This is a genomic window from Novosphingobium profundi (assembly GCF_020524485.1).
Taxonomy (GTDB): Bacteria; Pseudomonadota; Alphaproteobacteria; order Sphingomonadales; family Sphingomonadaceae; genus Novosphingobium; species Novosphingobium profundi_A.
Genome location: NZ_JAIVLF010000001.1, coordinates 1,311,140 through 1,368,810, shown reverse-complemented (window position 1 = coordinate 1,368,810; position 57,671 = coordinate 1,311,140). Strand labels below are relative to the sequence as shown.

At 66.3% G+C, this 57,671-nt stretch carries 38 protein-coding genes (2 of these 38 running past the window's edge); 12 read left to right on the top strand and 26 right to left on the bottom strand.

All coding sequences use genetic code 11. The features are described from left to right. The 4 genes from LC060_RS05985 to LC060_RS05970 all read right to left on the bottom strand — a co-directional run. Positions 1-13 carry the beginning of an alpha/beta hydrolase family protein gene (locus LC060_RS05985; protein WP_226633454.1) on the bottom strand. The gene continues 1,151 nt to the left of window position 1, outside the view, so only the first 13 of its 1,164 coding nucleotides appear in the window; its start codon is at positions 11-13; its stop codon lies off the left edge, out of view. A 6-nt stretch (positions 14-19) separates the two neighbouring features. Then, positions 20-922 carry a VOC family protein gene (locus LC060_RS05980; protein WP_226633453.1) on the bottom strand — a complete coding sequence of 301 codons (903 nt, stop codon included), beginning with the start codon at positions 920-922 and terminating at the stop codon, positions 20-22. Between the two features lie 32 nt (positions 923-954). Then, positions 955-2,070 (bottom strand): FAD-dependent oxidoreductase, encoded by a 1,116-nt coding sequence (locus LC060_RS05975; RefSeq protein ID WP_226633452.1) that lies wholly within the window; start codon positions 2,068-2,070, stop codon positions 955-957. A gap of 97 nt (positions 2,071-2,167) precedes the next feature. After that, positions 2,168-4,567: a TonB-dependent receptor gene (locus LC060_RS05970; protein WP_226633451.1), complete on the bottom strand. Its 2,400-nt coding sequence runs from the start codon at positions 4,565-4,567 to the stop codon at positions 2,168-2,170. Positions 4,568-4,736: 169 nt separating this feature from the next. On the opposite strand from LC060_RS05970, the gene LC060_RS05965 reads away from it, so the two are divergent. Next, positions 4,737-5,660 (top strand): LysR family transcriptional regulator, encoded by a 924-nt coding sequence (locus LC060_RS05965; protein ID WP_226633450.1) that lies wholly within the window; start codon positions 4,737-4,739, stop codon positions 5,658-5,660. A 170-nt stretch (positions 5,661-5,830) separates the two neighbouring features. Here LC060_RS05965 and LC060_RS05960 read toward each other — a convergent pair whose 3' ends face one another. The 4 genes from LC060_RS05960 to manD all read right to left on the bottom strand — a co-directional run bounded on the left by LC060_RS05960 (position 5,831) and on the right by manD (position 12,171). Next, positions 5,831-7,108: an MFS transporter gene (locus tag LC060_RS05960; RefSeq protein WP_226633449.1), complete on the bottom strand. Its 1,278-nt coding sequence runs from the start codon at positions 7,106-7,108 to the stop codon at positions 5,831-5,833. 36 nt (positions 7,109-7,144) lie between these two features. Continuing rightward, a complete protein-coding gene (locus tag LC060_RS05955; protein WP_226633448.1) occupies positions 7,145-9,898 on the bottom strand; it encodes a glycoside hydrolase family 2 TIM barrel-domain containing protein in 2,754 nt (917 codons plus the stop codon). 81 nt (positions 9,899-9,979) lie between these two features. Further along, positions 9,980-10,975, bottom strand: coding sequence for a sugar kinase (locus LC060_RS05950; protein ID WP_226633447.1), 996 nt, complete (start codon positions 10,973-10,975; stop codon positions 9,980-9,982). Continuing rightward, positions 10,963-12,171: a D-mannonate dehydratase ManD gene (gene manD, locus LC060_RS05945; RefSeq protein WP_226633446.1), complete on the bottom strand. Its 1,209-nt coding sequence runs from the start codon at positions 12,169-12,171 to the stop codon at positions 10,963-10,965. The genes LC060_RS05950 and manD overlap by 13 nt, the downstream gene beginning before the upstream one ends. A gap of 107 nt (positions 12,172-12,278) precedes the next feature. Here manD and LC060_RS05940 point away from each other — a divergent pair, with 107 nt between their 5' ends. From LC060_RS05940 to LC060_RS05925, 4 genes are all read left to right on the top strand, one after another. Beyond that, entirely contained in the window at positions 12,279-13,070 is a 792-nt protein-coding gene (locus LC060_RS05940) for a FadR/GntR family transcriptional regulator (protein WP_226633445.1), read from the top strand. A 7-nt stretch (positions 13,071-13,077) separates the two neighbouring features. Further along, positions 13,078-14,478: a glucuronate isomerase gene (uxaC, locus tag LC060_RS05935; RefSeq protein ID WP_226633444.1), complete on the top strand. Its 1,401-nt coding sequence runs from the start codon at positions 13,078-13,080 to the stop codon at positions 14,476-14,478. After that, positions 14,475-15,842, top strand: coding sequence for a mannitol dehydrogenase family protein (locus tag LC060_RS05930; RefSeq protein ID WP_226633443.1), 1,368 nt, complete (start codon positions 14,475-14,477; stop codon positions 15,840-15,842). The genes uxaC and LC060_RS05930 overlap by 4 nt, the downstream gene beginning before the upstream one ends. Before the next feature lie 210 nt (positions 15,843-16,052). Further along, on the top strand, positions 16,053-17,864 hold the full coding sequence (locus LC060_RS05925) for a diguanylate cyclase (protein ID WP_226633442.1): 1,812 nt from the start codon (positions 16,053-16,055) through the stop codon (positions 17,862-17,864). An 83-nt stretch (positions 17,865-17,947) separates the two neighbouring features. Here the strand turns inward: LC060_RS05925 and LC060_RS05920 are convergent, their stop codons facing one another. Genes LC060_RS05920 through LC060_RS05910 form a run of 3 tightly spaced genes read right to left on the bottom strand, consistent with a single transcriptional unit; the run spans position 17,948 to position 23,774 of the window. Beyond that, a complete protein-coding gene (locus LC060_RS05920) occupies positions 17,948-19,390 on the bottom strand; it encodes an efflux transporter outer membrane subunit (protein WP_226633441.1) in 1,443 nt (480 codons plus the stop codon). Between the two features lies 1 nt (position 19,391). Further along, positions 19,392-22,583 (bottom strand): efflux RND transporter permease subunit, encoded by a 3,192-nt coding sequence (locus LC060_RS05915; RefSeq protein WP_226633440.1) that lies wholly within the window; start codon positions 22,581-22,583, stop codon positions 19,392-19,394. A 6-nt stretch (positions 22,584-22,589) separates the two neighbouring features. Continuing rightward, on the bottom strand, positions 22,590-23,774 hold the full coding sequence (locus tag LC060_RS05910) for an efflux RND transporter periplasmic adaptor subunit (RefSeq protein ID WP_226633439.1): 1,185 nt from the start codon (positions 23,772-23,774) through the stop codon (positions 22,590-22,592). Positions 23,775-23,806: 32 nt separating this feature from the next. Here LC060_RS05910 and LC060_RS05905 point away from each other — a divergent pair, with 32 nt between their 5' ends. Together LC060_RS05905 and LC060_RS05900 are read left to right on the top strand one after the other, a co-directional pair. Then, a complete protein-coding gene (locus LC060_RS05905; RefSeq protein ID WP_226633438.1) occupies positions 23,807-24,487 on the top strand; it encodes a TetR/AcrR family transcriptional regulator in 681 nt (226 codons plus the stop codon). A 102-nt stretch (positions 24,488-24,589) separates the two neighbouring features. Next, complete coding sequence (locus LC060_RS05900; protein WP_226633437.1) at positions 24,590-24,979, top strand: hypothetical protein; 390 nt, start codon at positions 24,590-24,592, stop codon at positions 24,977-24,979. A gap of 221 nt (positions 24,980-25,200) precedes the next feature. Here the strand turns inward: LC060_RS05900 and LC060_RS05895 are convergent, their stop codons facing one another. The 4 genes from LC060_RS05895 to LC060_RS05880 form a co-directional block, all read right to left on the bottom strand. Next, entirely contained in the window at positions 25,201-25,542 is a 342-nt protein-coding gene (locus LC060_RS05895) for a hypothetical protein (protein WP_226633436.1), read from the bottom strand. 107 nt (positions 25,543-25,649) lie between these two features. Further along, positions 25,650-27,122 (bottom strand): efflux transporter outer membrane subunit, encoded by a 1,473-nt coding sequence (locus LC060_RS05890; protein ID WP_226633435.1) that lies wholly within the window; start codon positions 27,120-27,122, stop codon positions 25,650-25,652. Continuing rightward, on the bottom strand, positions 27,122-28,294 hold the full coding sequence (locus LC060_RS05885; protein WP_226633434.1) for an HlyD family secretion protein: 1,173 nt from the start codon (positions 28,292-28,294) through the stop codon (positions 27,122-27,124). The genes LC060_RS05890 and LC060_RS05885 overlap by 1 nt, the downstream gene beginning before the upstream one ends. A gap of 53 nt (positions 28,295-28,347) precedes the next feature. Continuing rightward, entirely contained in the window at positions 28,348-29,958 is a 1,611-nt protein-coding gene (locus tag LC060_RS05880; protein WP_226633433.1) for an MFS transporter, read from the bottom strand. A gap of 371 nt (positions 29,959-30,329) precedes the next feature. On the opposite strand from LC060_RS05880, the gene LC060_RS05875 reads away from it, so the two are divergent. Further along, the gene (locus LC060_RS05875; RefSeq protein WP_226633643.1) at positions 30,330-32,270 is read left to right on the top strand and encodes a BCCT family transporter; all 1,941 of its coding nucleotides are present in this window, start codon (positions 30,330-30,332) and stop codon (positions 32,268-32,270) included. A 27-nt stretch (positions 32,271-32,297) separates the two neighbouring features. Here the strand turns inward: LC060_RS05875 and LC060_RS05870 are convergent, their stop codons facing one another. Further along, entirely contained in the window at positions 32,298-33,194 is an 897-nt protein-coding gene (locus LC060_RS05870; protein WP_226633432.1) for a LysR family transcriptional regulator, read from the bottom strand. A 123-nt stretch (positions 33,195-33,317) separates the two neighbouring features. Here LC060_RS05870 and LC060_RS05865 point away from each other — a divergent pair, with 123 nt between their 5' ends. Continuing rightward, positions 33,318-34,526, top strand: a complete 1,209-nt coding sequence (locus LC060_RS05865; RefSeq protein ID WP_226633431.1) for an MFS transporter — start codon at positions 33,318-33,320, stop codon at positions 34,524-34,526. Positions 34,527-34,575: 49 nt separating this feature from the next. Then, on the top strand, positions 34,576-35,535 hold the full coding sequence (locus LC060_RS05860; protein ID WP_226633430.1) for a toxin-antitoxin system YwqK family antitoxin: 960 nt from the start codon (positions 34,576-34,578) through the stop codon (positions 35,533-35,535). On the opposite strand, the gene LC060_RS05855 is transcribed toward LC060_RS05860, so the two are convergent. Then, positions 35,532-36,350, bottom strand: a complete 819-nt coding sequence (locus LC060_RS05855) for a GDSL-type esterase/lipase family protein (RefSeq protein WP_226633429.1) — start codon at positions 36,348-36,350, stop codon at positions 35,532-35,534. The two genes, LC060_RS05860 and LC060_RS05855, sit on opposite strands and share 4 nt — an antisense overlap. A gap of 210 nt (positions 36,351-36,560) precedes the next feature. On the opposite strand from LC060_RS05855, the gene LC060_RS05850 reads away from it, so the two are divergent. Further along, entirely contained in the window at positions 36,561-38,288 is a 1,728-nt protein-coding gene (locus tag LC060_RS05850; RefSeq protein WP_226633428.1) for an arylsulfatase, read from the top strand. A 73-nt stretch (positions 38,289-38,361) separates the two neighbouring features. On the opposite strand, the gene LC060_RS05845 is transcribed toward LC060_RS05850, so the two are convergent. Next, positions 38,362-40,095 carry a sulfatase gene (locus LC060_RS05845; RefSeq protein ID WP_226633427.1) on the bottom strand — a complete coding sequence of 578 codons (1,734 nt, stop codon included), beginning with the start codon at positions 40,093-40,095 and terminating at the stop codon, positions 38,362-38,364. Beyond that, positions 40,092-41,435 carry an MFS transporter gene (locus LC060_RS05840; RefSeq protein WP_226633426.1) on the bottom strand — a complete coding sequence of 448 codons (1,344 nt, stop codon included), beginning with the start codon at positions 41,433-41,435 and terminating at the stop codon, positions 40,092-40,094. The genes LC060_RS05845 and LC060_RS05840 overlap by 4 nt, the downstream gene beginning before the upstream one ends. Before the next feature lie 186 nt (positions 41,436-41,621). Between LC060_RS05840 and LC060_RS05835 the strand changes: the two genes are divergently transcribed. Then, the gene (locus tag LC060_RS05835) at positions 41,622-42,680 is read left to right on the top strand and encodes a LacI family DNA-binding transcriptional regulator (RefSeq protein WP_226633425.1); all 1,059 of its coding nucleotides are present in this window, start codon (positions 41,622-41,624) and stop codon (positions 42,678-42,680) included. A gap of 29 nt (positions 42,681-42,709) precedes the next feature. Here LC060_RS05835 and LC060_RS05830 read toward each other — a convergent pair whose 3' ends face one another. From LC060_RS05830 to LC060_RS05800, 7 genes are all read right to left on the bottom strand, one after another. Further along, positions 42,710-44,398, bottom strand: a complete 1,689-nt coding sequence (locus tag LC060_RS05830; RefSeq protein ID WP_226633424.1) for a glycoside hydrolase family 3 protein — start codon at positions 44,396-44,398, stop codon at positions 42,710-42,712. 104 nt (positions 44,399-44,502) lie between these two features. Next, positions 44,503-46,785: a TonB-dependent receptor gene (locus LC060_RS05825; RefSeq protein ID WP_226633423.1), complete on the bottom strand. Its 2,283-nt coding sequence runs from the start codon at positions 46,783-46,785 to the stop codon at positions 44,503-44,505. Between the two features lie 381 nt (positions 46,786-47,166). Further along, the gene (locus LC060_RS05820; protein ID WP_226633422.1) at positions 47,167-50,358 is read right to left on the bottom strand and encodes an autotransporter outer membrane beta-barrel domain-containing protein; all 3,192 of its coding nucleotides are present in this window, start codon (positions 50,356-50,358) and stop codon (positions 47,167-47,169) included. A gap of 65 nt (positions 50,359-50,423) precedes the next feature. After that, positions 50,424-52,757, bottom strand: a complete 2,334-nt coding sequence (locus tag LC060_RS05815; RefSeq protein ID WP_226633421.1) for a TonB-dependent receptor — start codon at positions 52,755-52,757, stop codon at positions 50,424-50,426. 43 nt (positions 52,758-52,800) lie between these two features. Next, positions 52,801-53,787 carry a FecR family protein gene (locus tag LC060_RS05810; RefSeq protein ID WP_226633420.1) on the bottom strand — a complete coding sequence of 329 codons (987 nt, stop codon included), beginning with the start codon at positions 53,785-53,787 and terminating at the stop codon, positions 52,801-52,803. A 45-nt stretch (positions 53,788-53,832) separates the two neighbouring features. Further along, the gene (locus LC060_RS05805; protein ID WP_226633419.1) at positions 53,833-54,363 is read right to left on the bottom strand and encodes an RNA polymerase sigma factor; all 531 of its coding nucleotides are present in this window, start codon (positions 54,361-54,363) and stop codon (positions 53,833-53,835) included. 86 nt (positions 54,364-54,449) lie between these two features. Beyond that, positions 54,450-57,671: the 3' portion of a glycoside hydrolase family 2 TIM barrel-domain containing protein gene (locus LC060_RS05800; protein WP_226633418.1), read on the bottom strand. Its footprint extends 27 nt past the window's final position; 3,222 of the gene's 3,249 nt are visible here — the last part of the coding sequence; its start codon lies off the right edge, out of view; it ends in the stop codon at positions 54,450-54,452.

Genomic DNA, 57,671 nt, shown 5'->3' with positions numbered 1-57,671 from the left:
CAAAGAGAGCCACGGTTGATCACACCTCTGCTGGCTGGAAGAGTTTGGCGTCGGGCGCGGGGTGCGGCATGGTCTGCGGACCGCCGACCCCCGTGCCCCACTGGTCCATGACGCCCGGTTCGGGCTTGTGGACCACGTATTCATGCGTCTCGAAATCCACCTCGTCGAGTTCGGAGGTGTATTCGGTGACGAAACCGCCCGGGGTCACGAAGTAGCTGAACGTGTTGTTGCCTGCCGTGTGCCGTCCCGGCCCCCACTTGATGTCGGTGCCGCGCTTCTTGAGACGGCCGGCGCCCCGGAACATGTCGTCGATGGTCAGCATATCGTAGGCGACATGGTTGAGGCACGGCGGTCCGGGCAGGATCGCAACCCGATGGTGTGCCTCGTTGCAGCGCAGGAAGCACATGAAGTCGCCCAGCCAGTCGCTGACCTTGAAGCCCAGCACGTCACAGAAGAACTTCACCATCGCCTGGTGGTCGGGCGAATGCATGACGATGTGGCTGATCTTGACCGGCATGCCTTCCCAGCGCTCCATCGCGCGCTTTTCAAGGCGCGCGACCTCGGCGGAGACCTCGAAGGGCAGGCCGTCGGGCGAGAAGAAGCGGAAACCATAGCCCCCGCCCGGCGCGTCGAGCTCGCGCGGCGCGAAGATCACCTTGCAACCGGCCGCCTCGACCCGGGCGAAGAGGTCATCCACGTCAGCCCGCGTATCGGCGGCCAGGGCGATCACCTCGATGTGGTTCTCTTCGGCCTTGTGGAGACGCACCACGTGGTGTTCGTCATGGCCGTGGGTCTTGAACCAGGCCATGTCCGCTGTCGCGTCCACTTCGACCAGGCCCCAGTCGTCCTTGTAGAAGGCGCGCTCGGCATCGAAGTTCTCGACGCCATAGCCGACATAGCGGATTTCGGTCACTCGGCTCATTGAAGGGTCCTCATTCGAAAGGGAAAAGTGGCTCAGATCGGTTCGGCGACGACGGCAAACATCTCGGCCGTGGCTTTCTGGTTGTCGACGGGCGGGCCCTTGCCGATCTGCCCGTTGCAGATCGCAAGCGAACTCTCGACGATGTAGCGGCAGCGCTCGAAACGCCGGGTACGGTACGCCTCGAACGCCTCCTCGGGCGTATCCGCGCGGCCCACTTCCTCGGCCAGCACGAGCGCATCCTCGATGGCCATCCCTGCGCCCTGCCCCAGGTGCGGCGTGGTCGCGTGGACGGCATCGCCCAGCAGCACGACCTTGCCCTTCGACCAGGGACCGTAGAGGAAATGGCCTTCGAGCGGGCGGTAGACGACACCCTCGTCGTCGGTGATCTGCTCGGCCAGCGCGCGGATCTGCGGCGCGGTGCCCTCCAGCTTGGCGCGCATCGCAGCGGCCAGTCCCTCACGGGGATAGCGGGGATTGTCGGGCTCGTGCGTGGTCACGAACATGTACATGAGATCCGCGCTCATGGGCACGAGACCGATCCCGGTGCGTCCATTGTAGACCTGAAGAGCGTCCATGTCCGCCGGGCGCGGCAGGTTGTAGCGCCAGACCGACTGCCCGGTGAAGACCGGCTTCTCGGCCTCGGGCAGGATCATCTGGCGGGTCTGCGAATAGACCCCGTCACAGCCCACGACAAAGTCGTAGCTGGCCTCGCTGCCGTCCGCGAACGTCACGGTCACGCCCTCGGGCGTATCGGCGATGGCCTGCGCCGTCACGCCCAAGCGGATCGTCGCGCCCAGTTCCTGTGCGGTGTCGCCCAGCACCTTCTGCAGCGCCTGGCGGCCGATGCCGACATTGGCGGGCTTGCCCTCGACCAGTGCAGGCGTGGGCACGCGGGCAACCTTGGTGCCATCGGGAATGAAGATCTCGACCGCATCGAACCCGCTCGCGGCATCCAGGAAGGCGTCGAGCACGCCCAGCTGGTCCATCGCGCGCACCACATTCGACTGCTGGATGATCCCCACGCCATAGACCGACCAGCTCGGGTCCTTCTCGATCACGGTGACGCTATGGCCCGCGCGGGTCAGCGAAATCGCGGCAGACAAGCCGCCGATCCCGCCGCCAACGACCAGGATATCGCACTGTTTCATGGTTTCACTCTCCGCTTGGCGCCTTCTGGGTCCGCCCCTTTCCAGGGGCGGACCGGGCACCGATTTTCCTATGGCGTTCTTCGCGCGTTTCTCTGGATCAATAGTCGAACTGAAGCTGGACCCCGATCTGGCGCACCGCGTTCAGGCCGTAGCGCTGGGTGAAGGCGAGGCGTCCGGCATTGGCCTCCCCGGCATCGGTGATGATGCTGGAGGGGATGTGCTCGTTGGTGCAGTTGTTGCAGAACAGGCTGGCGCGCAGCCGGTCGTTGACGTTGACACCTGCGCTGAACCCGAAGGTGTCCGCCGCGCCATAGTCCGCGCCCGGAGCCCCGTTGATGAGGTAGTTCACGCTCGAGCGGTGGTACCAGTTGCCCTGGATGAAGGGCACGACCGGCCCCGAAACCGGAAGCTCGTACATGGCCTGAACGGTGCTGGTGAACTTGGGCGAGAGCGGAAGGGTCTGACCGCCCGCGTTGAACGTGCCGTCCGGGCCGCAATCGCTCTGGCCGATATAGCATTCCGCGCCGGGAAAATCGTCGTAGGTCGCATCGAGGAAAGTCGCGCTTGCATCGATCGAGAGACCCGGCACCGGACGGGCGCCCAGCGTCACTTCCACGCCGCGCGACTTCACCTTGGCCGCGTTCTGGACAACGAAGGTGCGCAGCGCTGTGTCGAAGGACTGGACCTGGAAGTTGTCGAACTTGGTCTGGAAGGCCGAGACGTTGAGCGTCAGGCGGTGATCGAACCAGCTCGTCTTGATGCCGATCTCGAAGGCATCCGAGGTCTCGGGGTCAATCGGCACGACGCGAGCGATGCCATCATCGCCGGTGATGGCGGTCGTGTTGAAGCCCGGCCCCTTGTAGCCACGGCCGTAGAAGCCATAGAACATGATGTCCTCGGTCGGCTCGTACTGCCCGCCCAGCTTCCAGCTGAAATTGGTGTTCTTGTAGCTGTCCTCGAAGGTGCCGGGATCAACCCCAAGGTTGACGAAGGTGCGCACCTGGCCCTGCTCGACATCGAGATCGACCTGGTCGCGGGTGACGCGGCCACCGCCAAAGACGGTGAGGCCATCGGCCAGTTCATAGGTCAGCTGGCCGAACGCGGCATAGCTCGTGGTGTCGAGCGTCGCATCGTAGGAACGGCCCAGGAAGAAATCGTTGGAGACGCTGCAGTTGGGCGGACCGCCCGGCGTCACCGTCGCCCCCACGCAGAACGGGAAGCCGGAGAGCACGAAGTCGGGCATCGACTGGTTGCCCGCCAGGAGGTTGGTCGCGTTGAGCTTGGAGGACAGGAAGAACAGACCCGCCTGCCCGGTGAGGCGGCTTGTGTCGGGCAGGATCAGGCGCAGCTCGTTGGTGAACTGGTCGTAATTGGTGGTGCTGTAATTGGTATCGACGTCCGCGACCGGCAGCGCGTCCACGTCCAGGTTCTGGTCCGTGTTGGAATAGCGCCAGGCAAAGATGTTCGAGATCTGGAAGCCGGAATCGAACTCGTAGCTGACCGCCGCCTGCGCGCCGCCCGTCTTCAGGTCCTGGTAGAAGCCACCATTGGTGAGCTCAAGGAACATGTCCGGACCGATCTCGCTGCCGGCATCGGCCACGATGCCGTTGACGGGACTGTCGGCTTCGACCTGGCGGTAGGTCTGGTTGAAGCGGCTGAGGCCCGACTTGATCCGGTTGTAGTCACCGATGAGGTAGACACTCAGTCCCGACATGTCCTCATAGAGGTACTTGGCCTTGAACTGCATGTTGCGGTCCGCATCATGGTTGCGGCGCGGCACATTGACGTAGGGGATGTCGCCCGTCTCGACACCCACGATGCGGGTCAACGGCGATTCCTGGTAGCCATAGAGCGCATTGAGACGCAGCGCCGAGTTTTCGGACACCGGAATGTTCAGCACCTGCTTGGCGATGATTGCGGGCGCGTTGCGATCGGCCTGCGGTGTCGCGCGGTTGCTCGCCTGGATCTCGGTGCTGCCGCTGAATGCACCGATGACGGGGCGCGCAGTCACGATGTTGATGAGACCGGCCGACGCGTTCTTGCCAAAGAGCAGTCCCTGCGGGCCGTTGAGCACTTCGACGCGCTCCACGTCCATCAGCATCGGCGCGCCCAGGTCCGGGCGGCCCAGGTTCACCTCGTCCATCGCCAGCGCCACGCTGGTGTCGATCGTGTTCGAGAACGAGAGCGTCCCCACGCCGCGCACCGAGAAGTTGTTGTCGGCATCGACCTGGAGGCTGGGCGCTGCGGCCGAGAGACTGGCGAGGTTGTTGATCTGGCGCGTTTCCAGCGCATCGCTCGTCACGGCCGAAAGGCTGAGCGGAACATCCTGCAGGCTTTCACTGCGGCGTTGGGCCGAGACGATGATCTCGTTGAAGGCCGGTTCGGTAGCGGGGGCGGCATTCTCCTGCCCGCCGGTCTGGGCGTGCGCCTGTCCGGTAAGACCGCCGAGGATCGTCGCGCAAAGCAGGACGGCGGAAAGGTTCCTTCGCATCATCATCTCCCTGTGTGCCCTTCATGCGGGGCTCGTGAGGGATTGGTACGGCGATCGCATTCAAAAGAAAAACTGATTGTTTGAGTTGATTTCAATTTGGAAACCAAATTGGTATGAACGATTTTAATGGCGCCACCCTTTGGCATCACAGGCGCCGCGGAGAGGAGATAGTTTCATGCGTTTCAAAGGGATGGACCTCAATCTCTTCGTCGCGTTCGAGGCCCTGATGGAAACCCGCAGCACCGCGCGTGCCGGCGAGAAGATCGGCCTCAGCCAGCCCGCGACGAGCGCCGCGCTCGCCCGGCTGCGCGATTTTTTCGCAGATGAGCTGCTGGTGGTGCGGGGGCGCCGGATGTACCCGACTCCGCTGGCCGAGACACTCCTGCCGCGCGTGCGCGAATGCCTGCGCAGCGCCGAGGGCGCACTGGCGACCTCAAGCAGCTTCGACCCGGCCCGGGCGCGGCGCACCTTCCGCGTGGTGACGTCCGACTACGTGATGGCCGCCGTACTCGCGCCCCTGCTGCGCGACCTGGCGCACGAGGCTCCGGGCATCGCCCTCCAGTTGCTCCTGCCAAGCCAGGCGGCGGCCGAAAGCCTGCGCCGGGGCGAGGCCGACATCGTCATCGCGCCCAGCGAATACGCCATCCCCGGCGTCCCTTCGCAATTGCTCTACGAGGAGCATTACGTTCTCGTCGGGGCGCCCGACCACCCCATCTTTGCAGGCGCCTTCACACTCGAGGAGATGCTGCACTACGGCTTTGTTGCGGTCTCGGTCGGCAATGAGCGCAGCGCGACCGTCGGAGACCACCAGCTCGACACGATCGGACATACCCGCCGCATCGAAGTCACCGCCCCGTCCTTCACCGCGGTCCCCTGGCTGCTTGCGGGCACACGCCGACTGACCCTGATGCACAGCCGCTTCGCCCGCATCGTGTGCGCGCAGTTCGGCCTGGCCTGCGCCCCTCTCCCCGTCGACCTGCCGCCGCTGCGCCAGATCGTCCATTTCCACGAGACCCGCGCGCACGACGATGGTGTCGCCTGGCTGATCGCGCGGATCCGGGATCAGGCGGGCCCGAACATCGTCGATGCGGCGAGCTAGCGGGAGACGGAACGCCCCGGTGCCCTGAAGGGCTGGGATAGGAGAAAAGGAAGGTCCGAGGGCCATCGCCCTCGGGCTCCCCAAACTGGTCCCCCTCACCTTTTGCCTGCCAGCTCAGCCAAGACGGGTGAGGAGCCGATACTGCAGGCAACAGATGCTTCGACTTGGGCTCAGCCCCTGGTCGCCGCGACGCGGGGCGCCTTGCCTCCCGGCGTACGCAGGAGGCTCCACAGGACGATTGCGGCCAGCACGTCGAGCGCGCCGAGCATCACGAACAGCGGGTTGTAGCCGAATTCATCCGCGCTCTGGCCGATGATGAAGGTGAAGGCCATGCCCCCGATCCAGGCGATCGAGCCAGCCATGCCGCTCGCGGTTCCGACCGCACGGGTGTCGAAGACGTCGGCGCACAGGGTAATGAGCGCCCCGTTCAGCATCTGGTGCGCAAAGCCGCCTACGCAGAACAGCGCGATGGCAAGGCCGGGCGAAGTGGCCAGGCCGATGCACGCCGGGCCCAGCATGCACAGCGCACCCACCGTCATCGTCACCTTGCGCGAGGTCACCATGGCCGCCCCCCGGCGCATGAGGACATTGGGCAGGATCCCGGCGGCAAGCGAGCCGAAATCGGCCGCCAGGAACGGCATCCAGGCCCACAGCGCAACATCGCGCAAGTCCAGCTTCCACACCGTCACAAGGTAGAGCGGGATGAAGAAGCTGAAAGTCTGCCACGCAGGTTCGGCCAGAAAACGGGGAATGGCGATGCCCCAGAAGCCCCGGCTGCGCAGCACTTCCCTACGCCGGGCCGGGCGCACTTCGCTGGCGTTGGCCTTGCGGTCCTCCTCCAGCGCGGCGAGTTCCTCGGCCGGCAAGCGTGGGTGCCGTTCGGGTGTGCGGTAGCCGAACCACCAGATCAGGGCCCACAGCACGCTCATGCCGCCCGTCACCAGAAACGCCGACTGCCAGCCCCACCACAGGATGCAGAAGGCCACCAGCGGCGGCGCCAGCATCGAGCCCACGCTGGTACCCATCTGGAAGCAGCTTGTCGCCAGCGAGCGTTCGCGCGCCGGAAACCACTCGGACGTCACCTTGGCCCCGGCGGGAATGGCCGCGGCCTCGGTCGCGCCAAGCGCGGCGCGAAAGGCAGCAAGGCTGGGCCAGCCGCTGGCAAAGGCGTGGCCCATGTTGGACAGCGCCCAGCCCATCGCGAAGATGAAGAAGCCAAGGCGCGTGCCCAGGATATCGAGCACCGTCCCCGCGACCGTCTGCATAACGGTGTAGCTGGCCTGGAAAGCCAGGATAACCCAGCTGTAATCCTCGGTCGACATCCCGAACTCGGCCTTGAGCGTGGGCGCGGCGACCGAAAGCGTCGAGCGCGCGAGGTAATTCATGATCGTGCCCAGCGTCACGAGGCTGATCATCCACCAGCGCAACTTGATCCTGGAAAGGCCCATTCGCGTATTCATCCTCTTCCCTGTGCGGTGGCGGGCTTATCGTGCCCGTTCGACCTCGATGGTGGAGACCAGTGCCTCGGGTGTCGCAGCGCCCGCAGAGGGCGTGAAGGCAAGGTCGAGCCCGTCTCCCCCCACATCGACCTCGAAGCTGCGGGCCAGAAGCCGGTTGGTGCCTCCCGCCTCAGCGGCAATATCAAGGCTACTCAGGACCCTGGCCGAATTGGCCGAGACGTCGAACCGGCGCTCACCCGGGGCGGCCTCAGGCTCGATGAAGCGCAGAGTGACCCGGTAGCGCCCCGGTGTGAGCGGCAGGTGATAGGCAAAGTCGCCCTTGCGGAAACGGGCCAGCGCATCGCGCTGGTCAGCAGGCGCGATCTCGGCGCGCAGCGGGGGGCGCCCGCGTCGCGGCGTATCGGCCGTGCCCGCTTCGCCGCCTTTGAAGAAGGCGTCCGACCCGTAACCGAGGGACGCCACCAGCGCGCCAGCGTCGATGAAGAAGGCGTGCGCGCGCGAGGCATCCAACTGCCAGTCGATCGCATCGGTGACATCCTGGTTCCTGCCTGCCGCGTCTGCGAAGTGACCCGTCGCCTCGATCCGGTTCGCACCCGAGGCGAGGCGCACGCCCGGCCAGACACAGACGCGGTTCGGACAATCGTCCTTCGCGCCCATGTCCTCGCCGTTGACGCGCAGCGTGACGGACGGGGCGTTGGAATAGACCCTGACGTCGGTCACCGGATAGGCACGCTGGCGGTAGCGGCGCCCGGTCACATGGACCGTGGGCGCATCCGACCACTGCGCGCGGTAGTAGTAGAAGGCGTCCTTGCGGATCGCCCCGTCGTAGCTGACGAGGCCCTTGGTGTTGATGTCGGTGGAATCGCCTTCCTTGCGCGTCACGGTCGCGAAATCGAACGAATTCCAGAGCCAGCGGCCCCACAGATAGGGCCGTTTGGCCAGCTCCGGCCAGGTCTGTTCATGCACCCAGCTGGCGTACTCCTCGGGCTGTTCGCGTCCGCCCATGTCGTGCGGGCCGCCCTGCGGATTGTCGGTGTGGATCGAGAAGGCCGCGCCTGCGCCGTATTCGGAGATGGCCTGGGGCTGGTCGGGACGCGCGGCGTGCAAGGCATCGAAGTGCCCACCCACGAAAGCGGGCTTGCCATAGTACCACCCGAAGTAGCGATTGCCCGCTGCTACCGGCACCGCGTCCGCGACCTCGGGCACCTTGGGCATGCCCGTCCCTTCGCAGCAGGTCGCGAGCGTCGGGGCGCGCAAGGGGTCTTCCGCCTGCGCCAGGCTGACAAGTTCCTCCACCAATGGAGTGGGATCGGAAGGATCGGCGCTGTTACCCCGCCCTAGGAACTCAGGCCGGTTGGGGCCGAAATCGACCTCGTTCGCCACCCCCCAGACCGCGACCGAGGCATGGTTGTAGTTCTGGCGGATCATCTCGGTAAGCTGCTGGCGCGCGTTGGCAACGATGCCCGCCGGGGCCGGTCCGGCCTCGGCATCGAGGCTCCAGGCGGTCACCAGCGCGATTTCGTCCCAGACGACAAGGCCATACTTGTCCGCCAGTTCATGGACCGGCTGGCCGTGCTGGTAATGGGTAAGGCGCACCGTGTTCGCGCCCATGTCGCGGATCGTGTCGATCTGGCGCGTGACGTCCGCGCGCGTGAGCGCCCAGCCATGGGCCATCGTGTCCTGATGCAGCCCCACGCCCTGGAGGCGGACCGGCGTGCCGTTGATGAGGAAGCCCTTGTCCGGATCGATAGCGAACTGGCGGATGCCAAAGTCCTGTTCGACGGTGTCGAGGACGCCCCCCGCAGCGTTCCGCAGCCGGGCAACGAGCGTGTAGAGATAGGGATCCTCAACGCCCTGCCACAGGTGCGGATCAGCGACATCCAGCGCCGCGCGCACCTCCTGCCCCTCTCCGGCAGCCAGTTCCAGCACACGGCGCTCGCGGGCGACGAGCTTGCCCGCACGGTCGCGCAGTTCCAGCTCCAGAGCGGCCTTCGCGCCATCCGCACGTGCGCTGGAAAGGCGCGCCAACACCTCGATCCGAGCCTGGTCATCGGTGATCGCGCTGGTCTGGGCATAGACGCCCGGCCCGCCAAAATCGCGCATCGCAAAGTGCGCATCTGCGGTCTCGATCAGGCGCACCGGACGATAGATCCCGCCCTGCACGAAGAAGTCCCCCGCGAGCGGCAAGGTATTGGCCGTGGCGTTGCCCGGCGCGGGATCGGTGTTGTCGACCTTGACGGTCAGCACGTTGGGCCCCTCGGCGCGCAGCGCGGCCGTGGCCTCAAACCGGAAGCGGCTGAAACCGCCCTCGTGGCGCCCGAGATGGACGCCGTTCAGCCACACATCGGCGGTCCGGCTTGCCGCGTCGAATTCCAGCCAGGCCCTGCGCCCGGGTGCCAATGCTCGCGCAGGCAGTTCGAGGCGGTACCAGCCCACGCCTCGGTAGTCGTCGAGCTCCCGGTTCCTCGCTCCGGGCACACCGGCCGCAGCCTCGTAGGTGCCGATGCGGTTCCAGGTATGTGGTACCGCCACTTCGGCCCAGGCCGACGCATCGAAATCGGAAGAGGAGGGATCGGCGGAGGTATCCAGGTCGCTGGCCTTGCGAAAGCGCCAGCCCGTGGCGAGCTGAGTCACCGCGCGCCCGCTCGCGTGAAGCCCGGCTTCCGCCCCGACCTGCGTGCCCGCGTCCGGCGCACGGGCCTGAACGGGGCCCACACCCAGCACGAGCGGCACTCCCAGGACGATTGGCGCCAGGCCGGCCAGGGTGTTGGTCTTCACGTCAAGCATCTCCCTTGTATCCCGTGTGCTGCCGCGCGCTCCCTTGTTCCGGGTGCGTTGTTGCGCGCGGACCGGCTGGCGCTATCCGCTGGGTGCCGCCGCTGCCGGAGCCCCATAGGGAGCCCCCTGATCCCTGTCGGGGATGGCCCCCCGACGCATGATGACCCACCCCGCGATGGCGTGACCGGCTGCGGCCGAACTGGCCGGACCAATCCCGCGCAGACGCCCGGCCAGGTAGCCTGCATTGAAGGCATCCCCGGCCCCGCTCGTATCGACCGGATCGAGCCGCTGGGGTGGCGCAAGGAGGGTTCCATCGGGAAGGCGACAGCCCTGCGCCCCGAGCTTCACCACGGTCTCCCCGCAGCCCAATCCCTGCCAGTGCGCGGCCACGGCCTCGGCTGTGGCCTCACCGGAAATCTGGGTCTCGTCCTCCAGCGTGGGCAGGCCGAAATCGGCAACCGCAATCGCCGCATCGCGCCAGTGCCGTGCCGTCGCGACATCCTCCCAGAGGCGCGCGCGATAGTTACCATCAAGCGCGACCTTCCCGCCTTTGGCGCGCACATTGCGGGCCAGGTCGAGTAAGGCCTCGCGCCCCGCATCGGGAAGGATCGCCAGTGAAATCAGCGAGAAGGACAAGAGGTCGGCCCCCTCCACTACGGCGCGGGCCTCGCCCAAGGCCTCGCCCATGACCGGGCCACCTTCGAACAGGGCCCGGGCCGCGCTCGTGTCACGCCAGTAGGAAAAGGTACGCTCGCCCGCATCGTCGGTGGCAATCGCGTAAAGACCGGGCTGGCGCGTGGGATGGCGCAGGACAAGGCTGCAATCGACCCCCTGCGCCTGCCACTTCTCCACCAGGTCGCCGCTCAGGGCATCTGTGCCCAGCGCCGTCATGTAGGCAACGTCATGCCCGAAGCGCGCAAGGTGAATGGCGGTGTTGAGCGTATCTCCGCCATAGCCCATGCGCCAGGCCGCCTCCGCAGATGCGCCGCCCGGCTCTCCCATCTGCGAGAGTTCGAGCATGGCTTCACCAAGGCACACGATCCGCGTCACGTCGCCGGTTCCTCCTACCAGTTCCACATCGTCCCGTCCTCGAGCCGGGCGACCGGCAGGTAGGCGGGCTTGTAGGGGTACTTCGCGGCCAGTTCCTCGTCGATGTCCACCCCGTGACCGGGTGTGTCCCCAACCGTCAGGTGGCCATCGGCAAAGCTGTAATCGTGGGGGAAGACCGCGTCGGTCTCCTCGGTGTGGCGCATGTATTCCTGGATCCCGAAGTTGGGCACCCAGGTATCGAAATGGAGCGCGCAGCCCATCGTGACAGGCGACAGGTCGGTCGCGCCGTGGCAGCCGGTGCGCACCTGATAGAGCGAGGCGAGGTCGGCAATGCGGCGCAAGTGCGTCAGGCCGCCCGCCCCCACCACGGTCGCGCGAATATAGTCGATGAGCTGGTTCTGGATCAGGTCCTTGGCGTCCCAGATCGTGTTGAAGATCTCACCCACGGCCAGCGGCGTCACCGTGTGCTCGCGCACGAGACGGAACGCCTCCTGGTTCTCGGCCGGGGTGCAGTCTTCCAGCCAGAACAGCTGGTAGGGCTCGAGCCTCTTGCCCAGGTTCGCGGCCTCCTGCGGCGTATAACGATGGTGGCCATCGTGCAGCAGGTGGTGATCAAAGCCGTAAGTCGCGCGCAGCTTCTCGAACATCTTGGGCACGTAATTCAAGGCCTTGCGCGTGTCCCACCCGGTCAGCGAGGGCAGCTGCGCATCAGCCGGCTCGTAATAGAGCTTACCGCGGCCTACCCCATAGGCGTCCTTGATACCGGGCACGCCGGTCTGCGCGCGAATCGCCTTGTAGCCCATGTCGATGTACTGGCCGACCGCCTCGACGGTCTCGTCGATGTCGCCGCCGTTGGCATGGCCATAGACCATGACCCGCTCGCGGCTCTTGCCACCCAGCAGGTCGTAGACCGGCATGCCCGCCATCTTGCCCTTGATGTCCCACAGCGCCATGTCGACCGCCGCGATGGCGCGCATGGTCACCGGACCGCGACGCCAATAGGCCCCGCGGTAGAGGTACTGCCAGATATCCTCGATCCGGCGCGGGTCCATGCCGATGAGGCACGGCACGACATGGTCCTCCAGATAGGAGACCACCGCCTTTTCCCGGCCGTTGAGCGTGGCATCCCCGATGCCGTAGACACCCTGGTCGGTCACGATCTTCAAGGTCACGAAATTGCGCCCGGGGCACGTGACGATCACGCGGGCCGCTTCAATCTTCATCTTGGCTATTCCCCCCCAGAGTTCTGACTGGTACGTTAGGTCCTGTCTTGACGGCCCGAAATTGGTCTGTCAATCCTCCAATAATTGGTCAGACCAACGAGAACCCGATGTCCAGACAGACACATGCACCGGCCTCTTCCTCGGAAAGCGCATCCGCCAAGCCGCAGGACCGCCTCTACCAGGAACTCTCCCAGACGCTGCTGCGCGAGATCTCCGAGGGCGTGTTCCCGGTCGGCTCGCGCCTTCCCGCCGAGCGCGAACTGGCCACACGCTATGACGTGAGCCGCACCACCGTGCGCGAGACGATGATCGCGCTCGAGGTGCAGGGCGTTGTCGAAGTGCGCGTGGGCTCGGGCGCTTATGTGCTGCAGATGCCCGGCGCGGCCGCCCAGCCCGGGATCAACGTCACCGCATTCGAGCTGACCGAAGCGCGTCTCCTGATCGAGGGCGAGAGCGCGGCGCTTGCCGCCACACAGGCGAGCGAAAAGGACATCGCTGCCATCGCTGCCTCGCTCGAGGCCATCGCGCGCGAAACCAACGATGTCACCGAAAGCGAGCTGGCCGACCGCGACTTTCACCTCGGCATTGCCCGCGCGACGCGCAACCGCGCCATCTACGAGGCGGTAGAGCACCTCTGGAACCAGCGCGAAAGCTCTCCCGAATGCGCGCTCGTCCACGCCAAGGCGCGCACCGCCAACATCAAACCGGTGGTCGAGGAGCACTCAGCCATTCTCGATGCGCTGCGGGCCGGCGATCCGGCCGCCGCACGCAACGCCATGCGCGCCCACCTGAGCGCGGTTCTTGAAAGCCTGCTCTTTGCAACGGAGGAAATGGCGGTCGAAAAGGCGCGCGAGGCCTCGCGCTCGAAGCGCGCGATCTACGCCCGGCTGACCGCCTGACACACCCATGACCCGACCGCTACGCCTGCATCCCGACCGGCTGCTCCCGGCCGATCCCACCACGCGCACTCTCGCTCGCGACCTGTACGCCAGCGTGGCCGGACTGCCGATCATCAGCCCCCACGGGCACACCGATCCGCGCTGGTTTGCAACCAACGCGCCCTTCGGCAACGCCACCGAACTGCTGCTCGCGCCCGATCACTACATCTTCCGCATGCTCTATTCGCAAGGTGTGCGTCTTGAAGACCTGGGCCTTGGCGGCTCGGGCGCGGATCCGCGCGCGGCCTGGCGCCTCTTTGCCGAGCGCTACCACCTGTTCCGGGGCACGCCTTCACGCATCTGGCTCGACTGGGTCTTTGCCGAAGCCTTCGGGATCGACGTCGCGCTGGAGGGAGAGACGAGCGATCTCTACTTCGACACCATCACCGACAAGCTGGCGAGCCCGGACTATGCACCGCGCGCGCTGTTCGAGCGTTTCAACATCGAGGTCATCGCGACCACCGAAAGCCCGCTCGACACGCTGGAGCACCATGAGGCGATGCGTGCCTCGGGTTGGCAGGGCCGCGTCATCACCGCCTACCGCCCCGACCCGGTGATCGACCCGGAATTCGAAGGCTTTCAGGCCAATCTCGATCGCTTCAGTGCGATCACCGGCGAGGATTGCCGCACCTGGCAAGGCTACCTTGCCGCGCACCGCCAGCGCCGCGCCTTCTTTGCCCGGATGGGCGCAACGAGCACCGACCACGGCCACCCCACCGCGCGCACGGCCGACCTCACCCGCACCGAGGCCGAAGCGCTCTTCGACAGGGTCGTCTCGGGCAAGGGCACCTCGGGAGATGCCGAACTCTTCCGCGCCCAGATGCTGACCGAGATGGCCGCGATGAGCCTGGAGGACGGGCTCGTCATGCAGCTCCACCCGGGCTCCTACCGCAACCACAACGCCCGCGTGTTCGAGCGTTTCGGGCGCGACAAGGGCGCCGACATTCCGGTTTCGACCGAGTACGTCCGGGCACTCAAGCCCCTGCTCGACCGTTTCGGTAACGAGGCAGGCTTCACGCTCATCCTCTTCACGCTGGACGAGAGCGTCTACGCGCGCGAACTGGCGCCGCTGGCCGGGCACTATCCCTGCCTGCGCCTGGGCCCGGCCTGGTGGTTCCACGACAGTCCCGAGGGTATGCGCCGCTTCCGCCGCTCGGTCACCGAGACCGCCGGTTTCTACAACACCGTGGGCTTCAACGACGACACCCGCGCCTTCCTGTCGATCCCCGCGCGCCACGACCTCGCGCGCCGGATCGACTGCGGCTTCCTGGCCGAACTGGTCATGGAGCACCGCCTGGAGGACTGGGAAGCGGCCGAACTGGCCCGCGATCTCGCTTACGATCTTGCCAAGAAGGCCTACAAGCTGTGACCGACGCCCTGCCCCGCCTGTCGCCTGAGACCCTGGCCAGCGTCCCGGCGGACACACGCTTCACGCATGACCGCGCGCAGACCAGCCTTGGCATTATCCACTTCGGCATCGGCGCCTTCCACCGTGCGCACCAGGCCTGGTACACCGACCGCGCGATGGATGCGGGCGATACGCGCTGGGGGATCTGCGGGGTCTCGCTGCGCTCGGCCAGCGTGGCCGAGCAATTGATGCCGCAAGGAGGGCTCTACACCGTCGCGGAGCGCGGCGCGGGCGCGCCGCGCCTGCGCGTGGTCGGTGCCGTCCACGAAGTCCTCGTGGGCCCGGACGACCGTGCCGCAATCCTCGAGCGCCTGGCGAGCCCGGACACGCACATCGCCAGTTTCACTGTCACCGAGAAGGGCTATTGCCGCAAGGCCGATGGGAACCTCGACCTTGAGCGCGCCGATAAAGGTTCGATCTACGGCTTCCTTGGCGAAGGGCTCGCGCGCCGCCGGGCACAGGGGCTGCCGGGCCTCACGCTCCTGTCCTGCGACAACCTGGCGGACAATGGGCGCACGCTGGAACGGCTCCTGGGCCAATGGTGTGCGCATCACGATCCCGAACTGGGGGCCTGGATCGCACAGACCTGCACCTTCCCCGGCACGATGGTCGACCGTATCGTGCCCGCGACGACCGACGCCGACCGCGCGGCTGTCGCCCAGCAGCTTGGCCTGGCCGACGAAGCCTGCGTCGTCACCGAGGCCTTCAGCCAGTGGGTAATCGAGGATCGCTTCGCAGGACCCCGCCCTGCCTGGGAGGATGTCGGCGCGCAGATCGTTGCCGAGGTCACGCCGTACGAGGCGGCCAAGCTGCGCATGCTGAACGGCGCGCACTCCGCGCTCGCCTATATCGGCCTCGCCGCCGGGCACACCTTCGTGCACGAGGCCGTGGCCGACCCGGCCATCCGCCCGCGGATCGAGGACCTCATGCGCAAGGAAGCCGCGCCCACGCTGACACCCGCGCCCGGTCAGGACCTGGATGCCTACGCCAAGGCCCTGCTGGCACGCTTCGAAAATCCCGCACTGGCGCATCGCCTCGCGCAGATCGCGATGGACGGTAGCCAGAAGATCCCGCAGCGCTGGCTCGAAACGCTTGAAGCCAACCATGAGGCCGGACGCTCCTGCCCGGCCATCCTCGCTGCGCTCAAGGCCTGGTTTTGCCATCTGCGCGGCGCGAACGGCCCGCTGGAAGACCCCATGGCCGACGAGCTGACGGCGCTGGCCCGCGCTCACGAAGACGACGAACTGGCCCGCCGCCTGTTCGCACCAGAGGGTCTCTTGGGCGGCATCTGGAATGCCGATCCGGCGGAGATTTTTGGCGGATAATCAATTTTTTACAGTGTCGGAAAAAAGAGTTCCGAGGGCCATCGCCCTCCCCAAACTGTCGAGATCATCGTTCACCGGCCAGCTTGGCCGGGTACGGGCGAACTCCCCTTGCCATAAGACTGTCGCGGCGGGCTCCTTGCGTGCTATTCTTATGAGAATACGTGGGGCTTAAGAAGAAATTCAGCACCCTGCTCCTAACCGCCGAGGACCATGCGGCTCGCTACCATCACCAACTGGGCCTACGGGGCCACGGTTCTCCTCACGATCGTGTCCGGCGCCACGATGCTCCTCTCCTCCAGCGCGCAGGAGCACGAGCGTGTCGCCGTGGAGCGCCGCTTTGCCCTCGACCGCGCGACCGAGCGGCTTGCCGAGGACGTCTATCGGCTGACCGATCGCGCGCGCCAGTACCTCAACACCGGCGATGCCACCTACCAGGTACTCTACGCCCGCGAAGCCACCGATACCGACAAGCTGGAAGAACGGCTGCGCCGGATCGCCAAGGCCGGGGCTACGCCAGCAGAACTCGCGGTCCTACGCGAAGGCCTGCGCTGGGCCGATTCGCTGCGCGATGAACAGACAGAGGCGCTCGCCGCGCAGGCCGATGGCAACACGCCGCGCGCGCGCCAGATCCTGTTCGGGGCCGAATACGAACGCGAACTCGATCGCGCCATCACCATGGTCGAACGCTTTCAGGAGCAGCTCGACCAACGTACCGAAATCGAGATCGCCGAGGCGACCCGAATCTCCCGTATCTGGCGCACGACTTCCGAATTCATGCTGGCAATCACCGCCTTCCTGTTCCTGTGCGTCCTCTACTTCGTGTTCAAGCGGCGGGTCCTGCGCCCGGTGGTGCGCCTCTCCGACGTCGTCAACCGTCTCGCCGCGCAGGACTACGGCGTGGAACCGCCGACGTACGAGGATGTCGACGAGATCGGCGACATGGCCCAGGCGATCCGCGTGTTCCGCGAGAACGGCATCGAGCGTCAGCGCCTCGAAGCCGTCCAGGAGGCCGAACGCGCCTCACGTGCCCTGCTCGCCCGCATGACCCAGCGCATGCAGGGCTGCGACACGCTCGATGCGCTGACCGACGTGGTCCAACGCTTCGTACCCGAGATCGTGCCCGGCTTTGCAGGACGGCTCTATGTGCTCGACCCGGACAGCAATCGCCTGGAGGAAACCGGAAACTGGCTTGACCCGCAGCACTCGGGCTCCGCGTTCTCGACGCTGGACTGCTGGGCGCTTCGTCGCGGCCTGCCGCACCGCCCGGCGGGCGAGACCATCGACGTGCCCTGCGCGCACCTGGATCTGGACGGCGCGGACGCGCTTCCCGATACGCTCTGCCTGCCGCTGATTGCGCAGCGCCAGACGCTGGGGCTGATCTATTTCGAATCGCGTAAAGCCCGCGGCGAGCAGCGCTTCCCGGAAAACTATCTCCAGATGCTGAGCGAGAATATCGGCCTCGCGCTCTCCAACCTGCGGCTGCGCGAGCGGCTCCAGGCCATGGCGCTCACCGATTCGCTGACCGGGCTATCCAACCGCCGCAATTTCGAAGAGGAACTGCCCCTCACGCTGGCCAAGGCGGAACGGGATGCGACAGCCCTTTCCTTCCTGATGCTGGACATCGACCACTTCAAGCGCATCAACGATGGCTTTGGCCACGAGGCTGGCGATTCGGTCCTGCGCGCCGTGGGCGCCGCGCTGCGCCAGGCAATGCGCGAGGACACCCGTATCTTCCGATACGGCGGCGAGGAATTCCTCGTCATGCTGCCCGGCGCCGACAGCGCGCAGGCGATGGAGCGCGCCGAGGATCTGCGCACTCGGATCGGCGGCCTCGAAATCCTGCATCATGGGGAGCCGCTCGGCCCGGTCACCGTCTCGATCGGACTGGCGACCACACCGGACCATTGCCCGGCCGCCAAGCTTCTGCGCACCGCCGACGCGGCGCTCTACCGCGCCAAGGACCTGGGACGAAACCGCGTCGAGGCCGCCCAGCCCCGCAAGGACGAGCGCCGGGCGAGCTGATCCGCCCTGCCCGCACACGAAAACGCCTCTCCGTCCATTCCGGACGAAGAGGCGTTTTCGTATGGGCGTCAGTCTCGTGCGACTTAGTCGGTCGCGCCAGCCTCGTCCTCAAGCACGACATCGGCCCCGCCCCCGAGCGAGCGGTAGAGCTCGATCAGGTTGGTCGCTTCCAGCAGCCGCGTGTTCACAAGCTGCTGTTCAGCAGCATAGGCCGTGCGCTGGCTGTCGAGCGTCGTCAGGAACGAATCCACGCCGCTACGGAACCGTGCCTCGGCAAGGTTGGCCGAGACCTGCGCTGCCTTGGTCCGGCGCATCTGCGCCATGACCTGTTCGTTGATGCGGCCACGCTGGGCAAGGGCATCGCTGACTTCGCGAAACGCGGTCTGGATCGCCTTCTCGTACGTGGCCACCGCAGCCTGCTTGGACGCCTTGGCATAGGCCAGGTTGCCCGAACGCGCGCCACCATCGAACAGCGGCAAGCTGGCCGAAGGCGAGGCATTGTAGGTGTAGCTTCCGTCCTTGAAGAGCCCGGACAGCGCGGTGCTGATCGTGCCCAGCGTGCCCGTCAGCGAGATCGTCGGGAAGAACGCTGCACGCGCCGCACCGATGTTCGCGTTCTCGGCAATCAGCTGGTGCTCGGCCTGGAGCACGTCGGGACGCGAGAGGAGAACGTCGGAAGACAGCCCCACCGGAAGATCCTGGCGCACCAGATCCTCGGTGCCCAGCGTCGAGGGTAGAAGTTCGCGCGGAACGGTTGTCCCGGCCAGCAGATTGAGCGCGTTCTGGTCCTGCGCCAGCGCAGTCTCGAGAACGGCGATGTCGTTGACCGCGCCCTCGTAGCTGGTTTCAGCCTGGCGCACCTGCAGCTCGCTACCGGTGCCGATCTCGAACTGCGCGCGGGTGAGGTCGAGCGTCTTCTCGAAGGCATCCTTGGTCCGGCGGGCAAGTGCCAGTTGGTCGGCGTCGCTCGCCATCGTCAGCCAGGCGTTGGCGATCTCCGCGATCAGGCTGATGCGGGTGGAGCGCTGCGCTTCCTCGCTGGCGAAGAACTGCTCCTGCGCCGCACGCGACTGGTTGCGCACGCGCCCGAACAGATCAAGCTCGAAGGCCGAGATGCCCAGGGTTCCCTGGTAAATCTCGATGTCTCCGGCATTCTGGGTCTGGCCCGTCATTGCCGCGAAGTTGTTGGTGTAGGTGCCCGTCCCCCCCGCGCTCAGCGTCGGGAAGAGCGCCGCGCGCTGGGTGGTGAACTGGGCACGGGCCTGGAGGACATTAGCCGCCGCGATGCGCAGATCCCGGTTCTCCTCCAGCCCCATCGCGATGACCTGGCGCAGACGTTCTTCAAGGAAGAAGTCCTGCCAGCCCGTGCGCGACATGTCCGGGGCATCGCTTGCCGCACTCGGGTAGACCCCGCCCTGCGGCATGGCCTGGGGAATGGCGCCGGTCGGCCGCTCATAGTCGGGTGCCATGTTGCACCCGGCCAGGAGCAGCGCGCCCGCCGCGATCGGTAGAATGCGTGTCTTCATCTCAGTTGCCCTCCGGGGCCTGGCTGCCCGAGGCAGCGCCCTGGTTCGCTTCGTTGCCTTCATCCTGCGAGGTCTCGTTGTCGCGGCCATGTCCGAAGAGATGGCTGACGACCACGAAGAACATCGGCACGAAGAAGATCGCGAGGACGGTCGCGGTGAACATGCCGCCCACGACCGCACGGCCGATGGCGTTCTGTCCGCCCGCACCCGCGCCCGAGGAGATCGCAAGCGGGATCACGCCGATGCCGAAGGCCAGCGAGGTCATCAGGATTGGACGCAGACGCAGCCTGGCCGCCTCGATGGCCGCGCTGAAGGCATCCATGCCCGACTGCACGCGCTCCTCGGCGAACTCAATGATGAGGATCGCGTTCTTGGCCGAGACACCGATCGTGGTGATGATGCCCACCTGCAGGTAGATGTCGTTGTTGAGCCCGGTCAGCCAGGCAGCTCCCAGCGCGCCGAGCACGCCGAGCGGAACCACGAGGATCACCGCGATCGGCACCGACCAGCTTTCATAGAGCGCGGCAAGGCACAGGAACACGACCGCCAGCGAGAGCGCATAGAGTGCCGGCGCCTGGCCTGCCCCCATGCGTTCCTCATAGGAAAGGCCAGTCCAGTCGAGGCTCGTCCCCGGCGGAAGCTGGGCGTGGAGTTCCTCCATCTTGGCCATGGCATCACCCGTACTCAGACCCTCGGCCGGAACGCCCTGGAGTTCCATCGCAGGCCGCCCGTTGTAGCGGGTGAGCATGGTCGGTGCATTGCGCCAGGACACATCCGAGAACGCCGAATAGGGGCTCATCTGGCCATCGGCCCCGCGCACGTAGAACGAATCCAGGTCATCGGCCGAATCGCGGTATTCCTCCTGCGCCTGCAGGTAGACGCGCTTGGTGCGGCCCCGATCAAGGAAGTCGTTGACGTAGGCCCCGCCCCAGGCGGTCGAGATCTCGGTGTTGATGGTGCCCAAGTCCAGGCCCAGCGCGCTGGCCTTGTCCTGGTCGACATCGACCTTGAGCTGCGGCGCATCGTCGAGGCTGACGGGCATGACCTGCATGATCGCCGGATCGGCCATCGCCGCGCCCATCAGCTGGTTGCGCGCCGCGCGCAGCTTCTCGTGGCCGATGCCATCAGTGTCGGTCAGCCACACGTCGAAGCCGGCGGCATTGCCCAGTTCCGAGACGGCGGGCGGGATCAGCGCGAAGATGGTGGCGTCGCGGTACTGACCCAGTGCCCCCATGGCGCGGCCGACGATGGCCTGCGCCGCGTTCTCGCTGCCCGAACGCTCTTCCCAGTCCTTCAGGCGCACGAAGGCGATGGCCGTGTTCTGGCCGCGGCCCATGAACGAGAAGCCCGAAATCGTGAACACCGCCTGGACGTTGTCCTTCTCGTCTTCGAGGAAGTGGCGACGCACTTCCTTGAGCGCTTCCTCGGTGCGCGGCAGGGTCGAGCCCGGAGGCGCCATGACCTGGGTCAGGACGACGCCCTGGTCCTCGTCCGGAAGGAAGCCTCCGGGAAGACGGAAGAAGATGAGGCCCACACCCGCAACCAGCAGAAGGTAGAGGAGGCCCGAACGCTTCCAGCTGCGCGCGGTGCGCTTGACGCCCTTCTCATAGCGGTCCGTACCGCGATCGAAGGTCTCGTTGAACCAGCGGAAGAAGCGCGCCAGCAGGCCATTGCCTTCCAGCTTGGACGGATCGTGGGGTTTGAGGATCGTGGCGCACAGCGCCGGGGTCAGGATCAGCGCAACCAGCACCGAGAGCACCATCGAGGAGACGATGGTGAGCGAGAACTGGCGGAAGATGACGCCGGTGGAACCGCTCTGGAAGGCCATCGGCAGGAACACCGCGGACAGCACCATGGCAATACCGATCAGCGCGCCGCTGATCTCGTCCATGGACTTTCGCGCCGCGTCCTTGGGCGAGAGGTGCTCGGTCTGGATCAGACGTTCGACGTTCTCGACCACGACGATGGCGTCGTCGACGAGGAGACCGATTGCCAGCACCATGCCGAACAAGGTGAGCTGGTTGATGGTGTAGCCCATCCCCGCCATGATCCCGAAAGTACCCAGAAGGACGACCGGAACCGCGATGGTCGGGATCAGGGTCGCGCGCCAGTTCTGCAGGAACAGGAACATGACGAGGAAGACGAGCACGACCGCCTCGACGAGCGTGTGGATCACCTGCTCGACCGAGAGACGCACGAACGGCGTGGTGTCGTAAGGGTAGACGACCTTCACGTCAGGCGGGAAGCCTTCGGAGATGCGCGAAACCTCTTCCTTGACCGCCTCGACCGTGTCGAGCGCGTTCGCCCCCGAGGCCAGGCGCACACCGAAGCCCGAGGCAGGCTTGCCGTTGTACTGGACGTCGAAGCCGTAGGTATCCGCGCCCAGCTCGGTGCGCGCGACATCGCTCAGACGCACGACACCGCCGCCCGCGTTGGTGGCCAGGCGGATGTTGTCGAATTCGTCGGGCGAGGTCAGGCGCGACTGGACCGAGACGGTCGCGTTGAGCTGCTGCTCCTTGGAGGCCGGCAGCTGGCCGATCTGGCCTGCCGAAACCTGCGCGTTCTGGGCCTCGATCGCGGCGCGCACGTCGCCCATGGTGAGGTTGTAGCTGCGCAGCTTGAGCGGATCGACCCAGACGCGCATCGCGTACTGGGTGCCGAAGACCATGAGCTCACCCACGCCGTTGATGCGGCTGACCGGGTCCTGGACCTGGCTGACGACGTAGTCCGAAAGGTCGTTGGCGCTGTGGCTGCCGTCTTCGGAATAGAGGCCGACGACAACCAGGAAGCTCGCCGCCGACTTGGCGACGGTCACGCCCTGGCGCTGCACCGGCTGAGGCAGCAGCGACTGCGCGGCCTGCAGCTTGTTCTGCACCTGGACCTGCGCGATGTCGGGGTCGGTGCCCTGCTCGAAGGTCAGCGTAATCGTCACCGCACCCGCCGAGGAGGACTGCGAGGAGAAGTAGCGCAGGTTATCGATGCCCTTGAGCTGCTGCTCGATGATCTGCGTGGTCGTCTGCTCCAGCGTGTCCGCATCCGCGCCCGGATAGGTCGCGTTGATGGTGACCGTGGGCGGCGCGATCTCGGGGAACTGCGAGACCGGAAGGCTGCGGATCGCGAGGATGCCGAACATCATCGCGACAATGGCGATGACCCATGCGAAGATGGGTCTGTCGATGAAATAGCGTGCCATGTGGGATCAACGCCCCTCGGACGGATTTTCAGCTTCGGTCGAGGGAGCCTCGACCTCCTTGCCCGAGCGGTCGCCGACTTCGCCCGGCTTCATCAGCTGCGGCGTGACGGTCGCGCCCGGACGCGCGTTCTGCTGGCCCGAGACGACGATCTTCTCGCCTTCCTTGAGGCCGCCCGTGACCAACCAGTTGGTGCCTGCGGTGCGGTCGGTCTCGATCACGCGCTGCGAAACCTTGCCGTCCTTGCCGACGACCAGGACAACGGGCTGGCCCTTTTCATCGCGCTGCACCGCGCGCTGGGGGACCAGCAGGCCATCGGCCTTGGTGCCTTCCACGAAGCTTGCGCGCACGTACATGCCCGGAAGCAGGAGGCCCTGCTTGTTGGGGAATACCGCGCGGATGACCTGGCTACCCGTGCTGGGATCGACGGTCACGTCAGTGAACTTGAGGCGCCCCTCGGCCGGATAGGTGCTGCCATCCTCCAGCGTCAGGTTGACCTGCGCGGCCGCGCCGTTGCCCGCGAGCTTGCCGGCCAGGATCTCCTGGCGCAGGCGCAGCACGTCGGCGCTCGACTGCTGGATGTCGACATAGATCGGATCGAGGTGCTGGATCGTCGTCAGGGGCTCGGCCTGCGAGGCCGAAACGAGCGCGCCGGTGGTGTAGGTCGAACGTCCGATGCGCCCCGAGATCGGCGCGCGCACGGTGGTACGGGCGAGATCGATCTGCGCGCTGCGCAGCGCGGCCTCCTGGGCCTGGACGGTGGCGCGGGCCTGGGCGGCGGCGGCCTCGGCGTTCTCGGCCTCCTGCTTGGAGATCGCGTTGATCTTGACGAGTTCGCCGTAGCGACGGGCCTGCGCCTCGCTCGCGGCGATCTGCGACCTGGCCTGCGCCAGCGCGGCCCGCGCACTCGCCACCTGCGCCTCATAGGGCGCGGGATCGATCTTGTAGAGCGCCTGGCCGGCGCGCACGTTGTCGCCTTCCTCGAACAGGCGGCGAAGGATCAGCCCGTTGACCTGCGGACGCACGTCCGACGTCTCATAAGCGCTGGTGCGCCCGGGGAGCTCTGCCTGGAGGTCGACCGTCTCGGTGCGCACGGCCATTACGCCAACTTCCGGCGGCTGCGGCTCAGCCTGTTGCGACCCGCCGCCGCACGCCGAAACGAGCAGCCCGAGGATAGGGATCAACTTCTTCATGGTTCGCACCCGATAACGATGATATGCATTGTGTGAGTGATCGTTCACTCACGATTGCACGGGCCACTACTGCAATGCAGCAAAAAGCACAAGCGACGCACGGGATAAAAATGATGGAAGACACCGCCAGCCAACGGACAGCGCGCTGCGACGAGCGCCGCCGCAAGTTGATTGCAACGGCGCGCCGACTGTTCGCGAATCAGGGGTTTCACCTAACCGGCGTATCCCAGATCGCCCGCGAATCGGGCATTGCCGTGGGGCAGATCTACCGCGACTTCGCGAGCAAGGAAGCGGTCATTGCCGCCATCTGCGAGGAGAGCCTGCAGGTCTGGCTCGAGGAAGAGACGCTGAACCAGGCCATCGCCGAAGATGACAAGGCCACCATCGCAGACTGGATCACGCATCTCCTCCAGGAGGAGTACGAGTTCGAGGAAAGGCGCATGCTGATGGAGATCATGGCCGAGTCGGGGCGCAGCGAGAGTATCGCCCAGATCAATGCCTGCATCCTCGGGCGTTTTCGCCCGCAGCTCAATCGCGCCCTTACCTCGATCGCGCCGCATCTGGACGAGAGCGCACGCACGCTCATCATCAATCTGGTGCAGGTGCTGAGTTGGGGGATCGCCGCAGGCGAACAGCTCGACCCGGCGATGGATCGCGCGGCCTTGCGCACCTACGTGACGACACTGGTACGGCGCGAAATCGGTATCGACTAGGCTGCGTGGACAAATTCGGCGCAGGTTGGAACGTCTGAAGTGGGTGGGAAGCGGACATACAAAGATGTAGCGCTTATCCTGTACAATCATTAGCTTGATTACATGATCAAGTATTTCCCAATCGAGAGCAAAGCGCCTTGGGCAGATGCAGATGCAGCGGAACTGGTCTCATTCGATTGGCAACGAGAGACCGCTACATTCGAAATTTGGAATGATGACCGCGTCTTGGAGGTGAGCTTTCTTGGATATGGTGTGATTGTGCGAATGCTGGACGAGTTTCCATTGTCTACGGAAAGCCATCCAGGGGATTGGGCTGGTCTTGTTCCCCACCACTTTGCCTACAGAGTGGAAGGTGACCCTTTTTTCGATGCGCAATCAGAGATTTGGTGTATTTCACAAGGATCGCCTAAGCATTATCGGTTCATTACTGGTTCCGGTTGCCTTGACGTTATTTCAAGCGGTGAACCTGCTTTTGCTCTGATCAGGCGCTGAATGTCCGCAACGGGGCGAAACCCGACGTACGAATTTGTCCACGCCGCCTAGCCCAGCGCAGAAGTGGGTGCAGAGCGGTCCTTGATCCGATCGGCTCGGGCCAACCGCTCCTCCCCCCTAGATTTGCGTGCTTTCCCAGCTTCTAGAAGGACCTTTCTGATAGGGAAGCGCCATAGCCAGCCCGGCGGGTGCAGGACCCTGCCCCGCCGAGGTGCACAGGATCAGTTCACGCGGCGACGGTGCTTGCCGCCGTAGCGCTTGCCGCAATATTCATCGAGTTCGCGCATCTCGCGCGCGGCGGCGCGGGCAATGGCCGCATCACAGGGAAGGTCCGCCGAACCGGACGCTTCGGCCCGGACCGCCTTTTCCGCCCGCGCATCCTCCATCCGCGACTCAACCCGCTCGCGCAGGACCTCGATGTCGGCGCGTGAAAGGATGTTCTTTTCGCGCAGGTAACAGATCATGGTCTGCAAAAGGATCATGGCCTTGTCGCCGCTGTCGACTTCCGCGAAGTCCGTATCGACACAGGTTCCACCCGCAGGCCCACCCTTTCCTTCGATCATTTCAGCACTCTCCGTCATGGTCACGCCGTATTGTTCGTGCGTTTCATGCCGAGGTTACCGATTCTTCCGAAGATTTCCAGCGCGTATATATTTGTATAGCTACCTAACTACTCAGCCTCCTGCGTCAGGTTATTGTGCAGCGCCGCATCGGCGGCCTCCCAGCCACCACCGAGCGCCTTGTAGAGCCGAACCAGCCCTCCCCTGACGGCCGTTTCGGACAGGGCCAGACGGTCCTCGCCCTCCAGCAGGGCCGCCTGCGCCAGGGTGACATCAAGAAGCCCCACCGCGCCTTCGCGGTACATGTCGCGCGCGGCGCCGAGCGCGGTGCGGTCCTGCGCGACTTCACGGGCCAGACGGTCGCGCTGCGCCTGGATATCCGCGTAGGAGACCAGCGCGTTGTCGACATCGTTGAGCGCCTCGACCACCGCCTTCTGGTATACCAGCGCGGCCTCGCGCTGCTCGCTCTCGCGCAGCTCCAGAGTGCCCTTGAGGCGCCCGCCCTGGAAGATCGGCAAGCTGATCACCGGGCCGACACTGAACGCCCGGCTTGCCCACTCGCCGAGATTCTTCGCGTGGAAACCTTCCGTGCCAAAGCGGCCGCCAAGGCTGATCGAGGGATAGAAGGCCGCCACCGCAACGCCGGTCTCGGCCGTTGCGGCATGGAGGCGCTGCTCGGCCTCGCGGATGTCCGGGCGGCGGCGCATGAGTTCTCCGGGCAGGCCGACCGGCACGGTCGGCGGTACCCCCGGCAGCGCGCGCACCGGCGCCAGCTCGGCCTCGAGTTCGCGCGGAGGTTTGGCAAGCAGCGTGCCAAGCGCGTTGATGAGTTGGACACGGCGGCTGTGCAGTTGAGGAAGGCGTGCCGAGATCGCCTCGACCTGCCCCCTCGCCCGCGCGACATCGAGCCGGGTGCCAAGACCATTGGCGAAGCGATCCTCGACCACCGTCAAGGTCCGCTGCGCCGTTTCGAGGTTGTCCTGCGCAATCGCTTCGCGCGCCTGCACGCCGCGCAGCTCCATGTAGCGGGCCGCCAGTTCCCCCACGGCATCGAGCGCGAGCGCGTGGCGCGCCTCGATCACCGCGCCGGTCCGCGCGTCGGCCGCCTCGACGGCGCGGCGCACCTTGCCGAAGAGATCGAGTTCCCACGAAGCGCCCAGTGCATCGGCGAACTCGTTGACTTCCGGGTTCGAGCCCGGGGCCGGCATCAGCTGCGAGAAGAGGCCCTGCGGGCTGCGGCGGGTACGCGCATAGCTTGCCTGTGCGCCCAGCTGCGGGCGTCCCTGCGCCCCTGTCACCCGGCTCTGGGCCTGCGCCTGCTGGATACGCTCGGCGGCGACAGCCAGATCGAGGTTCTGCGCCAGGAGGCGCTCGACCAGCGCCGAGAGCTGCGGGTCCTGGAAGGTCTCCCACCAGCGCCCGTCGACTTCGCCCCCGATCGTCGTACTGAGGGCCTCGGGACGTTCGGCCCACTGCGGCGGGGCTTCGGCCACGGGGCGGGTGTAGTCCGGGCCAACCGTGCAGGCCGAAAGTGCGGCAAGGGAGCTTGCGGCGAGCGCAAGCGCGGCGAGACGACGCGGCATCACTCCACCGCCTCCTTGCCGCCGAAGTAGGCCGTCTGCGCCTCGCCCCCGATGACGTCGGCAAAGTGGGTCTCGATGCGGGTCTCGACCGACATGCCCATGCGCAGGTGGCGCACTTCCGGCTGCCCCGCCGCGAACCGGATCTTGACCGGCAGGCGCTGGACAATCTTGGTGAAGTTGCCGGTCGCATTCTCCGGCCCCACGGGCGAGAACGCCGCGCCGGTCGCCGGGGGCACGCTGTCGACCACGCCGTCGAGGTCAATATCGTAGGCATCGACGTGAATACGCACGTGCTGGCCCGGCGCCACATGCTTGAGCGCAACTTCCCGGTAGTTCGCCTCGACGAAGGTCTCCTCCAGCGGCACGACCGCCATTAGCGCCGAGCCGGGCGCCACGTAGTTGCCGGGCTCGGCCTCGCGCTGGCCGACCATGCCGTCGACCGGGGCGGTGATGCGGGTGTACCCAAGGTCCAGCCTGGCCTGCGCGAGCCGCGCCCGGTCGGCCTTTACGGCCGACAGCGCGGCCTCGCGAGCGGCGCGCAGGACGGCCAATTCGCGGGTCGCGGCCTGGACGGCGGCCCGGGCCTCCTCCACACGCGAGGCCTGCTCGCGCTGGGTCGCGCGCGCCTGCTGCTGGGCCTGGCGCGATCCGGAACCGGAATTGGCGAGGTTGTCGTAGCGCGTGGCGTTGGCATTCGCGAGATCGAGGCGCGCCCCGGCCTGGCGGACCTGCGCCTGCTCCTGAGCGACCAGCGCGGGCTGACGCGCCAGTGCGGCTTCGGCGTTGGCAACCTGCGCAAGATCACGGTCGAGCTGCGCCTGCGCCTCGTCCACCGCCACACGGAAATCGCGATCATCGAGGCGGGCAAGGAGCTGGCCCTTCTTCACCATCTGGTTGTCCTCGACATCGACCGAGACGACCTGGCCAGCGACGCGCGGGGCGATCACGGCGTAGTGCGCGGTGACACGCGCATCGTCGGTGGACACCTCCGAACGCGGCACGAAGAGGCTGAACAGGACGTAGGCAATGAAAGCCAGGATCACGAACCCGCCCGCGTACCAGGGCCAGTGCGGGTGGAGGACGTAGCGATCGTTGTCACCCGGGATGATGATCGAGCCGACGATCCAGGGGCGGCGCGGCCCGCGCTCGGCGGGGGGGAGTGTCTTGGACATATGGGGTTCCAGGAAGTTCGGCGATGGGAGAGAAGAAGAGAACTGCGCGCTGTTCAGGCTGGCACAGGAGCCGGGGCCGATGGCATCCCGGTCCTTGTGGGAGGTGCTTTGCCCGGCGCCGCCTTCACCAGCGCGATGTGCGGTGGATAGGTGCGCACCGGCAGCACGATCAGGACGAGGAGGACGAAACCGGCCAGCCCAGCCAGAAACAGGTACTGGTCGCTTGCCACCATGACCGCCTGCTGGCGCACGATGGCCTCGTGGAAGGCGCCCAGTGCCTCTGTGCTGCGCGGGCTGCCATCTGCGGCCAGCGGCGGGGCGTGGCGCGGGTCGAGCGCGGGGCCACGGATCAGCGCGAAGGCATGGCTCCCGGCCCGCTCGATCAGGCGCGTAGCATGCAGTTCCCCGCGGAAATGCGCGACCAGCTCGAGAAAGCACGTGCCCAGCGCCTGCGCCACCGCGCGCGGCATGTTGATGAGCGGGGAGACCTGCGGCCCCTCCTGGGGCACCACCGCGTTCGTCCCCATCATCAGCAGCGAGACGACGACGAACGCCTGACCCAGGCCCGAGATCGCCTGCCACATGTAGAACTGCTCTCGGTTCCAGGCCGAGGTGAGCTGGCTGCAGCCGATGCAGGCGACAATCACGCAGACGAGGCCAAAGCCGTTCACCCAGCGCGAATCCACCCAGTCCTGCTTCAGCACGTAGACCGCGAGCGGCAGGTAGAGAAACTGGAGCGCGGCGATCTCCAGCATGATCGTGGCGGATTGCAGCGGGCGGTAGCCCTGAACTTCGGCGAGGTAGGCCATCGGCACCGCCGAAGACGACATGCCGATCATGATGAAGCAGAACAGCGTGATGACCGCATAGGCCACGTTGGGCCGCCCGAGCAGGCGCACCCCGATGAGCGGGGCCGGACTGCGCCATTCGTTGAGAACGAAAAGCGGCACCGCCAGCGCGCTCACCAACGCGAGCACGCAGATGAGGGGCGAGTTGAACCAGTCGAGCCTGTTGCCGTGCTCCAGCATCGTGGTCAGCGCGCCCATACCCACGACAACAAGAGCCGTTCCACTCCAGTCGCACTGGCGGATGCGCCCCAGGTTCATCGGGTCCTGCGGCATCCCATGCCACACCAGGAGGCCTGCCAGCGTGCACAGCGGGATCGCTTCCCAGAAGACGAAGCGCCAGTCGACGAACTCGGTCCACAGCGCTGCGACACCCGCGCTGAGATTGGGAAAGAAGGTGGCGGTCAGGGCATAGCAGCACAGCCCCCAGAGCCGGATCGGCGGGGGAAGGAAGCGCAGCGCCGCAGCCATGAGGAGGGGGATCGTGAAACCCTGAGCAAGGCCCTGAAAGATGCGCAGGAGGTAGAGAATTTCGATGTTGGGTGCGAAGGGGATGAGCACGCTGGAAACGAGATTGAGGCCGATCGCGAAGAGCACGATGCGCCGCAACGTCACGACCGTCGACCAGAACGGCGAAAGCGCCATGCCGATCACCATCGCGGTGACGTAGAGGCTCTCGATCCAGGTGCCTGCGTCATGGCCTATGCCCATGGCGCCGCGCACGTCGACAAGGGCAATGGCGCTGACCTGGTCGTTGAATTCGGCCGCCATGGCCGCAACGATCGCGCCCGCCAGGCCCAGCAGGGGTTTCTTGTCCATACCCGCTCAGCCGCGCCCGTCTGCTCCGGGACAGCGGCCGCCACGTCCCACCCGCAGGACTGCGTCCTTCGTGCCATGTACCATGAATTGCACCCAATCTTTCAGTTGATATAAGTCAACTGAAAGATTGGGTTGCTTTTGTCAACCGACAGAGGTGCGTACGTGGAACAGCTGCGTTCCCACCGTAGGCACCGTTCAGCGCACGTCCGGCACGCCCCATTGCCGATTTGTTTCCCGGCGGCGTGCAACAAGTTTCGCGTTCAAAAGTTGCCTCATGCAATCTCAATACGTAGACGATGGCCCTGATGAGCGAAGATACCCCCCCCAATCCGAACGTCAGCGAACTGACAGAACGCCCATCCGGGTTCCGCATGGCGGTAAATCCACCGGTGTTCTTCACCTCCGCGGTGCTGATCCTCGCTTTCGCGCTGGCGGCCGTCCTTGCCCCCAAGCGCGCGGAGCGGATCTTCACCCATGTCCAGGAGTTCCTGGTCCAGAATTTCGGATGGTTCTACATCCTGGCGGTGGCGGGCTTCCTCGTCTTCGTGATCTTCCTGATGCTCAGCCGCCACGGCAACATCAAGCTGGGGCCCGATGACAGCGAGCCGGAATACAGCTACCTGTCCTGGTTCGCGATGCTGTTCAGCGCGGGCATGGGTATCGGCCTCGTTTTTTTCGGGGTCGCTGAACCGATCCAGCACTTCGCCTCGCCGCCAAGCGGCGAGCCGGGAAGCATCGATGCGGCCCGGCGGGCCCTGGTGCTGACCTTCTTCCACTGGGGCGTGCACGCCTGGGCGGTCTACATCGTCGTTGGCCTGGCCCTTGCGTACTTTTCGTTCCGCCGCGGGCTCCCCCTCACCATCCGTTCGGCGCTGTTCCCGCTGATCGGGCGCAAGATCAACGGGCCCATCGGCGATGCCATCGACATCTTCGCGGTACTGGGAACCATGTTCGGTGTGGCGACCTCACTTGGCCTGGGCGTACTTCAGGTCAACGCGGGCTTCAGCTACCTCTTTGGCCTTCCCATCGACACCGCCGTGCAGCTGGTCCTGATCGCGGTCATCACCGCGCTCGCCACGCTCTCGGTCGTCCTTGGCCTCGACAAGGGCGTCAAGCGCTTGTCGGAACTCAACATCATCATGGCCGTGCTGCTGCTGGGCTTCGTGCTCTTTGCCGGCTCGACCGTGTTCCTGCTCCAGGCCTACGTCCAGAACATCGGCGCCTACCTTGGCGCCCTCGTCTCGCGCACCTTCCGGATGTACGCCTATGAGCCCAATCCCTGGCTCGCCGACTGGACGCTGTTCTACTGGGGCTGGTGGATCGCCTGGTCGCCGTTCGTGGGCATGTTCATCGCGCGCATCTCGCGCGGGCGCACCATCCGCGAGTTCGTGGGCGGCGTGCTGCTCGTCCCCGCGCTCTTCACCTTCCTGTGGATGACCGTCTTCGGCAACACTGCCATTTCGCTCGACATGTCGGGTGTGGCTCCGATTGCCGAAACCGTGAAGAACAACATGCCCGTCGCCCTGTTCGAGACGCTGCAGGCCCTGCCTTTCGGCATGATCACCTCGTTCATCGCGACCATCCTCATCGTCACCTTCTTCGTGACCTCGGCGGACTCCGGCGCGCTCGTGATCGACATGATCACCTCGGGCGCGGCGGAAAACCCGCCGGTGTGGCAGCGCGTCTTCTGGGCGGTCTGCGCGGGCGGCATTGCGGCTGCCCTCCTCGTCGCGGGCGGCCTCGACGCGCTGCAGACCGCCGCGATCGCAAGCGCCCTGCCCTTCGCGATCATCATGGTCTTCATGTGCTATGGCTTGCTCAAGGCTCTGAACGGCGAACGTGAGGGCGAGTCGAGCGACCTTTCGGCCTCGCTCACGCCCGCAGCGCCGCGCGCCGAAATCAACTGGCAGCAGCGCCTGGGCCACATCGCCGGTGTCTTCCACCAGGCCGAGATCGACGCCTTCCTAACCGACACCGTCAGCCCCGCGCTCGACGCTGTGGCGGATGAGATGCGCGACAACGGGCTCGTCCCCGAACTCGACGCGGACAAGGGCCATGTGCGCCTGACCGTGGCCCACGGCGATCGCGGAGATTTCGTCTACCAGGTGCGCAGTCGCCCCTATCTCAAGCCGAGCTTCGTCTGGGCCGAGACGCGCAAGTCGCACGATTCGGAACGCCGCCACTTCCGCGCGATGGCGCAGGCCTCCGACGCCAGTGCCCCGCACGATGTCACCGGCTTCTCCCGTGCCCAGGTCATTGACGACCTCCTGACCCGCTACGGCCGCTTCCGGCACCTGCGCCGTATTTCGTAATGCCAGGCGCTGCGCGACCGGGCCGGTTCATCCGCCCCGGTAGTGCAGCGCCTTCACGAATTCGGAGAAGGCAGGCGTGGGCTGGCGGCGGCTCGGGTAGTAGAGCTGGTAGCCCTCGAAAGGCGGCGAATAGTCCTCCAGCACGGCCTCCAGCGCTCCGCTTTCCAGATGCTCGACCGCATGGATGTCGAGCACGCAGCCGATCCCAACCCCATCGAGCGCGGCCTGCATGATCGGGAAGATGCTGTTGAAGATGAGCTGGCCGCCCACGCGCACATCGAGCGCCTGCCCCTGCTCCTCGAACTCCCAGGCGTAGAGCCCCCCATTCGATGTAAAGCGGTAGTTGAGGCAGGCGTGATCGACGAGGTCACGCGGCGTCCGGGGCCTTCCATGCTTCGCGAAGTAGGCAGGCGCGGCAACGGCGAGCATGCGCAGCGGCGGCGAGATCGCGACGCCGATCATGTCCTTTTCGACCACTCCGCCAAGCCGCACGCCCGCATCGGCGCCGCTTGCCACGATGTCGGTGAAGCCGTTGTCGATGGTCACTTCGACGTTGATGTCGGGAAAGCGCGGGAGGAAATCGCGCAGCATGGGCCAGAGGATCTTGTGCGCGGCCAGTTCGTCCGAGTTCACCCGGATGTTTCCCGCCGGCCGGTCACGCAGCTCGGCCAGTTGGGCAATATCGGCCTCGATCCCGTCGAGTTTGGCTCCGACCGAGCCCAGCAGCCGTTCCCCGGCCTCGGTCGGCGAGACACTGCGCGTCGTGCGGTTGAGGAGGCGGATGCCCAGACGCGCCTCCAGCGCCTTCATGCGGTGGCTGAGCGCCGAGGGCGTCACCCCCAGCTGTGCCGCCGCGCGGGTAAAGCTGCGCAGGCGCGCGATGGTCACGAAGGCGACGAAGTCGGACAGGTCATGGCGTTCCATTCCTGAGCCGTACTCATAAAGCATTCAAGAAAACACCCTCTAATTCAATTGCGAGAGATCCCCTAGAGGGCACACTCCCCGACCACGCACGGCACAGACCTGCCCGAACCGGACCTGATAAACATGAATTCCCCGCACACCTCCCCCACCTCGCCACCGCCGTCTGAAAGCCCAGCCCATTGGGGCGCGGTCTATGCGATGGCCCTGTGCAGCTTCGTGCTGGTCGCCTCCGAATTCCTGCCGGTCAGCCTGCTGAGCCCGATGGCCGCCTCGCTTGACCTGACCGAGGGCCAGGCCGGGCAGACCATCGCCGCTTCCGGTCTCTTTGCCGTCATCGCCAGTCTCTCGCTCGGCCGCCTGACCCGCAGCCTGCAGCGCCAGCATGTCCTGCTCGCCCTGACCGCGCTCCTCGTCATCGCGAGCGTGCTGGTCTCGCTTGCCCCCAGCTACGCCGTGCTGATGACCGGCCGTGCCTTCCTGGGCCTTGCTCTGGGCGGCTTCTGGTCGATGTCAGCGGCCGTTTCGATCCGCCTCGTGCCCGATGCCGACGTGCCCAAGGCGCTGGCCATCATCAACGGCGGCAATGCGCTGGCGATGACGCTGGCCGCGCCGCTCGGAAGCCTGCTGGGCGGGTGGATCGGCTGGCGCGGCGCATTCTGGTGCGTTGTCCCACTGGCAGTCATGGCCGTGGCCTGGCAGGCCTTCGCGCTCCCGCGCCTGCAGCCTGACCGCAAGGCCCAGGGCGGAAGCCTGCTCGACCTGCTGCGCCATGCCCCCCTGACCGCGGGCCTCGTGACGGTCGCGCTCCTCTTCATTGGGCAGTTTTCGCTCTTCACCTACCTGCGCCCCTTCCTGGAACAGGTGACCGGCGTAGGCGTCTCGCTGCTCTCCACGCTGCTGCTTGTCGTGGGCGGTTCCGGCTTCGTCGGTACGCTCGTCGTCGGGCGTATCGTCGAGGGGCGCCTCTTTGCCCTGCTGGCCGCGCTTCCTGCGGTCATGGCCGTGGTCGCGCTGGCCCTTGCCCAGTTCGGCGACATGCTGCCTGTTACCATCGCGCTGCTCGCCATCTGGGGCTTTGCCGCGACCTCCGCACCCGTCGCCTGGTGGACCTGGCTGGCCCGCACCGTGCCCGAAGACGCCGAAGCGGGCGGCGGCCTGATGGTCGCGATCATCCAGGTGGCCATTACCCTGGGCGCGACGCTGGGCGGGATCGGCTTCGACACGCTGGGCGCGGTGCACGAATTCATGGTAAGCGCGCTCATCCTCATCCTGGCCGCCGCCGCCGCCATCGCGCTGGCCCGCTTCCAGAAGACCCGCGCAGTGACCGCCTGAACCGCAGGTCCCTTGCAAGGTCGGGGGCGTAATCCTTAGAACGCGCCCCATGTCCTTGCCTATTCACGGAAGTTTGGCCCTCATCGCCGCCGCGCTCGCCGCCGCCCCAGCCCATGGCGCCCCCTCCGAGGCGGTCGAGAAGCCCTACCAGCGCGACTATTCCGAAGCCGAACTTTGCGCCGTTTCGCAGCGCGACGCCTTCACCGGCATTCTGGATCTTCGCGAAGCTGACGGCACCTTGCGCCGCCGCGTCGAATGCCGTGACGGGCGCAAGGACGGCCTCGACCGCCAGTTCTACCCCACAGGCGTGCTGGCGGTGGAGCGTAGCTGGAGCGAGGGCGCGCTCGATGGCCTCTACCGCCACTGGTCGGACGAAGGTACACTCCTCGAACGCTGGACCTATGGCCCGCGCGGGCTTGAGGGCGACTACTACGTCTTTCACGAGAACGGCCAGCTCGCCTCCAAGGCGCATTGGCGCGAGGGCAAGCGCGATGGGCCTTACATCAACTACGCACGCGACGGGCGGCTCAAGGAATACGGCAACTACCGCAGGGGCCGCGCCGACGGGGATCAGGTGGAATACCGGAGTTCGGGCGCGGTCGGCCACAAGCACTACGCCATGGGGCGTCCCGTCGGCCCGCAGCCGCTGTGGAGCAAGGACGGTACGCTGCTTGCCCTGGCCGAATACGACGAGGCGGGCCGCTTCCTGCGCGGCGCGGCCTACAACCTAGACGGCTCGATGCGGCGCGAAAGCCATCCCCTCGACATTCCCGGATACGGCCGCGGGCTGGAGACGACCGAGTACAACGGCTGCGAGACACGCACCGTCATCCAGAGCGGAACGGACGATCCGCGCCGCCTTGCCGAAATGGGCTACTCGCTAGCGCCCGGCGTCTATCGACTGGAAACAATTCACCGCTGCGGCAAGCTGGTCGAGCGGGTCGAGGCCTTCGATCACGAACTCCTCACGCCCGCCTTCCACGCCGAACCGCCCGAGGATTGTCCTTAGTCGGCATCCCCAAGCGTGTGGGCGATGGCGGCCTTCGCCAGCGGGGCCATGATTGCATAGCCCTTTGCGGTAGGGTGTACCCCGTCCGAAGAGAGCCCCTCGCCCATCGCCCCGTCGGGCGCGGCAAGCGCGCTCCAATAGTCGACGTAGGTGAACTCTTCGCGCGCCGCATAGCCCTTGAGCCAGACGTTGAGCGCGCGCACCTGCGGATCGGGCGTCTTGTCGGGCGCCCAGGGAAAGGCCTTTGCCGGAGGCACCGAGCCCAGGATCACCTTGATCCCGTGCGCACGGGCGAGTTCGGCCATGGTCTCGATGTTGCCGGTGACCTGTGCCATCGTCGCGGCTCCGGTGTTGCCGGCAATGTCGTTGGTCGCGGCCAGGATATGGACCGCGCGGGGCTTCAGATTGAGCACGTCTTCGCGGAAACGCACCAGCATCTGCTGCGTGGTCTGGCCCGAGATGCCCCGATCCACCCGGCCGTCTGTCCAGAAATCCGGGTCGATGTTCTGCCAGTTGTCCGTGATCGAATCGCCCATGAAGACAACTTCCACCGGAGCGTTCTTCGCCTTGAGCGCCGTGTTCGCCTCGGCGTAGCGGCACAGCTGGCCGAAGTCGCGCGTCAGCATGTGGAGGTTCCACAGGTGCCAGCCCTCGCCATCGCTGGGCATGGGATGGTGCGGGCATGGCTCCTCGACGATGCCCACCGGGTCCTGCGCGTGGGGATCGCCATCCACGCGCGTCTGTGCCCCGGCAGGCGCCACCAGCGCTCCAGTCAGGGCAAGGGCTCCGGCAATCGCGGCGGCGGCATGGCGCATGGCTTTACTCATCCTCTCGTGCGCGGGTCTCTCCCGCAGTGCTTTGCGTGCGGAGAAGAGCTAGACCAGCGCGGCACGCTTGAAAACGGCGAATGTTCCCAGCCCCTTGGGCCTCGCAACCTTTTGCCCCTCGCCGGATTGCGATACGCGAGGGACAGGCAGGCCGTGGCGCCTTCCTCCAGGCCAGACAAACGACAGGACGCGAATTTGATGATGAAGGTTTCCCGGCGCCGCTTCGCAGGCACGCTGCTGGCGGGCTCCATGCTGGCCGGACCGGCCCACGCGGCGACCCGACCGGCGTCGAAAAAGCCCAATATCGTCACCATCGTGCTCGACGACATCGGGTTTTCGGACCTCGGCTGCTTTGGCGGGGAAATCAGCACGCCCCACATCGACGCGCTGGCAAAGCGCGGACTGCGCTACAACCGGTTTGACACCAAGGCCGTGTGCTCCACCACGCGCGCGGCGCTTCTCACCGGGCGCAATGGCCATTCAGTCAACTTCCCCGACGTGCCCGACACCAATTTCGGGCCCTTCGCAGAGCGCTACGACGCCAACGCCTTCCGCCTGCCCGATGACATCCAGACCACGGCAGAGGTCCTGCAGGACGGCGGCTACGCGACCTGGCTGCTGGGCAAGTGGCACCTCATCCCGACCGACGAACTGGAGCCGGGAACCTCGCGCCGCAACTGGCCCCGCCAGCGTGGGTTCGACTACTTCTACGGCTTTGCCAAGGGCTGGACCGACCAGTACAAGCCCGACCTCGTCGAAAACGACGACTACATCGACCCGGACCTGCCCAGCGACTACCACTTCTCGGTCGACATGGCCGACAAGGCCATGGCGCTCGTCTCGGCGCACGTGGACAATGGCGAGCGGGATCGCCCGTTCTTCCTGCATATGGGCATGGGCGTTGCCCATTCGCCAATCCAGGCCCCGGCCGAATACTCCGCGCGCTACGCCAACCGCTACCGCCGCGGGTGGGATATCGTGCGCGGCGAACGCTTCGCGCGCATGAAGGACATGGGTCTGATCCCCGCCGATTGCACCCTGCCCCCGCGCGAGGAGGACGACCGCGCCTGGGACGATCTGAGCGAGGACGAACAGGTCGTCTTCGCCCGCTACATGGAAGTCTACGCCGGTTTCATCGAGCACGCCGATGCCCAGATCGGCCGCGTGGTCGAGCACCTACGCTCCCACGACCTGCTCGAAAACACGCTGATCGTCGTCCTCTCGGACAACGGGGCCGCCTCGGAAGCCGGCCAGCGCGGCTTCTTCGAGGGGCTCTACCAGGCCAACACGCTGACACCTGCCGAGCAGCGCGCGCGCATGATCGAACTGGGCACCGTTGCCACCCAGTCCGAATACCCCCGCCCCTGGGCCAGCGCGAGCTCTGCGCCATTTCGCCGCTACAAGCTCTGGCCGTTCCTGGGCGGGGTACGCACCGCGCTGATCGTGTCCTGGCCCGCGCATGTCCGCACAGGCGGCGCGATCCGCGAGCAGTACGTCGATGTCGTCGATGTCGGCCCGACCCTGCTGGACGCCGCCGGTCTAGACTTTGCGCCCACGGTGAACGGTTCGACGCAGCGTCCCGTGGCTGGCCGTTCGTTCCTGCGCACCCTGAACGACGCCCATGCACCGGGCCGCCAGCGCCAGTTCTTCGAGCTGCGCGGCAACCGGGCCATCACCGATGGGAACTGGCGCGCCGTTGCCCTGCACGATTGCGCGTCCGACACCTTGGCACACGATCAGTGGCAACTCTTCAACACGGCCGAGGACTTTGCCGAAGCCCATGACATTGCCGCCAGCCACCCGCAGAAGCTCGCCGAGATGCAGCGCCTCTGGCACCGCGAATGGACGCGCTGGGTGGGCCCCGAACTGACCCCGCCGCCCGCCAGCTTCTGCATGCTGGCTGGCGACATGAGCGTTCCGCACTAATCTCCAGAGCAACGAAAAGGCCCGGCCGCTCCCACGAGCAACCGGGCCTTTTTCACATCTCCAGATGCCTGGTTCAGTGGCCGCGGCGATCCGGCACGTAGCGCTCGCCCTTGCGGTCGGCCTCGATCTTGGCCTCGGTGTCGGGATAGAGGTCGTTCATCTTGCCCGGAAGGTTGGGCTCTGCGTACCACTCGCTCGGGAAGTCGGCCGCGCGGTGCCCATCCTTGTGGCGCAGGACCAGGCCCTTGCTGGCGCGCTGCGTGTAGGGGATGTCGTGCTTGCCGCGCTGGTTGGCGAGGTCGGCATAGAGCGCGGCACGCAGCTCGTTCTTGCGGTCAAGCTGGGCGGGATCCTCGATGCGGTTGTGCAGTTCCTCGGGGTCCTGCGCCACGTTGTAGAGTTCCTCGGTGTCCCAGATGCCGTGGTACTGGATGTACTTCCACCCATCGCGCTCAATCGCGAAGGTGGTCGGCGTCTGCGGGAACTGCCAGTCCCAGTAATACTCGTAGACGAAGTCGCCCGCGTTCCAGTTTTCCGGCGCGGTGCGCCCCTCGGCGAGCGAGAGGAAGCTCTTGCCTTCCATCTGTTCGGGCTCGGCCACGCCCGCCAGATCGAGGAACGTCGGGGCAAGGTCGAGGTTGCGCACCAGGTTGGGCACGGTCTTGCCTTCGGGCACGATCTCGGGCGCCCAGACCACCATCGGCACGCGCACCGAAGGCTCGTAGGCGTTGCGCTTGTCGATCAGGCCATGGTCGCCGAACAGGAAGCCGTTGTCGGAATAGAACACGATCATCGTGCTGCGATCGAGCTTGTTCTTGCGCAGGTACGTGAGGATGCGCCCCAAGCTGTCGTCGACCGAGCCCAGCGTCTCGTAATAGCGCCGGATATACTCAGGCAGCGGCTCGTCGGTGTGGTAGGGGAAGTCCGCGCCGTGCCAGCTGTTGCGCTGGTTGCGCACCCACATGGGCTTGCCTTCGTTGTTGCGTGGCGTGTCCGCCCAGCTCTCGGGCAGATCGACGGCAAGGTCCGCGTATTCGCCCTTGTGGCTTTCCTCAGGCGTCGGGTCGGAGTGGACCGCCTTGTGGCTGAGGTAGAGGAAGAAGGGCTGCTTCGTGTCGCGCTCCTTCAGCCAGTCGAGCGCGTAGTCGGTGAGTTCGGTGGTGATGTACTTCTGGCGGTTCACCTCCACGCCATCGACGTTGAGCTGCTGGCGCTTGCCCGCCGCGATCTCCTCAGGCGAAAGACGCTCGGTCGGGAAATAGGTGCCCTGCCCCTGGAAGCTGACCCAGCGGTCGAATCCGGGGCGCGGGTCCGCGTTGGCATCGCCCATGTGCCACTTGCCGAAGAAGCCGGTCTGGTAACCCGCCTGCTGGAGATAGCTGGGGAAGAAGGTGAGGCCCTTCTCGCTCGAATTGGTGTTGTCGATCACGCCGTGGTTGCGCGCGGTCTGGCCGGTCAGGATCGTCGCGCGGCTCGGGCTGCACAGCGAGGAAGTCACCACTGCGTTCGGGAAATAGGTCCCGTGGCTCGCCAGATAATCGATGTTGGGCGTGTTGAGACCGGGCGTCAGGAAGCCCATGGCATCGAAGCGCAGGTCATCGACGAGCACGAAGATCATGTTCATCGGCTTGCCATTGACGGTGCGCACCGGCTGCGCGCCCGCCTGCGCCGCAGGGGCCGCCGACTGCGCCTGCACCGGCGCGGTGGAGAGCGGCAGGCTGGCGATCGCCGCCGTGCCAGCGAGAGCAAGTGCCAGCTTCTTCATGCGCGCGCCAAGCGGGCTCTTGCGCGAGGGGAGGTTCTTCATGCCACACTTTCCTTCCGGGCAGATGCCTTGAGGCCGGCCATGCCCACCAGCAGCAGGACGAGAGCCAGCGGCGAGGCCACCGCGCACACGAGCGAAATGGATTCGCCCACCCGCGCCGGGTCACCAAAGACGAGGTCGGTCACCAGCGCCACGGCCGTCGGGCCGAGGGTGGAGCCGATCAGGTTGATCGAGAGCATGTAGACGACCGAGACCATCGCCCGCATGCGGTTGGGGGTAAGCCCCTGCAGCGCGGCAAGACCGCCGCCGAAGTTGAACCCTGCAAAGAAGTTCATCGCCCCGATCCCGGCGAGCGCCAGTGCGGCGGTCGGCATCAGCGGGAAGCCGATGGTCAGCGGGATCAGCGCGGTAAAGCCGATAACGGCGGCCTTGAGGTTGCCATAGGGCGTGCGCTTTTCCAGCGCGCTCGCCACAAAGCCACCCGAAAGCGCGCCGCCCGTGCCGCAGAAGAACACGATCCAGCCATAGGACGCGCCGATCTCGCTGATGTTCATGCCATAGGAGCGTTCCAGGAAGGCCGGGATCCATGCGCCTGTGCCGTTGCCCACGAAGATCATCAGCGAAAAGCCGACGATGATCCCGAAGTAGGCACGTCCGTGCGTGCGCAGCTGGCCGAAGAAATGGCCCATGGGCGCGGCCGCAGGCTGTGCGTCGCTGACGCTGCCACGGCGCTTGGGCTCACGCACGAGGAACATCGCGAGCGAGAGCAGCGCGCCGGGAATGCCCAGCAGCAGGAAGATGATGTGCCAGCCCTTCATCGTGCCGAGCAGCGGAATGAGAACATCGGAATTGGGCGGAATGGCGCCTGCAATGAGCCCGCCCAGGATCAGCGCGCCCGCGCCCCCGAAGTAGACGCCCATGTTGTAGACGCCCATCGCCAGACCCAGCTTCTCTTTGGGGAAGTAGTCGGCGAGGATCGAATAGGCCGAGGGCGAAAGGCCGCCCTCACCCACGCCCACCGCGATGCGCGCGGTAAACAGACCGGTGAAGCTGCGCACCATGCCGCAGGCCGCCGTCGCCAGGCTCCAGATGAAGATCGAGGCCGCGATGATGTTGCGCCGGTTCGAGCGGTCCGCCACCCAGGCCACCGGGATCCCGACAAGGACATAGAACAGCGTGAACGAGAGGCCGTAGAGCAGGCTCATCGCGGTATCGCTGACCCCGAAATCCTCCTTGATCGGCTGCACGAGGAGCGCCAGCGCCTGGCGGTCGACAAAGGCCAGCGTATAGGCCAGCATGAGCAGGATCGCGGCGGTCCACGCTTCGCGCGCAGGTGGCCAGGGCGCCTCGGTGGCGGCCTCGGATGCGGGGGTGGCGGTCATCGGGATCCTCTCGCAGTGCGCATTATCGTTTGCGCCGTGTTCTTTAGCGTGCAGTCTGGCGACACGAAGCGATTGCACCTGTACGAACTGTCTTGCAAGACAGGACGGCATGACGCAATGTAGCGCTAAATTGCTAGTGAAAGCTCGGGCCCTTGTCAACCAGCCCGGGGAAGACCGGGGACGTGGATGATGGACAAGAAAGTGGGCACACGATCGCGCAGGCGTTCGGGCGGAGGGGTCACGATGGCCGCCGTGGCGCGCCATGCCGGTGTCTCTTCGATGACGGTTTCCAATGTTCTCAACAACAAGCCCAGCGTTCTTCCCGCCACGCGCGAGGCGGTCCTCAAGGCCATCGCCGAACTCGACTACCGGCCCAACACCGCCGCGCGTGCGCTGGCCAGCGCAAGCAACTACCGCATCGGCCTGTTCCACCGCGACAGCGACAGCGCGCTTTTGAGCGCGATGCTGGTCGGCGCACTAAATGCCTCGGCCCGGCTTGGCGTCCAGCTCAACATCAAGGTCTACGACCAGAAGAGCCCGCTCGATTCGGTGCGCGACTTCCTCAGCACGTCACCCGACGGCCTGCTCCTGCCCCCCCCGCTGTGCGAACGCGTGAGCGCGGCAGGCCTGCCTGAGGAATACGACGTGCCCATGGTCGCCCTCGCCGCGGGCCGGGAACTGGGCAACATGCACTGCGTGCGCATTGACGACGAACAGGCGGCCTACGAGACGACCGGCATCCTGCTGCGCGCAGGGCACCGCCGCATCGGCTTCGTGCGCATTCCCAGCCTTGCCGGGGAAAGCCGCTTTGCCGGCTACGCCCGCGCGCTCGCCGACCAGGGCCTCGCGCTGGATGAAGCGCTGGTCTGGAACGCCCGGCCGACCTTCGATGCGGGCCTGCGCCTCGCCGAGGAAATACTGCCCGGCAAGCGCGCGATCACCGCCATGTTCGCAGGCAACGACGACATGGCCGCCGCCTTCGTGAACGTGGCGCTGCGCACGAACCTGCGCGTTCCCGAAGATATCTCGGTGGTCGGCTTCGACGACACGCCCATCGCGGTGAAGATCTGGCCCGCGCTCACCACCGTGCGCCAGCCGCTCGGCGAGATCGCCGAAGTCGCCACCCGTCATCTCGTGGCCCAGCTGCAGGCGCGCGACAAGGAGACGAAGGCAGCTCCGGGCGGAACCACCTTCGTCGACTACCAGATCATCGAGCGGAATTCGGTTGCGCCCCCTTCGTCCTGAGGCGCGTTGCGACCCGAAGCGCTCTGGTTTCAGTAGCGAAGCTGCTCTTCGCCACAGAAGGGATCGACCGGGCTCACGCCCGTGAACGGCGCCTTGCCGAGCAGCCGTTCGACCAGCGCGGTCTGCACCGAAGGCAGCGCGCTGTAGCCATTGATGTAGGTGCGCACGTCAGGCGCATCGTAAAGGTAATAAGGCTGACCCAGCGAGATCATCAGCGTCGGGATCTCGCGTGAGAAGCGCTTCATCGCCTTGCGCGCACCGCCGTGGAGCGCCGTCCAGTCCAGGTAGATGTGCGAGAGGCTGGCGGTTGCCTCCTGGCCGATGAGGTAGACGACAAGATCGGTGTCTTCAGGAGCCGGAGGGGTCTCGGCGTCGTACATACGCAGGTCGAAACCGGCCTTGCGCATGTCCTCGCAGAACACATCGAGACTGCGCGGCAGCGCGCCCGATATGAAGTTCCAGCCTTCCTCGGCCAGCAACACCACGCGCCTGTGGCGCGCAGGGTCAAGTGGGAGCAAGTCCTGCGCATCCTTGACCAGCGTGATCGCGCGCGCGTTGGCCTTAGCCGCCACGGCCTCGCTCTCGGGCGTGGAGAGACGCGTCGTGCCCTCCTCGAGCGGCGGCACCCATTCATCCAGCGTCATGCGGTGAAGGCCAAGCCGAGCCTTCAAGGTCAGGATCATGCGCACGGCATCTTCCAGACGCTGCTCGCTCAGCGCGCCGCGGCGAAGGCCGTCCATCATGTGGCGATAGTCCCCGCCTGGATCGGGCGAGAACAGGAACATGTCGCAGCCATTCTCAATCACGGCGGGCACGGCCTCGGCGCGCTCCTGCCAGCCGGTGAGGCCGCCCATGGGCGTCGCATCGGACACGATCAGGCCCTTGAAGCCCAGTTCGCCGCGCAAGAGTTCGAGGTTCAGGCGCTTCGAAACCGACGCGGGCACGAACCGCCCGGCCCCGGCATCCGCGGGAAAGGCGGCGGGCAGCGCGATATGCGCGGACATCACCGACATCACGCCCTTGGCAAACATCGTGCGATAGATCTCGCCGAAGCTCGCGTGCCACTCGTCCATGGAGAGGCCGTTGACACTGGTCACGAGGTGCTGGTCGCGATCATCGATGCCATCGCCCGGCCAGTGCTTGGCGCAGGTGGCGATGCCGCCCGCCTGGAGCACCTCGGTCATGATCCCGGCTTCGCGCAGGATCGTCGCCATGTCCGAGCCATAGGAACGTGTGCCCACGACCGGGTTGCGGAAATTGCAGTTGATGTCGACGACCGGACTGAAGGTCCAGTTGAACCCCTGGCGGCGCGCTTCGCGAAGCACGATCGCCGAGATACGCCGGGAGAGGTCCTCGTCCGCGCAGGCGGCAAGGCCCATCTGGTTGGGAACGGCGGTGGCGAAGGCCTGACTGACCGTGCCCCCTTCGATATCGCCGCTGATGAGCGGGGGAATGCGTGATTCCTGAATGGCCGCGCGGGTCGCTTCCCAGGCCGCCTTGAGGTCGTGCCCGGGGAAGCGGTGGATCCCGCCCACGCCCAGTGCGCAGTGGCGGGAAATTTCGGCGAGGTCATCGCCGATCGAACTGAGTGCGAAGAGCTGACCGACCTTGCCCTCGACGCTGAGCGTGTCGAGCGTGGCCTCGACCCAGGCCCGATCCTCGGGCGAAAGCGCCAGGGGATCGATGGTCACAGGGTCATTCAGTTCGCATTCGGTCATCTAGGCCAGGTCCATCTTGGTGGCGGATGTGCTGGCGGCGGCCCTGGGAGGAGGAGGAGAGAGCGGGCCGCCGCCAGACGGTTTTCCTGAGGGAGGGTGGGCCCTCAGAAACTGTAGGACGCGCGCACACCCCAGTAGCGTGCGCCATCGCGCAGGACCTGCTGGTAGGTGCGACCGCCGTTGAAGCCGGAGTCGAAGATGTTGGACACGTTGTTCTGGTCGAACAGGTTGCGCACGAAGACAGTCACCGAGTAGCTGTCATCCTTCGATTCCACACCGGCCGAGAGGTTCACCAGGCCAAAGCCCCCCTGCGCGGCGCGCGGGTTCTGGTCGATCTGGTAGGACACCTTGGTCTGGTAGCTGCCATCGACCATCACGAAGCCGTCGACAGGCGCGCTGTCACCGAAGGGCACGGTCTGGCGCAGCGAGCCGGTGAGACGGAAGTCCGGCGCGTTGGGCAGATCGCCACCCGAAAGGTCCTGCACACCATCGACGCAGCCCTCGGCCGCGGTCTGGCCGCGATAGCACGGGCCGAGCGGGAAGGAATCGATGCGAGCGTCGAGCAGCGTCATGCCCAGGTTCAGCGTGGTCAGCGAAGTCGGGCGGACCGTGCCTTCCAGCTCGATACCCTTGGTCGAGGTCGAACCGGCGTTGAGCAGGTAGAACGCGACGTCACCGGGCAGCTGTGCCTGCGACTGGAAGTTCTTGTACTTGGTGTAGAACAGCGCTGCGTTAAGCGACCACACACCATCCAGGCTCTGCAGCTTGGCACCGATTTCGAAGGCGTCGGACTGCTCGGCGTCGACCGGCTCGTAGCTTTCCTGCGCACCGAAGATCAGGTTGAAGCCCTTGCCCTTGTAGCCGCGCGAGTAGCTGGCGTAGGCGTTGCCGAGGCTGCCCAGCTGGTAGCGCAGGCCGATCTTGCCGACGAGCGCGGTGTCGCTGGTCTTGCCATCGAAGTCGGCCGGGACGCCGGTCGCGCCGCCAAGCGCGCTGTCGCCAGCCACCAGCACGTCGCTGGGGTCACGGTACACATCCCAGTCCAGCGTCTCGTGGAGCAGGCGCAGGCCACCGAACATCTCGAGCGTGTCGGTGAGGTAGATGTTGGTGCTGGCAAAGACGGCAAGGTTGGTGTTCTTGGTCGAACCCGTGAACTGGCCGCTGCGCGGGCCGGTCGGGAAGATCTGGCGACGCTGGAAGCCGGTGTCGAGGTCGAGCAGGAAGGCATAGCCGCCAAACAGCACGTCGAAGCCGCCAAGGTCATCGGAGACCACGCGCAGTTCCTGCGAGTACTGCTTGAGGCTGGTGGTGCCGGTGTTGACATCCCACAGGTTCACGCCGGGGACGGGCTCGGAGAGCGAGGTGTAGTCGACGTCGGCGCGGGCGGTGAAGTCCCAGCCACGCACGGCCGTGATCGAGACCAGCTGGAGATCATCGTTCAGGCGCGCCTGGACGCGGCCCGAGACGCCCCACTGTTCACTGTCGTTGGTGGTGTCGGCGTTGAGGTTGACGTCGCGGTTCTTCGCCGAAGGGACGACCGGGGACACGGCGTCGGCATAGGCCTGACCATCGACCGCGCGCAGGGTCGGGCTCGCATCGTTGGTGCCGTTGCGGTAGTCGCCGATCAGCGTGATCTTGAGGTCGCCATGCGGCTCGTAAACGAACTTGGCGCGGCCACCGTAGTTGCGATAACCGCCCAGCTTGTCATCACCAATGCCCGAGACATTGTCGATGAAGCCGTCGAAATCCTTGTAGTAGCCGCTGACGCTGAGGCCCGCGTCCTTGGCCACCGGGCCCGAGATAATGCCGCGCGCCTGCCATTCGCCGCCCTGGGCGAAGCTGCCGTCGACCTTGCCCGAGAGGTAGGAGGTCGGATCCGACGTGGTGACCGAAACGAGACCGGCCGAGGCGTTCTTGCCGAACAAGGTCGACTGGGGACCGCGCAGGACTTCGACGCGCTGCACGTCGATGAGGTCCTGGAAGCCCTGACCTGCGCGCGCCATCACGACGTCGTCGACGACGATCGAGACGGCAGGCTCGGTCGCGACCGAGAAGACGGTGGTGCCGATACCGCGAATGTTGAGCGAGCTGTCACCCGGATTGTCGCCCTGGGTGAAGGTGAGCGAGGGAGAGACCTGGACAAGACCCTCGACCGCGCTGACGCCTGCTGCCTGCAGCTGCTCGCCGCTGACAACCGAAACCGCGATGGGAACTTCCTGAAGCGTTTCCTCACGCATGTTCGCGGTGACGATGATGGCGTTGCCGGTGACGGTGTCTTCGGCGGCAGCTTCGGCAGCCATGTCCTGCGCAAAGGCCGGAGCGCCCAGCGCCAGTGCCATCACACCGGCCGCGATACCGCAGGCCAGCTCAGTCTTTCGGAAATTCATCGGATCCTCTCCACTAAACACGTCAGGCTTCAATGCGACCCGCATCGGCCTGTTGTTTTTTAGCGCTAAATCATTTGCCCGGATTTCGTCAAGCCAATTTGGCAAGTCGCTGATTGTGCGTCGGCTTTCCCCGCAATGCGTTGCAAAATGCGCACAGTCGGTCGGGCCCAAAACACACCGAAAGCCCCGATTCGAGCGGTTTTGAAGGCCTTTGCGAATCTGCGGAAAGGGTGATCCTCGACCGATACAATCCGGCCTACGGAATGCAAAAGACCCCCGATTTGCACCGGGGGCCGAGGCACTTCCTGCGCGATGCCCGACAGGCGGCGAGGAGGGAGCGACACCTGGGCGCCGCCCTCCCCACCGGCCTGTCGCCGCGCTTTACCACTTCACGGTGACGCTGCCCCGAAGTGCCAGGGCGACCTCGCCGTGACGGCGATCCGCCGAGAGCTCGCCGCCCATGATGAAGCCGCTGGGACCGCCATAGGCCCGCAGGCGTCCGTACCAGCCGCCGGTCGTGCCATCGGGATCGAGCCGGAAGGCCTCGCCCGGCTCGACATCGCCGGTGCCGAAGCGCGCCGTGGTCGCGCCAAGGCCGCCACTCAGCACTTCGCGCCAACCGCCTTCGGTCTCGATCCGCATCCAGCCTTCATCGCCCGCCGACATGCCCAGCACATCGACACCCACGGTCATCCCCGCATTGAGGCCGAGCTCGTCGCTGGTGCGATCCTCGACGAGAAGGCCCAGCGCATCATCGCCGGTTTCGCCGTAACCGTCCTCCTTCAGGCGCACGTAGTCGAACGAGACCTGAGGACGGAAGAAGAAGTGCTGGCTGCCTCCCTCGGCCGAGATGCCGCCGATGGCGCTGACGAAGCGGCCGTTCCAGCTGCCATCGATCGTGCGTGTGACGGTCTCCTGCGCCGTCACGCCCGAGAAGGTGCGCTCGCTGTCGAAGTCGGCATGGCCGATGGAGGCGCGCGCAAAGCCCCCGATCGGACCGAAGTGCCCGCGCCAGTGCACCGCGCCCTCGACCAACTGGGACTTGACCTCGCTCGCCGCGCCACTCGTGTGCTGGTTCCAGATGTAGGAGGCCGTCGCGCCGAAATAGCCGATGCCGGTGCGGTATTCCCCGGTAAGCGACCAGGCATAGCCGTTGAGATCGTAAGCGGCGGTCGCCTGGGTGTCCTTCTCGCTCCCCCAGAAGGCCAGGTTCACGTTGGTCGAGAAGCGGCTTTCATCGCCTGCGGGATGCGGCGGATCCTGGAGCTGGCGGGCCAGCGTGCGCACGCCCAGGCTGATCCCCTCGAAGCCACCACCCGCATGGTCGGGGAGCATCTGCCCCACGGTGTCGCGGAAGGTGTCGCCATCGGTGATGGCAAGGAACACATCCTCGATCTCTTCATCGGCGGCAAGGGCGGCAAAGGCCGCGTCGTAGGCGCTCGCCTGCGAACGGTTGAGCCCCAGTTCCTCGCGCGTGCGGCGCGCGATGTCGACAACGATGGAGTTGGCCCCTGCCTCTTCATCAAGCTGCGCCTTGAACATGAAGGGCACCAGGTCGGTGACGGTCTCGATATTGTCGCGCCCTTCCAGCGTGCCCGCCGTCAGGACTTCGTAGCTGCCTTCGGCGGTCGTGACATCGGCCAGCCGCAGAGCGAGACGCGAGCCCTCCGCGAACCGCGCAGTACCCGCCACATTGTAGGCGCTGCCCTGTCCCGGCGCGGAATCGAGTGTGGCCACCAGGACACCGCCCTCCCCTACATCGAGCGAGCCGATGCTGGCCGGACTGCGCAGATCCAGCGCCCCGCCCGAGAGCGTGACCGCGGCCTGGCCCGCATTGACGAGCGCTCCCATGAAATAGGCGTTCCCGGCAAGGTCCAGCCGGTCCGCACCGCCGCCAAAGTCGAGCGTACCTTCATAGCTGGCCGAGCCTTCCAGGCTGACCCGATCCGCCCCCGAACCGAACGTCACATCGCCTGTCTGCACCGCATCGCCCGAAAGCGTCAGCGTGTTGTTGCCTGCCCCGAAGGCAACATCGCCGGTCAGCGTACCATCGGCAATCGAGAGCGTGTCGTTGCCGCTGCCAAGGCGTACATCGCCGGTAATCTCGGGGGCATCGTAGCCTGCCGCGACCGCCGTCTGGCGCACCGTCACATGCCCGCTTGCCGCGGACAGGTCGATGGCGACGTTCGTGCTGTCCGAACCGCTGGCGATGATCGCGCCACTGTTGTCGAGCGCGGTCAGCGTGCCGCTCTCATCGCGCACGGCATAGGTCGTGCCGTCCTCGCCGCTCGTCGCCTGGATCGTACCGCTGTTGCGCAGCGCTCCAAGATTGGCGCCCTGCTCCACGTGAATGGCGCCGACCTGCTCTCCGCCCGAAGCGCGAATGGTCCCGGCGTTGCGCAGTTCGGGGACATCCGCGCCCGCGCCGATACGCACCGCCGTCGCATTGCCGCCATCGGACAGCGCAGCAATAGTGCCGTTGACACCGATCCCGTTGGCAATCGCGACATCGCCGCCCTGCCCGCCGATGACGAGCGCGCTTGCATCAACGCCTTCGTAGAGGCCACGCCCCTCGATCACGCCGTCGACCTGAAGCCCATAACCACGCGCCGTGCTCTCGACCGCGCCGATGGCGATATCCCTGTCCGCCGCCCCGATGACCATGGCCGGAGCCTCGCCGTAGGAGACGACGCGGGCGCTGCCTTCGTCGGCATCAGGCAGGCCGTCGCCATCCTCGTCATCGACATCGGGATCCGCGTCGGCCGGCGCGACAGCGAGCACGATACCGCCTGCGACATCGCCGCCTATCACCAGCGCCGAGCCGCCCTGGAGCAGGTCGTCGGCATCGAGGTCCGAAGGATCGGCCGGAACACTGGTATAGCGGTAGCCGGTGGCAGCAAGCGTGCCCTGCACCACCATTGCGCCGCCCACATCGCCAGAGACGCGCGCGCCAATGGCGTCCTCGCCCTGCGCACTGATCGTCCCGGCGAGGCGCACGTCGCCGGAGATGTCCCCGGCCTCGATGCCAACCGAGCGATCGCCCGTCACCACCGTTTCGCCGTCATGGACAAGGTCCCCTGTCAGCGGACCGCCAAGGGCGATACCGGCCGAATCGTTGCCCTGCACGGCGATTTCGCCGCTGTTCGTGATCGTGCCCTCGTGCGCGCCCATCGTGCGGATGCCCTGCCGATTGGAACCCAGCGCGAAAGGTCCGTCGAGATCGCCGTCGTTGTCCTCGTCTTCCGGGGCATAAGGCTCATCCACCGTGATCGTGCCGGTGTTGGTGATGTCGCCCTGTGTTCCCGCTTCGGCAAGGATCCCGGCGTGGCCGTTGCTCACCGCGATTTCGCCCGCATTGGCGACGGCGTGATCGCTGTCCATCGTCACCGCCGTGCCGCCCGTGAGAGTGACCGAGCCATCCTCGGTGATCGCGATGGACCCGGGCGCGCCATCAGCAATGGTCGAGGTCCGCAAGGGGGATGTGCGGGCGTCGGTGACGTCCTCGGCTACCGCAGGCTGCGCAGCGGCGGCCAGAGCAAGAACAGCGGTAGAGGTGAGCAGGTATCGCGGCATTTCAGTCCCTTCAGGTCGTTTTGACCGATAGGACGGAGCCACGGGCGGACAGCCTTGAAAAAATCTTAGAACGCGGTGTCGAGACCAATGCGCAGCGTGCGTGGGCGCAGCGGCGTGACCTGCTCACGCCCGGTGCCGAACGGCGTCCCCAGGGCGAAACGGTTGCCGCGCACGTCGGCGATATTGGTGATGCCAAGGGTCACGCCCAGACGCTCGGTGCCCACCCGCAGCAGCGCGCCGGTATCGAGGTAGTCGCCCTGCGGCGCGCCGAGTTCGGGCCCCACGCCAAGACGCGAACGCCCGACGTAGCTCGCCCACCCTTGCGCCTTGAGCCGGATATCGCCGCGAAGCTCATGATCCCAGCTCATCGCCACGCGCGCAGCCAGATGGGCAATGTTGGGCACCTGCCTCGAGCGCGTAGCAAGCAGCATGAGCGGAAGCGCAGGCTCATCCACCTTGCTGCGGTTCCATGAAATGCCCGCCTCGGCCCGAAGCCCCCGCGCCAGGCGCAGGCCGCCGGACGCGCTCGCCGTCCAGATCCGTCCGTCCCCGATATTGGCCGTACTGGGAAGGCCGCTCGCGTCGATGAAGTCGGCCTGTATGTCCTGCCAGCGCGTGTAGGAGAGCGAGAGCGCAAAATCGAACGCGCCGCGCCCGCGCTGGCCGTGACGGGCGCCCACCTCGAAGGTCTGCGTATGGTCATCGCGAAAACGCCGCACGTACTCGCTCTCGATAGCGAGGCCACCGGGACGGAAGCCCTCCTGATAGCGCAGGAAGAGCGAGGCCTCGGGCGCGAGTGTCAGATTGAGCGCCGCCGAGGGCAGGACAGTCGTGAAGGAGCGGCGCGCGGCAATATCCATCGCGGCATGGGCGAGTTGGATCTCGGGCCGGATATCCTCCCCCCCGCCGCCCAGCCGCGAATGGGTGATGCGCGCGCCCGCCGTGGCGACGAGCGGGGCGGCAAGGCGTAGGCTGGCCTCGCCATAGAGCGTGCCCTCGTCCACGACATTGCGCACGCCAGCCGGGATCGCGCGCAGTGCAAAGGACGTCAATGTGCGGTTGAGGCGCGTCTCGTTGTGGGTGAAACTCACCCCTGCGACCCACCCAAAGCCGCCGCGCTCGCTCTGCCAGAGCCGAGTTTCGTGGGCTACCATGCGCGTGCGGTTGGCCTGCGTGAAGAGGCGCGGCGGCCCGCCTTGCGGGGTCGCATCGAAATTCTCCCGCAAGGTCTGGCGCACGAGGCCCGTTGTCGAGCGCAGGCGGATAGCTCCAAGCCTTCCCGCCACGACGAGTTGCCCCATGGCGTAGTCCGCATCAGCCCGCTCGGCCACGTCCGCACCGTTCTCCAGCCCAGATCCCTCCCGGTCGGCGTACTGGCTGTCGGCGTTGTCGGTCCGCTGGCCAAGGGCCATCAGCGTCACCGACCAGTCCGGCGCAGGTTCGAGCCGCAAGGCCACGCGCCCGCCCAGAATATCGCTGCCATTGACGTTGCGGCCCTCGATGCGCGGCTTGTCGATGTAGCCGCCCAGATGCTGTGCATCGAGGGAGGCGCGCAGACCCACGCGCCCCTCCACCAGAGGCAGATTGAGCATGGCGCTGCCATCGAGACCGGGTTCACCATGGCGCGTAAAAGACCCGCCCAGGGCGGCGGAGCCAGTCACGTCGCCAACGTCCGGTGCATTTGGGACCAGCCGGATGATCCCGCCCAGCGAGCCTGCGCCGTAGAGCGTGCCCTGCGGGCCCTCCAGCACCTCCACGCGAGCCATGTCGGTGAGGCGCAGGTCCGGGTCGGGCGCATTGTAGGTGAGGCGCATGTCACCCAGGTACTGCCCCACGGTCGCCTGCGTGGGGCCAGTGAAGCTGGAATCCGCGATGCCGCGAATGAACAGCTTGTTGCGCCCGCTGCCCAGGTGCGTGGAGGCGACCGTGGGAAGCTGGCGCGTGATTTTCTCGGTCCCGCCGATGCCACCGGCCTCCAGTTCCTCGGGCTCCAGGATCGCGACCTGGGCCGGGAGGTCGCCAAGCGCCAACTCCCGCTTACTGGAAAGGACAATGATCGGCGCGCCTGCGATTTCGCGGGGAGCTACCAGCACCTGCGGCGCGGCACGGGGCGGGCGCGCTGGCCCGGCAACCGGCTCGATGCGCCAGGCCGCCGGGCCGGTCGCGACAACGCGTCCCCCGGCCGCACGCGCCAGCCGCCGCACCGCCTCAGCCGCAGGAATGCGCGCATTGAGCGCGGGCACCGCGCGGCGCGCGAGCGCAGGATCAAGAATAACGACACTCGCCCCCGTCTGGCGCGCAATCGCGATGGCAGCCTGCGAGGCGCTACCGGCGAGGGTGTGGACACGGCTTTCCTGCCCCCGCGCAGCCGTAGAAACGGGAAACGCGCTGCCCAGCACCAGGGCCAGCGCCCAGAGAAAGGCTCAGGACATGGCGCATGGCTCAGTGGGAACTCAGGCTCCACCCTGCGCCTTCGCGCGTAACGCCAAGGCCAAGCAGCGCGCCGAGCGATTGCGGGTTGGTACGGATCGGCTCGACCTGCAAGGATCCCGAAACCGTGCGCCCGCGCGCCTCAGGGTGCACCGAAAACGCAATTCCGGTCGCCCGCGTCAGATCGGAGGCCACATCGCCCAGCGGGGCATCGACGAAGGTCAGGCGTCCCGCGCGCCATTCCCCGACCTGTTCGGGCGCAATCGCGGCCAGTTCGAAACGATCCTCCCCGGCCGCCCGGCTCAGGACCTGGCCGGGCTTCACGCGCACCTTCTCACGGTCGGGATTGACCTCGACCTCGCCCTCGGACACCGCGACCCGCAACGCCCCGTTCACGTGCCGCACGTCGAAGACCGTGCCGATATCGCGCAGCCGCTCCTCGCCCACGGCGACTTCAAAGGGCGCATCGGGATCGTGGCGGACAGAGAACAGCGCCTGTCCCTGCTCCAGCCTGACAAAGCGTGCGTTGCCCTGCTCCATCGCAAGGCGGGTATCCCCGCCCAGTGTCACGGTCGTCTCGCCGCCCAGGCGCACGGTGCGCGTCTCGCCCGCTGCAGTGGCCACCTCGTAGGTAGCCGGGCCGCTTTCGTGCCAGATGCCGATCCCGGCAGCGAGCGCCACGCTGGCCGCGAGCGCGCCTGCCAGCCAGCGCCGACGCGGCACACGGGCGTAGCTTTTTAGCGTGTCATCGACAAAGGCCGCGTTGCCCTCAGCCTCGTCCGGCGAGGCGATGGCGGGCTCGGTATCGTTGGCAGGGACAGTCCGTGCCAGGAGGTCGGCGCCGTCCAACGCCGCCGCGCACGCCGCGTCGTAGGCCTCGCCATGCGCCGGATCCTGCTCCAGCCAGGTGGTAAAGGCCTCCCAGTCATCAAAACCGGGGTCCTGTGTCCGCACCGCCCAGTCGAGGGCCTGCGCGCGGATCGTCTCGTCAATGGGCACCACACGTTCCTTTCATGACGCAGACGGAGACATCGGCCCGCAGCCTCATGGCTCCTCTCCTTCGCCGTGCCGTTTCCATTCCTCCAGAGCGCGGTAGGCCTTGCGCAGATCGCCCTCGACCGTGCTGAGACTGATGCCCACTTCGCGGGCGACGTCCTTCTGCGCCATGCCCTCCACCCGGTGGAGGCGAAAGACCCGGGCGACCCGCGCGCCAAGACCATCGAGCATCGCCAGCACGCGCGCGGCTTCGCGTGCGGCAAAGACCTCGCGCTCGGCCGAGGGGTGGGGCGAGGCTTCCCCGCTCAGCGTCTGCGCCGCGCTCCATTCGCGCTCACGCGCCTGGGCCTTCTGCTGCGAACGATAGCGGTCGATCATCAGCGAGTTCGCCACCGAATGCAGGTAGGCCAAGGGCGCCGCCACCGGCCCGCTTTCGCGTGTGCTCACGCGCAGCCAAACCTCGTGCAGGATGTCCTCGGCCGCCTCGCCCGCACCGCGCGCGCGCAGGAAGCGCAGCAAGTTCTCGCGGTGCGCAAGGAAGGCGGCTTCAAGGCCCGATGGCGGCGTGGTCTCAGACATCCCAGTTCATTCGTTCACATCGTCTGAGTGCTAGACGCTAACCCTGACAAGGGAAAGCACCAAGACCGTGCCCGCGCCATTCCGGTTCACCTGTCCCCACCTGGACGCGCACCCACAGAGGGCTCACCGCTGGTGGAGGAAAGACGGATGGTGAAGGTCGTCGGCTCCACCTTCGGGCGGTAGCGCGCGAGCGGCTTGCCCTCTTCGCTCCACTGCGTGTCGCCGCCCAGGCCCCACTGCGCCGCATCGACCAGCAGCGTGCCGTGATCGTGGGGCCGGATATCGCTCGACTTCCAGGTGCCGGGCGCGCGGCGGTAGAGGTCGGAATAGGGGAATGCGAGCGCGTTCATCATCAGCGGCCGGTCGCCCGCCACGCGCAGGGCCCGCCCCCCACCGCTCAGAGTCATCCACCGCACGTCGGTCTTGTTCCCGGTTTCCTGCGGGCGAATGTAGTCGTGGTCCTGATCGGCAAGCGCGCCGCGCCACAGGCCAATCGGGGCCGAGCTCTTGCGATCGGCATAGCTTTCGTGAGGGCCGCGCCCGTACCACTCGACCGTATCCATGGCCTCGGGCAGTGCAAACTTCACGCCGATGCGGAAAGGTGGCGGCAGGTCCTTTGCGACCGGCTCGAAATGGGCCGTCAGGCGTACGCTCCCGTCCCCGGCCATGCGGTAGCGGTTGGTGAAGGTTGCCTGCCCCTCGCCCAGCGTGAACGTGACGGCGACCTCTCGCGCGCCATCCGTTGCGCGCTCAATCTGCAAGTCGGACACCGAACGGGTCTCGCTCAGGGTCTTCCAGACGGCGAGCTGGTCACCAGTGCGCGTACCGACATTGCTGTCGGTCAGCGCGCGCCAGAAATAGGGCTCGCCCCCTGTGGCGAGCGCCTGGCCCTTCGCATCGAAGCTGCGAATGAGGCCAGTCTTGCGGCTGATCGCAAGCGAACTGCCCGCAGCCGAGAGGATGACCTCTTCGCCCTCGTCTGACAGGGACACCGCGCCCGAAGCCTCCTGCGGCAAGGATGGGACCGCACTGTCCAGCGCAAACTGTTCGAAGGCCATGACCTGCCCCGCCTCGACCAGCGGAATCTGCCCCTCGCTAGCCTTGGCCTCTACGGTCACGAAATACTCCGCGTCCGCCTTGCGCGGGTAGCTGCCGAGATTGAGCGCCATCGTGCCGCTCGCGCGCGCCGCGATGGCGGGCGCGGCCAGATCGCCGGTCGCGACGTCCACGCCGTTTTCCTGCAAGGTCCAGGTGAAGCGGTAGCGGGAGAGGTCCGCGAAGTCCTGCCAGTTGTGGACCCTCAGCGTGCCGCCCGAAAGGTCAAGGTCGGAGAAGGCCACCGGCGCATAGACCTTGCGCAGTTCGTACAAGGCCGGGTTGGGCGTGCGGTCGGACTGGATGATCCCGTCGCCGAACTCGATGTCACCGCCGGGATTGGGACCGTACTCGCTGCCATCGGCCCAGTAGCGGGTGCCATCTTCGGTGGTACCGAACATCGACTGGTCGACCCAGTCCCAGATGAAGCCTCCCTGCAAGGTTTCGGGGTGAGCGTGTATCGTGTCCCAGTACTCGGTCAGGTTGCCACCCGAATTACCCATCATGTGCGCGTACTCGCACTGGATCATGGGCTGGCCGTAGGACCAGTTGGTCGCGTAGTCGGCCATCTTCGCGGCCAGATCGTACATCGGCGCATAGATATCCGCATACCAGTTGGGGCGGTGATCGCCAAAGGGCAGCGGGCCCCAGCCAAGATAACTGATGAGGCGGCTCGGATCACGGTCCCGCGTGGCCTTGGCCGCCTCCTCGAAGGTCGGGCCTATTCCTGCCTCGTTGCCCAAGGACCAGAACAGGATCGAGGGGTGGTTCTTGTCGCGCTCGACCATGTTGGCAACGCGCGCGAGGTGCGCCGCCTTCCACGCCGGGTCGAAGCCGATCTGGTACTTGGCGCGCTCCTCGGGATGGCGGTTGCCATAGTCCATGTACTGGTGGCTCTCGATGTTGGCCTCGTCCATGACGTAGAGGCCATAGCGGTCCGCCAGCTCGTAGATGTAAGGATCGTTGGGGTAGTGCGCGGCGCGGATCGCGTTGACGTTGTTCGCCTTCATCAACTCGACGTCGCGTTCCATCGATGCGCGCGAGATGACGTGGAAGGTTTCCGGATCATGCTCGTGGCGGTTCACGCCCTTGATCGTGATCGGCTTGCCGTTGACCGCGACCTGGCCGTTGAGCACCTCGACCGTGCGAAAGCCGATGCGGGTCGGGGTGGCCTGGAGAAGCGCGCCGCGATCATCGAAGAGTTCGACGAGCAGCGTGTAGAGGTTGGGTGTCTCCGCGCTCCAGCGGCGCACGTCCGGGACTTCCCCCGTCAACGTAACCCGCTGCTCAGCCTCCGTTTTCGCGAGCTTCACCTCGCGCGTCAGCACCTCCTGCTCGCCGTCGAGCAAGGTGATCCGCGCCCGCGCCGAGGCGCCCGGCGACAAGGCGAGGTCGACGGCCAGTTCGCCGGTGCGGTAGGCGGCGTCGAGCCCGGCGTGCGCGAAGACGTCGCGCACCCGGCGCGTGGGCACCGCCTTCAGGTAGACCGACCGCTCGATCCCCGAGACGCGCCAGAAGTCCTGATCTTCCAGGTAGGAGCCGTCGGACCAGCGAAAGACCTGGATCGCGATGGTGTTCGCGCCCGGCTTCAGGGCAGAGGTCACGTCGAACTCGGAGGGCAGCTTGCTGTCCTGCGCATAGCCCACCTTCTGCCCGTTCACCCACACGTAGTAGGCCGAGCCGGCCGCTCCGATGTGCAGGATCACCTGCTCGTCCCCGCTCCAGCTTTGCGGGAGGGTGAAATCGCGCCGGTAGGAGCCCACCGGGTTGGTCTCGTGCGGGATCAGCGGGCGGTTGGCCGGGAAGGGATATATCCAGTTGTTGTAGCGCGCCTGCCCGAAGCCTTCAGCCTGCCAGTCCGCGGGCACGGCAATGTCGCGCCAGCCCGACACATCGAAGCCGGGGCGCTCGAAACCTTCGGGGAGCGCATCGGCGCTGGGCGAGAAGGCGAACTTCCAGGTTCCATCAAGGCTGAGATAGCGATCCGAGCCGTGCGGATCGCCTTCAAGCGCCTTGGCACGGCTTTCATAGGGAAAACCCGTAGAACTGGCCGGAAGCGTCCCTTGCGCGAAGACCGCCGGATTTTCCCAGTCGGGGCGCGAAGGATCGACCTGCACGGCCTGCACCCGGAGATCCGCAGCGCCCCCAGGCGCGCTCGCCAGAAGCGTTGCCAGAGCGGCCAGGCCCACGCCGGTCCCATCGCGGCGCGCCGT

Bases quoted from the DNA above. Each gene is read 5' to 3' on its own strand.
- LC060_RS05970 (WP_226633451.1), bottom strand. From the start codon at position 4,567: ATGATGATGCGAAGGAACCTTTCCGCCGTCCTGCTTTGCGCGACGATC.
- LC060_RS05920 (WP_226633441.1), bottom strand. From the start codon at position 19,390: ATGAAGACACGCATTCTACCGATCGCGGCGGGCGCGCTGCTCCTGGCC.
- LC060_RS05845 (WP_226633427.1), bottom strand. From the start codon at position 40,095: ATGAAGAACCTCCCCTCGCGCAAGAGCCCGCTTGGCGCGCGCATGAAG.
- LC060_RS05890 (WP_226633435.1), bottom strand. From the start codon at position 27,122: ATGCCGCGTCGTCTCGCCGCGCTTGCGCTCGCCGCAAGCTCCCTTGCC.
- LC060_RS05925 (WP_226633442.1), top strand. From the start codon at position 16,053: ATGCGGCTCGCTACCATCACCAACTGGGCCTACGGGGCCACGGTTCTC.
- LC060_RS05860 (WP_226633430.1), top strand. From the start codon at position 34,576: ATGTCCTTGCCTATTCACGGAAGTTTGGCCCTCATCGCCGCCGCGCTC.
- LC060_RS05850 (WP_226633428.1), top strand. From the start codon at position 36,561: ATGATGAAGGTTTCCCGGCGCCGCTTCGCAGGCACGCTGCTGGCGGGC.
- LC060_RS05940 (WP_226633445.1), top strand. From the start codon at position 12,279: ATGTCCAGACAGACACATGCACCGGCCTCTTCCTCGGAAAGCGCATCC.
- LC060_RS05805 (WP_226633419.1), bottom strand. From the start codon at position 54,363: ATGTCTGAGACCACGCCGCCATCGGGCCTTGAAGCCGCCTTCCTTGCG.
- LC060_RS05965 (WP_226633450.1), top strand. From the start codon at position 4,737: ATGCGTTTCAAAGGGATGGACCTCAATCTCTTCGTCGCGTTCGAGGCC.
- LC060_RS05880 (WP_226633433.1), bottom strand. From the start codon at position 29,958: ATGGACAAGAAACCCCTGCTGGGCCTGGCGGGCGCGATCGTTGCGGCC.
- LC060_RS05885 (WP_226633434.1), bottom strand. From the start codon at position 28,294: ATGTCCAAGACACTCCCCCCCGCCGAGCGCGGGCCGCGCCGCCCCTGG.
- LC060_RS05980 (WP_226633453.1), bottom strand. From the start codon at position 922: ATGAGCCGAGTGACCGAAATCCGCTATGTCGGCTATGGCGTCGAGAAC.
- LC060_RS05830 (WP_226633424.1), bottom strand. From the start codon at position 44,398: ATGACCGAATGCGAACTGAATGACCCTGTGACCATCGATCCCCTGGCG.
- LC060_RS05895 (WP_226633436.1), bottom strand. From the start codon at position 25,542: ATGATCGAAGGAAAGGGTGGGCCTGCGGGTGGAACCTGTGTCGATACG.
- uxaC (WP_226633444.1), top strand. From the start codon at position 13,078: ATGACCCGACCGCTACGCCTGCATCCCGACCGGCTGCTCCCGGCCGAT.
- LC060_RS05870 (WP_226633432.1), bottom strand. From the start codon at position 33,194: ATGGAACGCCATGACCTGTCCGACTTCGTCGCCTTCGTGACCATCGCG.
- LC060_RS05840 (WP_226633426.1), bottom strand. From the start codon at position 41,435: ATGACCGCCACCCCCGCATCCGAGGCCGCCACCGAGGCGCCCTGGCCA.
- manD (WP_226633446.1), bottom strand. From the start codon at position 12,171: ATGAAGATTGAAGCGGCCCGCGTGATCGTCACGTGCCCCGGGCGCAAT.
- LC060_RS05960 (WP_226633449.1), bottom strand. From the start codon at position 7,108: ATGGGCCTTTCCAGGATCAAGTTGCGCTGGTGGATGATCAGCCTCGTG.
- LC060_RS05915 (WP_226633440.1), bottom strand. From the start codon at position 22,583: ATGGCACGCTATTTCATCGACAGACCCATCTTCGCATGGGTCATCGCC.
- LC060_RS05855 (WP_226633429.1), bottom strand. From the start codon at position 36,350: ATGCGCCATGCCGCCGCCGCGATTGCCGGAGCCCTTGCCCTGACTGGA.
- LC060_RS05865 (WP_226633431.1), top strand. From the start codon at position 33,318: ATGAATTCCCCGCACACCTCCCCCACCTCGCCACCGCCGTCTGAAAGC.
- LC060_RS05825 (WP_226633423.1), bottom strand. From the start codon at position 46,785: ATGAATTTCCGAAAGACTGAGCTGGCCTGCGGTATCGCGGCCGGTGTG.
- LC060_RS05835 (WP_226633425.1), top strand. From the start codon at position 41,622: ATGATGGACAAGAAAGTGGGCACACGATCGCGCAGGCGTTCGGGCGGA.
- LC060_RS05975 (WP_226633452.1), bottom strand. From the start codon at position 2,070: ATGAAACAGTGCGATATCCTGGTCGTTGGCGGCGGGATCGGCGGCTTG.
- LC060_RS05910 (WP_226633439.1), bottom strand. From the start codon at position 23,774: ATGAAGAAGTTGATCCCTATCCTCGGGCTGCTCGTTTCGGCGTGCGGC.
- LC060_RS05900 (WP_226633437.1), top strand. From the start codon at position 24,590: ATGATCAAGTATTTCCCAATCGAGAGCAAAGCGCCTTGGGCAGATGCA.
- LC060_RS05820 (WP_226633422.1), bottom strand. From the start codon at position 50,358: ATGCCGCGATACCTGCTCACCTCTACCGCTGTTCTTGCTCTGGCCGCC.
- LC060_RS05875 (WP_226633643.1), top strand. From the start codon at position 30,330: ATGGCGGTAAATCCACCGGTGTTCTTCACCTCCGCGGTGCTGATCCTC.